Annotated in this window: 44 protein-coding genes (2 of these 44 only partly in view); 24 read left to right on the forward strand and 20 right to left on the reverse strand. The window is 34.6% G+C overall.

The window, feature by feature from the left end; all coding sequences use genetic code 11:
• The 7 genes from B5X55_RS13460 to B5X55_RS13490 all read left to right on the forward strand — a co-directional run.
• Positions 1 to 747, forward strand: partial view of an MBL fold metallo-hydrolase gene (locus B5X55_RS13460; protein WP_234999736.1) — the 3' portion only. Its footprint begins 360 nt before the window's first position; 747 of the gene's 1,107 nt are visible here — the last part of the coding sequence; its start codon lies off the left edge, out of view; it ends in the stop codon at positions 745 to 747.
• A gap of 191 nt (positions 748 to 938) precedes the next feature.
• Positions 939 to 3,773 carry an excinuclease ABC subunit UvrA gene (gene uvrA / locus B5X55_RS13465; RefSeq protein WP_079513152.1) on the forward strand — a complete coding sequence of 945 codons (2,835 nt, stop codon included), beginning with the start codon at positions 939 to 941 and terminating at the stop codon, positions 3,771 to 3,773.
• Positions 3,774 to 3,812: 39 nt separating this feature from the next.
• On the forward strand, positions 3,813 to 4,499 hold the full coding sequence (locus tag B5X55_RS13470) for an LOG family protein (RefSeq protein WP_079513153.1): 687 nt from the start codon (positions 3,813 to 3,815) through the stop codon (positions 4,497 to 4,499).
• 53 nt (positions 4,500 to 4,552) lie between these two features.
• Entirely contained in the window at positions 4,553 to 7,357 is a 2,805-nt protein-coding gene (locus B5X55_RS13475) for a gluzincin family metallopeptidase (RefSeq protein ID WP_234999738.1), read from the forward strand.
• Positions 7,358 to 7,514: 157 nt separating this feature from the next.
• Complete coding sequence (locus tag B5X55_RS13480; protein ID WP_079513154.1) at positions 7,515 to 9,926, forward strand: alpha-ketoacid dehydrogenase subunit alpha/beta; 2,412 nt, start codon at positions 7,515 to 7,517, stop codon at positions 9,924 to 9,926.
• Between the two features lie 356 nt (positions 9,927 to 10,282).
• Positions 10,283 to 12,571, forward strand: a complete 2,289-nt coding sequence (locus tag B5X55_RS13485) for an aminotransferase class III-fold pyridoxal phosphate-dependent enzyme (protein ID WP_079513155.1) — start codon at positions 10,283 to 10,285, stop codon at positions 12,569 to 12,571.
• Positions 12,572 to 12,576: 5 nt separating this feature from the next.
• Positions 12,577 to 12,954, forward strand: coding sequence for a DoxX family protein (locus tag B5X55_RS13490; protein WP_079513156.1), 378 nt, complete (start codon positions 12,577 to 12,579; stop codon positions 12,952 to 12,954).
• A 4-nt stretch (positions 12,955 to 12,958) separates the two neighbouring features.
• On the opposite strand, the gene holA is transcribed toward B5X55_RS13490, so the two are convergent.
• Positions 12,959 to 13,960: a DNA polymerase III subunit delta gene (gene holA / locus B5X55_RS13495; RefSeq protein WP_079513157.1), complete on the reverse strand. Its 1,002-nt coding sequence runs from the start codon at positions 13,958 to 13,960 to the stop codon at positions 12,959 to 12,961.
• A 26-nt stretch (positions 13,961 to 13,986) separates the two neighbouring features.
• Here holA and B5X55_RS13500 point away from each other — a divergent pair, with 26 nt between their 5' ends.
• The 3 genes from B5X55_RS13500 (at position 13,987) to B5X55_RS13510 (ending at position 16,404) form a co-directional block, all read left to right on the forward strand.
• On the forward strand, positions 13,987 to 14,433 hold the full coding sequence (locus B5X55_RS13500) for a type I restriction enzyme HsdR N-terminal domain-containing protein (RefSeq protein WP_079513158.1): 447 nt from the start codon (positions 13,987 to 13,989) through the stop codon (positions 14,431 to 14,433).
• Between the two features lie 12 nt (positions 14,434 to 14,445).
• Positions 14,446 to 15,447 (forward strand): glycosyltransferase family 2 protein, encoded by a 1,002-nt coding sequence (locus tag B5X55_RS13505; protein ID WP_079513159.1) that lies wholly within the window; start codon positions 14,446 to 14,448, stop codon positions 15,445 to 15,447.
• 99 nt (positions 15,448 to 15,546) lie between these two features.
• Entirely contained in the window at positions 15,547 to 16,404 is an 858-nt protein-coding gene (locus B5X55_RS13510) for an OmpA/MotB family protein (RefSeq protein WP_079513160.1), read from the forward strand.
• Between the two features lie 75 nt (positions 16,405 to 16,479).
• On the opposite strand, the gene B5X55_RS13515 is transcribed toward B5X55_RS13510, so the two are convergent.
• From B5X55_RS13515 to B5X55_RS13525, 3 genes are read right to left on the reverse strand one after another with little or no spacing between them, the layout of a single operon-like run.
• Positions 16,480 to 17,100: an L-threonylcarbamoyladenylate synthase gene (locus B5X55_RS13515; protein ID WP_079513161.1), complete on the reverse strand. Its 621-nt coding sequence runs from the start codon at positions 17,098 to 17,100 to the stop codon at positions 16,480 to 16,482.
• Positions 17,101 to 17,110: 10 nt separating this feature from the next.
• On the reverse strand, positions 17,111 to 18,007 hold the full coding sequence (locus tag B5X55_RS13520) for a glycoside hydrolase family 16 protein (protein ID WP_079513162.1): 897 nt from the start codon (positions 18,005 to 18,007) through the stop codon (positions 17,111 to 17,113).
• Between the two features lie 52 nt (positions 18,008 to 18,059).
• A complete protein-coding gene (locus B5X55_RS13525) occupies positions 18,060 to 20,387 on the reverse strand; it encodes an ATP-dependent helicase (RefSeq protein ID WP_079513163.1) in 2,328 nt (775 codons plus the stop codon).
• A 207-nt stretch (positions 20,388 to 20,594) separates the two neighbouring features.
• Here B5X55_RS13525 and B5X55_RS13530 point away from each other — a divergent pair, with 207 nt between their 5' ends.
• The 4 genes from B5X55_RS13530 to B5X55_RS13545 all read left to right on the forward strand — a co-directional run bounded on the left by B5X55_RS13530 (position 20,595) and on the right by B5X55_RS13545 (position 24,870).
• On the forward strand, positions 20,595 to 21,905 hold the full coding sequence (locus B5X55_RS13530) for an amidohydrolase (protein ID WP_079513164.1): 1,311 nt from the start codon (positions 20,595 to 20,597) through the stop codon (positions 21,903 to 21,905).
• A 5-nt stretch (positions 21,906 to 21,910) separates the two neighbouring features.
• The gene (locus tag B5X55_RS13535) at positions 21,911 to 23,467 is read left to right on the forward strand and encodes an FMN-binding glutamate synthase family protein (RefSeq protein WP_079513165.1); all 1,557 of its coding nucleotides are present in this window, start codon (positions 21,911 to 21,913) and stop codon (positions 23,465 to 23,467) included.
• A 26-nt stretch (positions 23,468 to 23,493) separates the two neighbouring features.
• A complete protein-coding gene (locus B5X55_RS13540; protein WP_079513166.1) occupies positions 23,494 to 24,264 on the forward strand; it encodes a hypothetical protein in 771 nt (256 codons plus the stop codon).
• 87 nt (positions 24,265 to 24,351) lie between these two features.
• Entirely contained in the window at positions 24,352 to 24,870 is a 519-nt protein-coding gene (locus tag B5X55_RS13545; RefSeq protein WP_079513167.1) for a DUF7935 family protein, read from the forward strand.
• Between the two features lie 105 nt (positions 24,871 to 24,975).
• Here B5X55_RS13545 and B5X55_RS13550 read toward each other — a convergent pair whose 3' ends face one another.
• Entirely contained in the window at positions 24,976 to 25,890 is a 915-nt protein-coding gene (locus B5X55_RS13550) for a patatin-like phospholipase family protein (RefSeq protein WP_079513168.1), read from the reverse strand.
• Positions 25,887 to 27,962, reverse strand: a complete 2,076-nt coding sequence (locus B5X55_RS13555; protein WP_079513169.1) for a M1 family metallopeptidase — start codon at positions 27,960 to 27,962, stop codon at positions 25,887 to 25,889. Before B5X55_RS13555 ends, B5X55_RS13550 begins: the two co-directional genes overlap by 4 nt.
• A gap of 76 nt (positions 27,963 to 28,038) precedes the next feature.
• Between B5X55_RS13555 and recG the strand changes: the two genes are divergently transcribed.
• The 5 genes from recG (at position 28,039) to leuB (ending at position 35,106) form a co-directional block, all read left to right on the forward strand.
• The gene (gene recG / locus B5X55_RS13560) at positions 28,039 to 30,144 is read left to right on the forward strand and encodes an ATP-dependent DNA helicase RecG (RefSeq protein WP_079513170.1); all 2,106 of its coding nucleotides are present in this window, start codon (positions 28,039 to 28,041) and stop codon (positions 30,142 to 30,144) included.
• Positions 30,145 to 30,249: 105 nt separating this feature from the next.
• Complete coding sequence (gene leuC, locus B5X55_RS13565; RefSeq protein ID WP_079513171.1) at positions 30,250 to 31,662, forward strand: 3-isopropylmalate dehydratase large subunit; 1,413 nt, start codon at positions 30,250 to 30,252, stop codon at positions 31,660 to 31,662.
• Between the two features lie 100 nt (positions 31,663 to 31,762).
• A complete protein-coding gene (gene leuD, locus B5X55_RS13570) occupies positions 31,763 to 32,359 on the forward strand; it encodes a 3-isopropylmalate dehydratase small subunit (protein WP_079513172.1) in 597 nt (198 codons plus the stop codon).
• Positions 32,360 to 32,389: 30 nt separating this feature from the next.
• Complete coding sequence (locus tag B5X55_RS13575) at positions 32,390 to 33,904, forward strand: hydroxymethylglutaryl-CoA lyase-like TIM-barrel protein (protein ID WP_079513173.1); 1,515 nt, start codon at positions 32,390 to 32,392, stop codon at positions 33,902 to 33,904.
• A gap of 146 nt (positions 33,905 to 34,050) precedes the next feature.
• Complete coding sequence (leuB, locus tag B5X55_RS13580; protein ID WP_079513174.1) at positions 34,051 to 35,106, forward strand: 3-isopropylmalate dehydrogenase; 1,056 nt, start codon at positions 34,051 to 34,053, stop codon at positions 35,104 to 35,106.
• A 93-nt stretch (positions 35,107 to 35,199) separates the two neighbouring features.
• Here leuB and B5X55_RS13585 read toward each other — a convergent pair whose 3' ends face one another.
• Positions 35,200 to 36,432, reverse strand: a complete 1,233-nt coding sequence (locus tag B5X55_RS13585; protein ID WP_079513175.1) for a serine hydrolase domain-containing protein — start codon at positions 36,430 to 36,432, stop codon at positions 35,200 to 35,202.
• 230 nt (positions 36,433 to 36,662) lie between these two features.
• Positions 36,663 to 37,871 carry an MFS transporter gene (locus B5X55_RS13590; RefSeq protein WP_079513176.1) on the reverse strand — a complete coding sequence of 403 codons (1,209 nt, stop codon included), beginning with the start codon at positions 37,869 to 37,871 and terminating at the stop codon, positions 36,663 to 36,665.
• Between the two features lie 256 nt (positions 37,872 to 38,127).
• Here B5X55_RS13590 and B5X55_RS13595 point away from each other — a divergent pair, with 256 nt between their 5' ends.
• A complete protein-coding gene (locus B5X55_RS13595; RefSeq protein WP_079513177.1) occupies positions 38,128 to 40,281 on the forward strand; it encodes a TonB-dependent receptor in 2,154 nt (717 codons plus the stop codon).
• 108 nt (positions 40,282 to 40,389) lie between these two features.
• Positions 40,390 to 41,031 carry a hypothetical protein gene (locus B5X55_RS13600; RefSeq protein WP_079513178.1) on the forward strand — a complete coding sequence of 214 codons (642 nt, stop codon included), beginning with the start codon at positions 40,390 to 40,392 and terminating at the stop codon, positions 41,029 to 41,031.
• Positions 41,032 to 41,066: 35 nt separating this feature from the next.
• Here the strand turns inward: B5X55_RS13600 and B5X55_RS13605 are convergent, their stop codons facing one another.
• The 11 genes from B5X55_RS13605 to B5X55_RS13655 all read right to left on the reverse strand — a co-directional run bounded on the left by B5X55_RS13605 (position 41,067) and on the right by B5X55_RS13655 (position 54,289).
• A complete protein-coding gene (locus B5X55_RS13605; RefSeq protein WP_079513179.1) occupies positions 41,067 to 42,653 on the reverse strand; it encodes an NADP-dependent glyceraldehyde-3-phosphate dehydrogenase in 1,587 nt (528 codons plus the stop codon).
• 89 nt (positions 42,654 to 42,742) lie between these two features.
• A complete protein-coding gene (gene ilvA / locus B5X55_RS13610; protein WP_079513180.1) occupies positions 42,743 to 44,008 on the reverse strand; it encodes a threonine ammonia-lyase IlvA in 1,266 nt (421 codons plus the stop codon).
• Between the two features lie 170 nt (positions 44,009 to 44,178).
• Positions 44,179 to 45,654 (reverse strand): ketol-acid reductoisomerase, encoded by a 1,476-nt coding sequence (gene ilvC / locus B5X55_RS13615; protein WP_079513181.1) that lies wholly within the window; start codon positions 45,652 to 45,654, stop codon positions 44,179 to 44,181.
• Positions 45,655 to 45,693: 39 nt separating this feature from the next.
• Positions 45,694 to 46,212 (reverse strand): acetolactate synthase small subunit, encoded by a 519-nt coding sequence (ilvN, locus tag B5X55_RS13620; protein WP_079513182.1) that lies wholly within the window; start codon positions 46,210 to 46,212, stop codon positions 45,694 to 45,696.
• Positions 46,213 to 46,272: 60 nt separating this feature from the next.
• Positions 46,273 to 46,851: an O-methyltransferase gene (locus tag B5X55_RS13625; protein WP_079513183.1), complete on the reverse strand. Its 579-nt coding sequence runs from the start codon at positions 46,849 to 46,851 to the stop codon at positions 46,273 to 46,275.
• A gap of 21 nt (positions 46,852 to 46,872) precedes the next feature.
• Entirely contained in the window at positions 46,873 to 48,606 is a 1,734-nt protein-coding gene (ilvB, locus tag B5X55_RS13630) for a biosynthetic-type acetolactate synthase large subunit (protein ID WP_079513184.1), read from the reverse strand.
• A gap of 59 nt (positions 48,607 to 48,665) precedes the next feature.
• Positions 48,666 to 50,342: a dihydroxy-acid dehydratase gene (ilvD, locus tag B5X55_RS13635; RefSeq protein ID WP_079513185.1), complete on the reverse strand. Its 1,677-nt coding sequence runs from the start codon at positions 50,340 to 50,342 to the stop codon at positions 48,666 to 48,668.
• 443 nt (positions 50,343 to 50,785) lie between these two features.
• Positions 50,786 to 51,625: a 5-oxoprolinase subunit C family protein gene (locus B5X55_RS13640; RefSeq protein WP_079513186.1), complete on the reverse strand. Its 840-nt coding sequence runs from the start codon at positions 51,623 to 51,625 to the stop codon at positions 50,786 to 50,788.
• On the reverse strand, positions 51,618 to 52,355 hold the full coding sequence (gene pxpB / locus B5X55_RS13645; RefSeq protein WP_079513187.1) for a 5-oxoprolinase subunit PxpB: 738 nt from the start codon (positions 52,353 to 52,355) through the stop codon (positions 51,618 to 51,620). Before pxpB ends, B5X55_RS13640 begins: the two co-directional genes overlap by 8 nt.
• A complete protein-coding gene (gene pxpA, locus B5X55_RS13650; RefSeq protein WP_079513188.1) occupies positions 52,352 to 53,095 on the reverse strand; it encodes a 5-oxoprolinase subunit PxpA in 744 nt (247 codons plus the stop codon). The genes pxpB and pxpA overlap by 4 nt, the downstream gene beginning before the upstream one ends.
• Positions 53,096 to 54,289, reverse strand: a complete 1,194-nt coding sequence (locus B5X55_RS13655; RefSeq protein WP_079513189.1) for an Nramp family divalent metal transporter — start codon at positions 54,287 to 54,289, stop codon at positions 53,096 to 53,098.
• Positions 54,290 to 54,503: 214 nt separating this feature from the next.
• Here B5X55_RS13655 and B5X55_RS13660 point away from each other — a divergent pair, with 214 nt between their 5' ends.
• From B5X55_RS13660 to B5X55_RS13670, 3 genes are all read left to right on the forward strand, one after another.
• Positions 54,504 to 54,950, forward strand: coding sequence for a hypothetical protein (locus tag B5X55_RS13660; RefSeq protein ID WP_079513190.1), 447 nt, complete (start codon positions 54,504 to 54,506; stop codon positions 54,948 to 54,950).
• Positions 54,951 to 54,962: 12 nt separating this feature from the next.
• Positions 54,963 to 55,526 carry a hypothetical protein gene (locus B5X55_RS13665; RefSeq protein ID WP_079513191.1) on the forward strand — a complete coding sequence of 188 codons (564 nt, stop codon included), beginning with the start codon at positions 54,963 to 54,965 and terminating at the stop codon, positions 55,524 to 55,526.
• 76 nt (positions 55,527 to 55,602) lie between these two features.
• Positions 55,603 to 56,718 carry a pyridoxal phosphate-dependent aminotransferase gene (locus B5X55_RS13670; RefSeq protein ID WP_079513192.1) on the forward strand — a complete coding sequence of 372 codons (1,116 nt, stop codon included), beginning with the start codon at positions 55,603 to 55,605 and terminating at the stop codon, positions 56,716 to 56,718.
• A gap of 114 nt (positions 56,719 to 56,832) precedes the next feature.
• Here B5X55_RS13670 and B5X55_RS13675 read toward each other — a convergent pair whose 3' ends face one another.
• Positions 56,833 to 57,671: the 3' portion of an alpha/beta hydrolase gene (locus B5X55_RS13675; RefSeq protein WP_200811616.1), read on the reverse strand. 40 nt of this gene lie beyond the right edge of the window; only the last 839 of its 879 coding nucleotides appear in the window; its start codon lies off the right edge, out of view; its stop codon occupies positions 56,833 to 56,835.

Raw genomic sequence — 57,671 nt, forward strand, 5'->3', positions numbered from 1 at the left:
CTAATCGACCCAATGTTCGGTAAGGTGCCTGCTCCTCACCCACTTTTAGGCGAAAACCGATTTAATAAAGAGTTTCCTCTAGAAATTAAAAAATTACCTCAAATAGATGCCGTGATTTATTCTCATGATCATTATGACCATTTAGACTATGAATCTGTGTTGAAAATTAAAAATAAAACAAGACATTTCTATACACCGCTTGGTGTTGGAAATCATTTGCAAGCATGGGGAATTCCCGATGCTAAAATTACTGAAATGGACTGGTGGCAGGAAGCCAAATTTGAAACCTTAAAATTAGTTTGCACCCCTGCACAGCATTTCTCAGGTAGAAATATAAACAATAGTCAAAGTACGTTATGGAGTTCTTGGGTAATTACCTCTGAAAATGAAAATATTTACTTTAGCGGTGATAGTGGATATGCTCCACATTTTAAGGAAATAGGAGAAAAATACGGTCCATTTGACCTTGCTTTGTTGGAATGTGGCCAATACAATCAAATGTGGTCAGATATTCATATGATGCCCGAAGAAACTGCTAAAGCAGGTATTGATGTTAAAGCTAAAAAAATAATGCCGATTCATTGGGCCGGATTTAAATTAGCTCTACACGATTGGAAAGACCCAATTATGCGTGTAAAGGCAAAAGCTGATGAATTAAACATAGAGGTTATCGCTCCACAAATCGGGCAAGAAATTATGGTAAAAGATACGATTACCACATATCCCAACTGGTGGAAGGATTTATAAATTTAAAAAAGGATTTACGAGATTTATATACGTTATAATTTTGTGTTGGGTATTCTCATATAATCAAATATTTTATTATAATACAACACTATATTTAACAGAAATTTAGTCCATATTACGTAAAGCAAAGAATACCGCGACATATGTAAATCGCACTCAAAATCGTACTTTTGCATCTTTGCTATGAATACATGATTAATTTTGAAGAAAATATAGAGGTTAAAGGCGCCCGCGTTCATAACCTTAAAAATATAGATGTTACAATTCCCCGCGATAAACTAGTTGTAATTACTGGCTTATCGGGTAGTGGAAAATCTTCCTTGGCGTTTGATACAATTTATGCTGAAGGTCAAAGACGTTATATTGAAACGTTTTCTGCTTATGCAAGACAATTTTTAGGTGGGCTAGAAAGACCTGATGTTGATAAGATTGATGGGCTATCACCTGTTATTGCCATTGAGCAAAAAACAACCTCTAAATCTCCTAGATCTACGGTTGGTACCATAACCGAAGTATACGATTTCTTAAGACTGCTTTTCGCTCGTGCTGCCGACGCACATAGTTATAATACTGGCGAAAAAATGGTTAGTTATAACGATGAACAAATTAAAAATTTGATTATCGAATCGTATGATGATAAAAAAATAAACATACTAGCTCCCATCATTAAGTCTAGAAAAGGGCATTATCGAGAACTATTCGAGCAGATAGCCAAACAAGGCTTTGTTAAAGTTAGAGTAGACGGTGAGGTAAAAGATATTGTAAAGGGTATGAAAGTGGATCGTTACAAAACCCACGATATCGAAATTGTCATTGACCGACTAAAGGTAATTGAGAGCGAAGATTTTCATAAGCGATTATCAGAAACCATAAATACAGCCATGTATAGTGGTAACAATGTGCTTATGGTGTTAGAAGAAGGCACCGATGTGCCTAGGTATTTTAGTAGAGACCTTATGTGCCCGACTACCGGTATCTCCTATCCTACTCCTGAGCCAAACACTTTTTCCTTTAATTCACCGAAAGGTATGTGCCCCAATTGCAGTGGCTTGGGTCATGTTTATGAGGTAAATGAAAAAAAGATATTCCCAGATAAAAAACTATCTATTAAAAGTGGTGGTATTGCTCCTCTTGGAGACTATAAAAAATCTTGGGCTTTTAAACAGATTGAAACGATTGCAGAACGCTATAATTTTCAAATTACCGACCCAATTAAAGACATACCGAAAGAAGCCATTGAAATTTTATTAAACGGTGGTCAAGAAAGTTTTGAGGTAGACTCAAAGTCTTTGGGAGTAAAGAGAACGTATAAAATAGATTATGAAGGAATTTCTAACTTCATAAAAAATCAGTTTGAAGAAGCGGCATCTACCTCCATAAAGCGATGGGCCAAAGAATACATGGATAAAATAATTTGTCCAACATGTACTGGCTTTCGTTTAAGAAAAGAATCGCTATACTTTAAAATAGAAGATAAAAATATAGCCGAATTAGCAAATTTAGATATCGTAGAGTTGGCTGATTTTTTTAACGGACTTGATAAAAAATTAAAAGGCAATCAACTTAAGATAGCCGAAGAAATCATAAAGGAAATAAATACTCGTATTCAGTTTCTTTTAGATGTAGGTTTAGATTATTTATCGTTAAATAGAAGTTCAAAATCACTCTCAGGTGGTGAAGCACAACGAATACGATTAGCAACTCAAATTGGTTCTCAACTTGTAGGCGTATTATATATATTAGATGAACCTAGCATTGGTTTACACCAACGAGATAATGAGCGTTTAATTAAATCTTTAGAATCATTAAGAGATATCGGCAACTCTGTAATTGTTGTAGAGCATGATCGTGATATGATTGAACGTGCCGATCATGTTATTGATATAGGACCAAAAGCTGGTAAAAATGGCGGTGAAATTATTTCAGAAGGAACTCCCGAACAATTAAAGAATTCCAACACCTTAACAGCGGATTATATGACCGGTGTCAAGAGAATTGAAGTTCCTAAAAATAGAAGACCTGGCAATGGCCATGAAATTGTTTTATCGGGCTGCACAGGTAATAATCTAAAAAATATAACTGTCAAATTACCACTAGGAAAAATGATTGGTGTTACCGGGGTATCTGGTAGTGGTAAGTCTACATTAATCAACGAAACACTTTATCCGATTATGAACGCCCATTATTTTAATGGGGTTAAAAAACCTATGCCGTATAAAAAAATTACTGGCTTAGAACATATCGACAAAGTAATAGATATTAACCAATCTCCTATTGGTAGAACACCAAGGTCCAACCCTGCAACATACACTGGTGTTTTCAGTGAGATTAGGTCTTTATTTACAAAAACAACAGAAGCCTCTATCAGAGGTTATAAACCGGGCAGATTTAGTTTTAATGTAAAAGGTGGTCGCTGTGAAACTTGCCAAGGTGGTGGCCTTAGGGTTATTGAAATGAATTTTTTACCTGATGTATATGTTGAATGTGAAACATGTAACGGTAAAAGATTCAACCGCGAAACCTTAGAAATAAGATATAAAGGAAAGTCAATTTCCGACGTATTAGAAATGACTATCGACGAAGCAGTTTCATTTTTTGAACTTATACCTAAAATTCATCGTAAGTTAAAAACGATACAAGATGTTGGTCTAGGTTACATATCTTTAGGTCAACAGTCAACGACACTTTCTGGTGGTGAAGCCCAACGTATAAAACTGGCAACAGAACTTTCTAAGAGAGATACGGGCAATACATTTTACATTTTAGACGAACCCACTACCGGTCTTCATTTTGAAGATATTAGGGTTTTAATGGATGTTTTAAATAAATTAGCTGATAAAGGAAACACCGTTTTGGTCATTGAACATAATATGGATGTAATTAAAATGGTAGATTACATCATAGATATTGGTTATGAAGGCGGACGTTCAGGGGGTCAACTGGTAGCAAAAGGTACTCCTGAAGAAGTTGCCAAAGACAAGAAGAGTTATACCGCAACCTTTTTAAAGCGGGAATTGGAATTTTAAATATAGTTTTCAAAAACTAAAAGATTAGGTACAAAATTTATGAGATCAGAAAAACATCCTAAAGGTTGGAATGAAATAAAAACCAACGACTCTTGGGCCATTTTCAAAATAATGGGTGAGTTTGTAAACGGTTTTGAACGTATGAGTAAAATAGGACCATGCGTTTCAATCTTCGGCTCTGCCAGAACTAAAGAAGAAGATCCGTATTACAAATTGTCTGTATCAATTGCAAAGTCGATTGCCGAGGCAGGTTATGGTATTATTACAGGTGGTGGGCCTGGTATCATGGAAGCAGGTAATAGAGGTGCAAGTTTAGCTGGCGGCACATCTGTTGGTTTGAATATTGACCTTCCTTTTGAACAACATGACAATCCATATATTGATAATGATAAGAGTTTAGACTTTGACTATTTCTTCGTAAGAAAAGTTATGTTCGTTAAATATTCTCAAGGCTTTGTTGTAATGCCAGGTGGTTTTGGAACTTTAGACGAATTGTTTGAAGCAATTACATTGATACAAACTCATAAAATTGGTAAATTTCCAATCATCTTAGTTGGTAGCGAATTCTGGACAGGTCTTATGGATTGGGTAAAAGGAACCATGCTTAAAATGGGGAATATTAGTCCTGAAGATTTAAACCTTATAAAAATTGTAGATACCGAAGTAGAAGTTGTAGAAATTATAGATTCCTTTTACAAAGGACATACGATGAGTCCTAATTTTTAATCATAGCCTTGATCAGTAAATTCAATATACTTTTTTGTTTAAGTTTAATTCTATTGGTTTCTTTTATAACCAAGGGGTATGCTCAATATAAAACCGAACTAACGGTTAGTTTAAATGAGTATACCAATGAATTAGACATACGCCAAGAATTCACCTATTATAACGACTCAAATTACAACCTAGGTGTAATTTACTTTAATGACTGGGCAAACGCCTATTCAGATAAAAACACAGGATTAGCTAAACGATTCGCTCAAGAATTTAAAAAATCTTTACATCTCGCAAAGGCTGGTGAACGTGGCACCACTACAATTGTTAGTGTTGTTGACGACTCCTATAATGGCTTAGAATGGAGCCGTACTGAAGGAAAAGATATTTTGAAAGTTACTCTAGGTAATATTTTACTTCCAAAAAAATCAACAAAGATTTTTATTACTTATAAAGTAAAATTACCTCCTAACAAATACACACCTTATGGGTATAATCAAAAAGGCGGTTATTATTTAAAAGATTGGTATTTAACACCAGCAGTGTACGATGGCAAATGGCATCTATACTCAAATAAAAATCTTGAAGACCTTTATACCAATGTTACTAATACAGTAATTAATTTCAAGTTTCCCGATAGTCTTTATTTAGCTTCAAATTTTGATGTTGAATATTTATCAGAATACCCTAATGGCCAATTTGTCCAATTAAAAGGAAATTTACAAAGAGGAGGGGAAATAGTATTAAACCCACAAGATGAGTTTACTACACATGTAACCCCTCACATGACATTTTTAACGAATATAAAAGCACCTCGTTATAGTCCTATAGGTCAAGGACTTTCCATTAGCAAAGTAGCTGATTTTATTTATGACAATTTAGGAGAGTATCCTCATAAAAAAATATTGGTAAGTGAATTAGATTATAATAAAGATCCTTTATATGGTTTAAACCAATTACCCTCATTTATAAGGCCTTACGAAGAACAATTTCAATTTGAAATGAAATTTCTTAAAACCTCATTAAACAGTATTTTGAGGGAGACCCTATTTTTAAATCCGCGTAAAGACCAGTGGTTAAATAGCGCCATCGCGAATTATTTGATGATTGCTTATGTTGAAGAATACTACCCAGACCAAAAGCTTATGGGTAAGCTTTCAAAAATTTGGGGATTTAGAAGTTTCGAATTGGCTAAAATGGACTTTAATGATCAGTACTCTTTTTTATATAACCTAACAGCGCGTAAGAATCTAGATCAAGCACTAAGAACATCTAATGACTCCCTTATTTGGTTCAATCAAAAAATCGCAAATAAATATAAGGCTGGTTTAGGCCTCGCCTATTTAGCAGATTATATTGGTAAAGAACGAGTCGATGAAAGTATAAAGACCTTTTTTAAGTATTATAAATTAAATACAGTCAAAGTCCTTGATTTTGAGTCGATCCTAAAACGGTCGACCACCCAAGATATCAATTGGTTCTTTAGAGATTATGTTTCTACTGACCGTAAAATTGATTTTAAGATAAAAAAGGTAAAAAAAGTTGAAGATTCATTGTTAGTAACAATTAAAAATAAAGAAGGGACTAATGTACCTATATCAGTCTTTGGGCTTAAAAATGATTCTATAGTATCTGAATACTGGTTTAGTAATATTGAATTTGAGGAGACTTTTACAATTCCTAATAACCAAGAAGATAAACTGGTGCTTAACTACAACCAGAAAATTCCAGAATTTAATCAGAGAGATAACTGGAAATCTTTAAAAGGGTTTTTATCGAGTAACAAGAAATTAAATTTTACTTTTTTCAAGGATGCCGAAAACCCTTATTACAATCAAATGTTTTATGTACCTGTGCTTAATTTTAATATTTATGACGGTTGGGCACCTGGCATGCGTCTTTACAATAAAACTCTGTTAGAACGCCCCTTCGTTTACGATTTCTCACCCTCATACTCTTTTAAAGAAAAGGCATTCGTTGGTTATGGTAAATTTACATATAGAAAGTATTTAAGCAAAAGTGGTCTGTATGTTGCCAACTATGGCATAGGAGCTTCAACATCTCATTTCAATGAAAATTCAAGATATACTTCTATAACTCCGTCATTAAGCTTCGGCTTTAGACCTGAGGACTTATTGTCCAATAAGCGAGAATTCATTTCTTTTAGATACGTTAATATTTTACGAGATTTCGACCCATCACTACTGAGTTTGGCTAATGACCCAGAAAATCCTGATTATAGTATTTTTAATGCTCGTTACGTCAATAGAAATAACGGAATTTTAGATTATAATTCATGGTTTGCAGATTTTCAGTTAGCTGGTAATTTTAGTAAAGTTTCTTTCGAATATGAATACCGAAAATTGTTTGAGAATAACAGGCAATTGAACCTTAGGTTTTTTGCTGGTAAGTTTTTAAGCAATAAAACAAATACCGACTTTTTTAGCTTTGCTTTAGACAGACCTACAGATTATCTTTTTGACTATGGCTATTTGGGTAGGTCTGAAGATTCAGGTATTTACAGCCAACAAATAATTATTGCCGAAGGTGGTTTCAAATCCTTTTTGGATCAACAGTATCGATTTTCAAATAATTGGATGGCTACTGTTAACGGTAGTTTTAATTTATGGAAATGGATAGAATTATATGGGGATGCTGGTTTAGTAAAAAATACAGGAGCTAATGAGAAATTCGTTTATGATTCTGGTGTTCGTTTAAACTTAGTGACCGATTATTTCGAACTTTATCTACCTGTGTATTCTAACAACGGCTGGGAAGTCTCACAACCTAACTACGGTGAAAAGATTAGATTCATCATAACAGTAAGCCCTAAAACCCTTACTGGACTTTTTACAAGAAAATGGTTTTAAACTGTTGAATTTTAATTCCGCTACTGATATTTGGACTAATAATTCTGATATTTTCAGTATTATACCAAATTTGTTGAAAAATATGGAATAAATTAACTGGTTACAGCGTTGCTAAAAAGTACATGATTCGGTAATTTTGTAAAAACACGTTTTATACATGGATGTTTCTTCAAAGACTAGTAATGACATTTCTTTTGATGATTTTAAAGAACAAATTATAAGTGATTATGAAATTGCTTTTTTAAGCAGGACTTGTAGTTTGTTAGGAAGAAAAGAAGTCCTTACCGGAAAGGCTAAATTCGGCATCTTTGGCGACGGAAAAGAGTTACCACAATTGGCTATGGCAAGATCATTTAAAAATGGTGATTTTAGAAGTGGTTATTATCGAGATCAAACATTCATGATGGCATTAGGTCTTTTAAAACCAAAAGACTTTTTTCACGCACTATACGCTACTACCGATATTGAAAAAGAACCCATGAGCGCCGGCAGGCAAATGGGAGGTCACTTTTTAACCCACAGCCTTAACACAGATGGCAGCTGGAAAGACTTAACGAAACAAAAAAATAGTAGTGCCGATATTTCATGTACCGCAGGGCAAATGCCACGTCTTCTAGGTTTAGCTCAAGCATCTAAGGTATACAGAAATCTAAAAGGTCTAGATGGCGCTAAATTCTCCGTAAATGGTGATGAAATCGCTTGGGGAACTATTGGTAATGCAAGCACTAGTGAAGGCATGTTCTTTGAAACTATAAATGCTGCAGGTGTTCTTCAAGTACCTATGGTCATTAGTATTTGGGATGATGAATATGGTATTTCGGTACCTGCAAAATATCACACTACTAAAGAAGATATTTCAAAAGTACTTTCAGGTTTTCAACGAACAGAAAGTGAAAAAGGATATGAAATTTTTAAGGTAAATGGCTGGGATTATACCGCACTAATGCATGCATACGAAAATGCTGCAGATATTGCTAGGCAAGAGCATGTACCGGTAATGATTCATGTTAAGGAATTAACACAACCACAAGGTCATTCAACATCAGGCTCTCATGAGCGTTATAAAGATAATAAGCGTTTAGAATGGGAACGAGATTTTGATTGCAACAAACGTTTTAAAGAATGGATTCTTGAATCTGGTATTGCCAATAATGAAGAATTGGAAGCCATTGAAAAAAGAATTAAGCGAACTGTTCGAGAAGCTAAGAAACAGGCTTGGGAAGAATATCTACAAGGACTATTAGCCGCTAAAAAAACATTAGTCGCTTTAATTGAACAAGCTTCAAGCAAAAGTCCGAACAAGAACTTTTTAAATAAATTAAAGAACGATTTAATTGCAACAGAAGAACCTATTAAAAAAGATTTGGCAATATCGGCCCGTAAAGCTTTACGTTTTCTTTTAGGGGAATCATCAACCGAGAAAGCAGCTTTAATAGAATGGACATCTAAATTTCTACAGGAAGCTCAAGATATTTATAGCAATAACCTTTATAGTGAAAACGAAAACAAAGCTACCAATATTAATGCGGTTGCGCCTATATTTAAGGATGACTCTGAACAAGTAGACGGTCGGGTTATTCTGCGGGATAATTTTGATAAATTATTTGAAAAATATCCAAACACATTAATCTTCGGAGAAGATACTGGAGCCATTGGTGACGTAAATCAAGGCCTTGAGGGAATGCAAGAAAAGTACGGTGCTATTCGCGTAGCTGATACAGGAATACGTGAAACGACCATTATTGGACAAGGAATAGGTATGGCCTTAAGAGGACTTCGCCCAATTGCTGAAATACAGTATTTAGATTATATTTTTTATGCTATGACTACCTTAACCGACGATTTAGCATCTTTACTTTACAGAACAGCTGGTAAGCAAAAGGCGCCATTAATCATTAGAACACGAGGCCACAGATTAGAAGGTATTTGGCATTCTGGTTCACAAATGGGTGGCCTTATACATTTATTGAGAGGTATGTATATTTTAGCCCCTCGAAATATGACACAAGCGGCAGGATTTTACAATACACTATTAAAAAGTGATGAACCCGCATTGGTTATCGAAAGTTTAAACGGTTATCGATTAAAAGAAAGAAAACCCAACAACCTGGGTGAATTCTGCACTCCAATAGGAAAAGTTGAAACAATTAAAAAAGGTAGCGACATAACTTTGGTTTCTTATGGGTCTACATTAAGAATTGTTGAAAAAGCCGCTAAAGAACTATTAGAAGTAGGCATTGATGCCGAAATAATTGATGCGCAAACCTTACTGCCATTTGACATAGACAAAGATGTTGTAGAAAGTATAAAGAAAACGAACCGATTATTGGTTATTGATGAAGATGTACCTGGCGGATGTTCTGCATATTTACTTAATGAAATTATTGAAAAGCAAGGCGCCTTTAAATATTTAGATAGCGCACCACAAACATTGAGTGCAAAAGCACATAGACCGGCTTATGGCACTGATGGTGACTATTTTTCAAAACCAAACAGGGAAGATATTTTTGAAAAAGTTTATGCAATTATGCATGAATCAAGCCCTAATGATTTTCCAAAACTTCGATAAATTATATAAAAAAATCCCATTCTTAAATGGGATTTTTTTTGGTAACAATTATACTTTCAATTTTTGATATCAGATTTAGAACCCTTTAAAATTGGCTTTTTAGGATTACCCTCAGCATCTATTTCTATAATAGCATCGAAGCCTAAACCATCTAATTTTTCAGCTATCTTAGCCCTATCTCCTACTATAAACCAATTAACTACTTCTGGCTTAACATTGTTTTTCTCATGATGAATATTATTTTTGATTCTAGTAAATAGAATATTTTAATACATCTAGTAACAATCATTATCTTTCACTAAAATACTAATAATCAGTTCTTGACGAATATTTTAAAGAAATATTACAATTAGCTTATGGATAAAAAATTACAGTTGGTTTCTATATTAAATACGTTTTACAACATAACCGAACCTATAATCAATAAATTGGAAGGCTATATTAGTACAAACTTTAAAATAGAAGCCAAAGGCGAAATATATGTTCTAAAAGTATATAATAATTCTGCTGAAATATTAGAATTGATTACTGCTGAAAATAAGATTTTACTAGCCCTTAAAGATGAGAATGTACATTGTTCAGAAATAATAGCTAACAACTCGGGTGATTATAATTCAATAACTGGTAAATACATTTATCGTTTATTGACATTTGTATCGGGCACTTTTCTAGCAGAATCGAAACATACCGCAACATTGATGAAATCTTTTGGTAGAACTTTAGCCGATATTGATCATAGTTTATTTAACCTTAACATTGCTGCAATAAAAGCGAAGCAAATAGAATGGGACCTACAACATTTTCAAAAAAATTGGAAATATCTATCAGACATTCCTGATGCCAGTGACCGTAGTTTGGTAGACTATTTCTGTCTACAATTCAATGAACATGTTCTGCCACTACATTATGAATTTCGACAAAGCATTATTCATAATGATGCAAACGATTGGAATGTGTTAGTACAAAATGATGCAATAACAGGTATTATAGATTTTGGTGATATGTGTTATTCTTGGCTCATAAATGAATTAGCCGTAGCACTTACTTATGTATTGATGGACAAAGAGAATCCATTAGAAATTGCCAGTCAAATTATCAAAGCTTATCATACTAAATTGCCTCTTCAAGAAAAAGAAGTAGATGCACTTTACTATTTAATTGCTGCCAGATTATGTACCAGCGTATTAAACTCGGCCCATTCTAAAAAGATAAAACCAGAATCTTCTTATATTACCATCAGCGAAAAATCTGCATGGTCGTTATTACGAAAATGGGTTTCCATTAACCCTATAAAAGCTAAAAATACATTTAGGGGTGCTTGTGGCTTTTCAAAACTACCAAGCAATAATTTAGAAGCACAACTCGGTAGACGTAATAAGAATATTAGTCCAGCACAATCTTTAAGTTATAAAGAACCAATACAAATGTCTGGTGCGGCCTTTCAATATATGTATGATACTGATGGCAATACTTTTTTAGATGCCTACAACAATATTATTCAAGTAGGCCATTGTCATCCTAAAGTGGTAAGAGCTGGTCAGCGAACCTTGGCTAAATTAAATACCAATACACGATATGTATATGAGGAACTTTTGACCTATACCGATAAGTTACTCTCTAAATTTCCTTCTCATTTAAATAAAGTTTTCCTAGTTAATTCTGGTAGTGCTGCTTCAGATTTGGCATTACGAATTGCTAAAACACATACCAAAAAAAATAAGGTTATGGTTTTACAACATGGCTATCACGGTAATACCCAGAATGCTATTGATATTAGCCATTATAAATACAATCATAATGGTGGTACAGGTAAAAAAGAAGATGTTATTGAAACTGAAATGCCTAAGCTTTTCGGTACAAGTTTAGAATCAGAACAAGAAATTACTGAACAATATATCGCCTTAACAAATAAAAGAATTCAACGTAATAAAGGAAATATTGCTGCTTTTATAGCAGAACCCATAGTAGGTTGTGGTGGTCAAGTACCTTTGCCAAAAACATATTTAAAAAGTATATATCCTGAGATTCGTAAACAAGGTGGACTATGCATTAGTGATGAAGTACAGGTTGGTTTTGGCCGATTGGGAGAATACTTTTGGGGTTATGAAATGTATGATGTTGTACCTGATATTGTCATATTAGGTAAACCGATAGGTAATGGTCATCCGATGGCTGCCGTAGTCACCACCGAAGAAATTTCGAACAGTTTTAATAACGGAATGGAATTTTTTAGCTCTTTTGGAGGTAATCCGGTTTCATGTGCTATTGGCAATGCCGTATTAGAAGTGTTAGAGGAAGAAGAGTTGCCAAAAAAAGCTCGACACGTTGGTGAATTTTTAAAGCAAGAATTAAAATTTTTACAGAAACAACATAAAGAGTTGGCTGATATACGTGGTGAAGGACTTTTTCTAGGTGTTGAAATTTTAGATTCAGATGGACGTCCTGGAACCAATCTTGCATCGATTGTAAAAAATGAACTGCGTTCTAAATTTATTTTAATTAGTACTGACGGACCATATGATAATGTTCTAAAAATTAAGCCGCCTCTGTTTTTTAGTAAAGAAAATGCGAGTCAATTAGTATATGAAATTGATGAAATTTTAAAAAAGATAAAAAAAATTAATACTTTTAAAATAAATAAATAGAATACATGAAAAGCCCCCTTATTAAAGATATTGGTCTAGCCTTTTTTAGAATAGCCATTTCTGCTCTGATGTTGACCCATGGCCTTCCAAAATTTCAAAAATTTATTTCTGGTAACTTCGAATTTGGAGACCCAATAGGCATAGGTGCAACTCCGTCTTTATTTTTAGCGGTAATTGGTGAGTTTATTTGCCCAATATTAATCCTCATAGGTTTTAAAACTCGTTTATCAGCAATACCGAGTGCAATTACTATGGCTGTTGCTGTATTCATTACTCATGGTGCAGATGATTTTGGAACAAAAGAAAAAGCATTACTTTTTTTAGTTTCTTTTATAACGATAATATTGGTAGGACCAGGGAAATTTGGTGTAGATAGAAAGTAAGCTTTTATATAATTTTATATAAAAGTTCTTTCAGTAAATCTGCATCACTCATAGTTACAGCACCAACTCCTTTTCCTTTTAAATCCATTTCTCGTAAGCTAGAGATTATTGCGCTCACTTTTTTCATCGGATAATTTCTCGCTGCAGCTTGTATTTCACTCACAAAATATGGGTTAATACGCAATGCACTGGCAACATTTTTCGGTGAATGATCACTTAGACCATGATACTGCAATAACTGAGTGAAAAAAGAATTTAGTAGAGTTACCGTAAGAATAAAAGGATTGTCTTTTGGATTTTGAGCAAAATACGTGATAATCTTGGTAGCCTTCAACATATCTCGTTCACCAATAGCTCTTTTCAACTCAAAATTATTGTAATCCTTACTAATACCAATATGTTCTTCTATATGCTCAGGAGTGATTTCTGTTTGTTGTGGTAATGCCAATTTTAATTTTTCAAGTTCCTTACTTATTTTACTTAAATCGGTACCTAAATATTCAACCAACAAATTAGCGGCCTTATGAGATATGGTATAGCCTCTGCTCAATAAATGTTTTCTAAGCCAATCGCTAACCTGGTTTTCGTAAAGCTTTTTACTTTCGAAAATAACACCGTTCTTTTTAATAATCTTGAATAGCTTTTTACGCTTATCTAGTTTCTTATATTTATAGCAAATTACAAGCACTGTACTTTGCTGTGGGTTTTCAGCATAAGCACAAAGTTGCTCTATAGTTCTTGAAAGGTGTTGAGCTTCTTTAACAATGACAACTTGCCTTTCTGCCATCATAGGATACCGCTTTGCATTACCTACAATATCATCAATAGATACATCTCTGCCATAAAGTACCATTTGGTTAAAACCTTTTTCCTCTTCGGTTAAAACTTTATCACCTATATAATCAGATATTTTATCAATAAAATAGGCCTCTTCCCCAAAAAGAAAATAGATAGGACTAATTTGACCTTTCTTTATTGTATTGACTATTTGTACAGCTTCGTCCATTCAGAAAAATTCATCAACTTTGTATAATGCAGCAACTGAATTTTCCATGCTACACTTTCAGGGTCAAAAATAACGAAAATAGAACCTTAATTTTTGACGACATACGTAAAAAGTTTGTGGTTCTTACTCCAGAAGAATGGGTAAGACAACATGTGGTTCAATTTCTTATACAAGAAAAGAACTATCCGTTAAGCCATATTAATGTTGAAAAGCAAATTACCCTGAACGGATTAAAGAAAAGATATGACGTTGTTGTCTTTAAACCTAATGGGCAATTACACATACTGGTAGAGTGTAAAGCACCAGAAATTAATATTTCACAATCTACCTTTGACCAAATAGCACAATATAACTTCAAACTCAATGCTAAATACCTAATGGTGAGTAATGGCCTGTCTCATTTTTACTGTCAAACAGACTTGGTGGCGGAAAAATATGAATTTATGCAAGAGATTCCTGAATTTAGCCGTTAATTTGCGTTCGTTTTGAAGATAGCAATAGTCATATTAAACTGGAATGGTGAAGTTCTTTTAGAGAGATTCTTACCCTCTGCTATCGAACATTCTAAAGATGCTGACATCTATGTGGCAGATAATGCTTCGACCGATGATTCAATTGCATTTGTTACGACAAATTATCCTACCGTTAAAATAATAAAGAATACAGAAAACGGCGGTTTTGCTAAGGGATATAATGATGCTTTAATACATGTAGACGCAGATATCTATTGCCTTTTAAACTCAGATGTAGAAGTTACTCCAAATTGGCTGATACCAATCATAGATGCTTTTTCCAATATTCCCGACGTAGCTATAATTCAACCTAAAATCTTAGATTTACTAAAGAAAGACTATTTTGAATATGCAGGGGCAGGTGGTGGTTTCATTGATCAATTAGGTTATCCATTCTGTAGAGGTCGAATTTTTCAAACCTTAGAACGTGACAATGGACAATATGATGACATAAAGGAAATATTCTGGGCAACTGGAGCATGTATGTTTGTCAAAAAAAATGTATTTGAAGAACTAAATGGTTTCGATGCTGATTACTTTGCACATCAAGAAGAAGTTGACTTTTGTTGGCGCGCTAAAAATCATGGCTACAAAATTATGTATGTAGGCACCTCAAAAGTATATCACTTAGGTGGTTCTACATTGAGCAACATGAATCCGAAGAAAACATACTTAAATTTTAGAAATTCCTTATTTTCAATTACAAAAAATCTTCCAAGAAGAAAAGCATTCATCATTATCTTCTTACGTTTACTTTTAGATGGTATTGCAGCCTTACGGTTTATATGGCAATTGAGGTTTAAACACTTTTTTGCTATTTTTAGAGCTCATTTAAGCTTTTATAGACAATTTAGAAAAATGTACAAAAAGCGAGAAAAAACCAAATTTATCAGAAAATATTATCTTACGAAGTCCATAGTATGGTCTTACTTCGTACATAGGATAAGTAATTTTAACATTTTAGTAAAAGATTAACTAACGTAGTCTATAAGTGACTTCGTAATTATATAATTTTGGAGTCGCTTAGATGCTAAAATTAAGTAAATAACTAAATAAGTATAATAGATTTAAATTATGAAGAAAATATTATTAGGATGTCTTGGAGTAACGCTTTTATTGTCTTCGTGTGTATCATCGAAGAAATATGCTGATCTTGAAGCAAAGCACAAAGGAACACAAGATTTATTGAATTCGGCAACAGTTAAATTAAACGATTGTTTAGAAGAGAAAGCAACAGCTTCATCAAGACTACAGACTTTAGAAGATCAAAATGCTTTCTTAAAAGCTAACAATCAAGACCTTATTAACAATATGGGTAACTTGACAACTTTGACTACCAAAGGTGCTGAGAACTTAGAGAAATCTCTAGAAAGTCTTCAAGAAAAAGATTTAACTATTCGTAAATTAAATGATGCTATTACACGCAGAGATTCTGTTAACCTTTCATTGGTGCAGAGCTTAAAAGGTGTTTTAGGAAATATGGATGATGAGGATATCGAAATCAGCGTTGAAAAAGGTGTTGTTTTCGTTTCTATTTCAGACAAATTATTATTTAGCAGCGGTAGCTACAATATTACTAGTAGAGCAAAAGAAGTTCTTGGTAAAGTTGCTAAAGTTGTAAATAATAAGCCTGATTTTGAATTTATGGTTGAAGGTCATACCGATAATGTACCTTACAGAGGTAATGGTTCATTATTAGACAACTGGGATTTAAGTGTTAAACGTGCTACTGCCGTAGTTCGTATTCTACAAAATGATTTCAATGTTGATCCTAAGCGTATGACAGCTGCTGGTAGATCAGAATATATTCCAGTTTCTACAACTGAAAAATCAAAAAACAGAAGAACTCGTATCGTTGTTCTTCCTAAAATTGATCAGTTCTATAGTATGATTGAAGAAGGAATGAAAGATCCTGCTATCAACAAAAAATAATACTGATTACATTATAAAATTAAAGCGGCCTAAATAGGCCGCTTTTTTTATAGGTTTACTTTTCTAAAAAGATAATTAAATAATATCTAAGCTGCCTTTTCCTTCACGAATAACTTCAGCTTGCCCCGATGAAACATCTATAATCGTAGACCCAATATTACCGCCATAACCACCATCGATAACTACATCAACAAGGTTTTTCCATTTCTCAAAAATAAGTTCTGGATCAGTAGTATATTCTAAAACATCATCATCATCACGGATTGATGTCGATACAATAGGGTTACCTAAACCCTCTACTAAGGCTTTTACAATACTATTATCAGGCACACGAATACCAACTGTTTTTTTCTTCTTAAACTCTTTCGGTAAATTATTATTACCGGGTAAAATAAACGTATAGGGCCCTGGTAATGCTCGCTTTAAAATTTTAAAGGTAGCAGTATCAATTTGTCGAACATAATCAGACAGGTTACTTAAATCAGTACAAATAAATGACCAATTGGCCTTTGCTAGTTTAATTCCTTTTATTCGAGCAATTTTTTCTAAAGCCTTAGAATTGGTAATATCACAACCCAAACCATATACAGTATCAGTAGGGTAAATAACTAAGCCACCTTTACGTAGTACCTCCACTACCCTTTTTATCTCTTTTGGGTTCGGATTTTCTTCGTATATTTTTATAAATTCAGCCACCTATAATGATTTAATTCACTTGATACACTCTAATATAATCAACTTCCATAGTAGCAGGGAAAATAGACATATCAACTCCTTCAAGTCCACCCCAATTTCCGCCTACGGCAATATTCATTAAGAAATAAAAATTATTTGAAAACGGCCAATTCTCTACCGTACTGCTTGTAGGTCTTCTAAACATAAATTGAACATTCTCTATATCATCAACATAAAATTTGATGTATTTTGAAGACCACAAAATTCCGAAATTATGAAATTCCTCTTCAATAGATTCTAAATCAACTGCGCCAGAAGTGATCTCTGTTCCATTCGTATGGTTGTTCGCGGTGCTATGAATTGTAAAATGAGTTTTATTTGGTTTAAAACTTACATATTCCATCATGTCTATTTCTCCGCATGCAGGCCATCCTACACTTTGAATATTACTACCTAACATCCATAATGCCGGCCATGTACCGTTACCTTTATATTCTGGTAATTTCGCTCTAATTTCCATTCTACCGAACTTGAAAGACTGCTTGCTATTCAAACGAGCAGATGTAAATGCACCTTCAATGGTATTATCTGTATTTCTCTTAGCGGTAATCTTCAAAGTTCCATCACTTACCTCTGTATTACCCTCAGCTTGGTAATTTTGAAGTTCGTTATTGCCCCATCCATTTCCACCGGTCTCTAAAGCCCAGTTTTCAGTCGATAATGATACCCCTTCAAATTCATCACTCCAAACCAACTCTGCATTATCCCAATAATCAACATTATCAGGATTATTTATATCATTTTCAATTTCTTCCGGCTTTGGGTCTGGCGATTGCGTTATTTCAGCTTCTGGTTCGCTCACATTAGAACTCGAACAAGCAAAAATAAAAATGGTTAGTAAAATTGAAATTAACCTATAGTTTTTCATATTCTTTATATCAATTTAAGCAAATTCTAGTAAAAACCTCAAAATTATTACTCTAGCCTAACACCTCTAATTTAGCAAATCGAAGAAGCAATTTTTTAATATCCCCTTTATCGAACATTATCTCAGCTTTTCGATCATTACCCGATCCCTCTAATTGAACTACTTTTCCTCTACCAAATCGAGTATGGTTAACCAATGAACCTACAGCCAAATTTGGATCAATAGCATTCGTATTACCAACTGGCTCTGCTAGTTGCGGTTTAATTTTACGTAACTTTTTCAGTTGAATAGAATTTGGCTGACCAACAATTGGTGGTGCTCCCCTAACTGGCTTTTCTTGCCTTAGTCTAGTCTTATCTACCTCTCCAAAAATATCAGCATTTATAAGAGGTTTATAGCGATAACCACCATCAACAGGGGTTAAATTCTCAACATATTGTTCATCAATTTCCTCTAAAAATCGACTTGGCTCAGCATCAATCAATTTACCCCATCGGTATCTATTTTGAGTATAGGTTAGGTATGCTTGTTTCTCAGCTCGTGTAAGTGCTACGTAAAAAAGTCTACGTTCTTCTTCCAATTCGCTTCGAGTACTCATGCTCATTCCCGATGGAAAAAGGTCCTCTTCCATTCCCACAATATATACATATGGAAATTCAAGCCCTTTAGCCAAATGTATCGTCATAAGAGCAACCCTGTCGTCATCTCCGGTGTCTTTATCTAAATCTGTTGCAAGAGCAACATCTTCTAAAAACTCACCAATATTTCCTGTTGCCCCATCAATCTCCTTCTGTCCTTCTACGAAATCTTTAATACCATTTAAAAGTTCTTCGATGTTCTCCATTTTACCGATACCTTCGGGAGTTCCATCTTTTTTAAATTCTAAAAGAATTCCGGTTTTTTTGGCAACATGTTCAGACAATGCAAAAGCATCTGTAGTTTCGTTCATGACCTGAAAACTCTTGATCATGGTTACAAAATCTTGAAGTTTTCGCTTAGTTCCTGAGTTTATCTTTAAATCAATTTTGTCGATATTCTCCATAACTTCAAATATGGAGCGGTTATAATGATTCGCAGCAACAACAAGTTTATCTATGGTAGTGCCACCAATTCCCCTTGCTGGAAAATTAATGATTCTTTTTAAAGCTTCTTCATCTTTCGGATTGATGACCATACGTAAATACGATAGTACATCTTTAATCTCTTTACGTTGATAAAATGATAATCCGCCATAAATACGATATGGAATATCACGTTTACGTAGTGCGTCTTCAATAGATCTAGATTGAGAATTTGTTCTATACAAGACAGCAAATTGACCATTGCTCATTTGATCTTGCATTCGATGCTCCCAAATAGAATTTGCAACAAATCGGCCCTCTTCAGCATCTGTAGGGCTTCTATGTATCTTAATAGCAGAACCATCATCATTTGCGGTCCAAACCACCTTTTCAATTTGGTTCTTGTTTTTACCAATTATAGAATTGGCCGCATTTACAATATTTCTGGTTGATCGATAATTTTGCTCCAATCGATACATGCCTACATTATCATAATCTTTTTGAAAGTTCAATATATTACTAATGTTCGCTCCTCTAAATGAGTAAATACTTTGCGCATCATCACCTACCACACAAATATTCTGAAAACGATCAGCTAATGCTTTAACGATTAAGTATTGCGAATGGTTAGTATCTTGGTACTCATCTACTAATATATACCTAAAGCGATTCTGATACTTCATCAATACATCTGGGTAGCGAGTTAGTAATTCATTGGTACGAAGCAATAAATCATCAAAATCCATCGCTCCCGCCTTAAAACATCGATCTACATAATTTTCATATATATCTCCTGTTCTAGGCTTTTTAGCCATCGCATCTTGCTCTACCAGATCAGGATCATTCCGATATGCCTTAACTGTAATTAAACTGTTTTTAAATGAGGAAATTCTATTCTGAATCTGTTTATATTTATAGATATCCTTATCTAAACCCATTTCCTTTATAATGGAAGATATTAAGCGCTGAGAATCTTGGGTGTCATAAATGGTGAAGTTAGCTGGGTAGCCTAGTTTATTACCATCTATACGTAATAGTTTCGCAAAAACAGAGTGGAAAGTTCCCATCCAAAGATTTTTTGCTTCTGTAGAACCCACAATGTTAGCAATACGCACTTTCATTTCACGTGCGGCTTTATTGGTAAAGGTTAAAGCTAGAATATTGAAAGAATCGACCCCTTGTGCCATTAGGTGGGCAATTCTATAAGTTAATACGCGTGTTTTCCCAGATCCCGCTCCAGCAATTACCATCAGCGGCCCATCTTTGTGCAAAACAGGAGCCTTTTGGGCATCGTTCAATTCATCTATAAATGAGCTCAAATTTTCTTTCTTTTAAAGGCGTGAATTTAGCTATTATATAGGGATACTAAAAGTGATGTCATTTAGATTTATAAACAATGGACGGTATTTCTTTTCATTTTGAATATATTTAACCTTTAATACCTCATATTGAGATTGCAAGTTCATGCTGAATGAATTTTAGAATCAATAGTTACATATAGAAAATTATAAATTTAAACACTGATTATGAGAAAACTAGGTTTTTTGGCTTTCGTTCTTTTCGGATTTTCCGTTCAAGCACAAGGGCCAAATCTTGAAAAGGATTATACTTCAATAGAAGGCAAGGTAATTGAATGGCGTAGAGAAATTCATCAAAATCCAGAATTGGGTAACAGAGAATTTAAAACTGCTGAAAAAATTGCAAAGCACCTAAAATCTTTAGGAATAGAGGTTGAAACCGGTGTTGCACATACAGGTGTCGTTGGTATTTTAAAAGGTGACTTACCAGGCAAAGTAGTTGCGTTGAGAGCAGATATAGATGCCTTACCCGTAACTGAAAGAAATGATTTGCCGTATAAATCTAACGTCACCTCTGAATTTATGGGTGAGAAAGTTGGCGTTATGCATGCATGTGGTCATGATACCCATACCGCAATCTTAATGGGTGTTGCTGAAGTAATGTCCAAAAACAAGGATAAAATTAAAGGCACAGTGAAATTTATTTTTCAGCCAGCTGAAGAAGGTCCACCACCAGGAGAAGAAGGTGGAGCTTTATTAATGGTTAAAGAAGGAGTAATGAATAGCCCTAAAGTGGATGCTATTTTCGGTCTTCATATTAATTCTCAAACACCTGTTGGAGTTATTAAATATAAATCTGGTGGTACAATGGCTGCAGCTCAAAGTTTTACTATTAACGTAAAAGGAAAACAAACTCATGGTTCTCAACCGTGGTCTGGTGTTGACCCTATCTTAATCAGTGCTAAAATAATTGATGGTTTGCAAACTATTATAAGTAGAGAAACTAACCTAACCAATGAAGCAGCTGTAATTACAGTCGGAAAAATAAAGAGTGGTGTACGTTTCAATATTATTCCAGAAACCGCTGAAATGATTGGTACTATTAGAACGTTAGATTATGACATGAAGGATAAGCTTAATAAACGTATGGTAGAAATGGTGACTACAATTGCAAAAGCATACGGTGGTGAAGCTACTTGTGAAATTAAGGATGCTACTGATATTACCTATAACAATCCTGAATTGGTAGAACAAATGCTACCTACCATAAAAAGAGTGGCTGGTGATGCTAACGTTCAAACACAAAAAGCGATTACTGGTGCAGAAGATTTCTCATATTTTCAAAGAGAAGCTCCAGGATTTTTCTTTTTCTTAGGAGGAATGACACCTGGCAGTACAGAATCATATCCACATCATACTCCAGATTTTTTGATTGATGATAGTGGTCTACTTTTAGGAGTACGTGCGCTTACAGAAATGAGTTTAGACTATTTAAATAGTGATAAAACACCACGTTTAGACATTAAACCAAAAGGATAATTTTGATGTATCAATTTTTAAATTCAATTCCAAGTCCACCATGGTGGGCTTGGATTTTTTTATTTATTTTTTTAGTAGCGATATGGGATATATTTATTCAAAAACGCCATACTATAAAGCACAATTTTCCAGTAGTTGGGCATCTTAGATATTGGTTAGAAAGTATCGGACCAGAAATGCGTCAATATTTTGTTGCTAACAACAGAGAAGAGCTTCCTTTTAATAGAATAGAAAGAGGTTGGATTTATGCTTCTGCTAAAAAAGAGAATAACTATGAAGGTTTTGGTTCTGACCGAGATTTATATGCGCACCAGCATATTTTTGTAAAAAATAGAATGATGGCCTACGCGGTACCTAGTGGTCACCCTAATGCAAGTGAGCCAACATTTATACCGTGCGCCAAAATAATGGGCTTACACAATAATCGTAAAAAACCTTACAGACCAGGTAGTGTAGTAAATGTTTCAGCTATGAGTTTTGGTTCACTTTCTGCTGCAGCTGTCGAAGCGATGAATAAAGGAGTTAAAAAGGCAAATGCTTATCATAATACTGGTGAAGGTGGACTCTCACCTTATCACAAACACGGGGGCGATATTATTTTTCATTTTGGGACTGGATATTTTGGTGTGAGAACTGAAGATGGCAATTTCTCTATGGAAAAAATGAAAAAATTGGTTGAAGACAATCCGTGTATAAAAGCCATAGAGATTAAATTATCTCAAGGTGCAAAACCAGGTAAAGGCGGGGTATTGCCAGGTGCTAAAATAACACCTGAACTTGCAGAAATTAGAGGTGTTGAAGTTGGTAAAGATGTTTTGTCACCTGCTACTCATAAAGCGTTTTCAAACGTTGAAGAATTAATAGCCTTAATAGACGCTATTGCACATGAAACTGGCTTGCCTGTAGGTATTAAAGGAGCTATTGGAAAGTTGGATCAATGGGAAGAATTGGCCGACATTATGCTGAAAACAGGAAAAGGCCCAGATTTTATTACCGTTGATGGTGGAGAAGGTGGCACAGGTGCTGCTCCCCCATCATTCGCAGATCATGTTTCTTTACCATGGGTTTACGGTTTTTCAAGTCTTTACAGGGTATTTTTAAATAGAAACCTTACAGACCGTATTGTATTTATAGGTTCAGGAAAGTTAGGTTTTCCTGCAAAAGCTGTAATGGCATTTGCAATGGGTGTAGACTGTATTAACGTTGCTCGTGAAGCTATGATGAGTATTGGTTGTATACAAGCGCAAGTATGTCATACCAACAGATGCCCTACCGGCATTGCAACACAAAGTCAATGGTTACAAAGAGGTATTAATGTACCTTTAAAATCTGATCGTTTGGCGCAATACTTTAATACGTTTAGAAAAGAATTTTTAGAAATTACACACGCTGCAGGCTATGAACACCCAAGTCAATTTACAATGGATGATGTTCAAGTAAACGTGGACGACCACGACCTAAATCGCAGTTTAGCCTCTACCCACGGATATAATAAAACTAAAGTACCATTCAATGGTGTTCAAGAATTAAAAGACTGTTCGTATCTTGGCGGCAAACTTTAGATTAACTTTTTTAATGCATATTTAATATGATAAGATTTTTTTTATGTTCAGCTCTTTTGTTTGTTGGATTAAGCCATGTACAAGCTCAGAAAAAAAGTGAATTAATAGATCAAAATCAGGAACTAAAATATAAACTAGATTCTGTATCGCGAATAGTAAGTACAGCACAGCACAATGAAAAATTAGGCTTACAACGCGCCGATGAACTTCAAGTACAGGTAACCGAGTTACAAGATGCCAATGCTACTTTGATGAAAAATCTTAATAGTTTTGCAGCTCTGTCGAGTCAGAATTCTGAGAATATCAATAAGACCTTAGCTACCTTAAAACGTAAAGAAGAGCAACTTAAAGGTATTACAGATGGTGTCGCAAGTAATGACTCTACCGCAGTAGTTATTTTAACCAATACTAAACAAGTTTTAGGTGAGAATGCAAAAGTTGGTGTCTCTGATGGATCAGTAATTATTTCTGAGAAATTAGATTTTTTCTTTACAGATGGTGTGGGTGTAAATCCTTCCAGTGAATCTAGAGATTGGATAGAGAATGTAGCCAAAGTGGCTAATGCTAACCCTAAGAGCATAATTACTGTAGCAAGCTTAAATATTACAGGCGAAATGGATATTGCTATTCAACAAGCTACAGCTATTGCGAGCATTCTTATAAAAGAGTTTGGTGTAAATGGCGAACGTATTAGTGCTGTTGGTGCAGATGGTGGATTACGCGAATCACTTCAAATAAAACTTCAACCAAATTATAAAGCATTTTATGATATGGCGAAGGGAGACGCCAAAAATTAAATTACTTGCATTTCATCGATGAACCATTATACTAATTGAATAAAATCATCGTTTTAAACTGATATAATTCAATAAATAATCTCAAAAATGACCTCAGACCAAATATTTCAACTTTTCGCGTATTTATTACCTTCAGTAGTTACGGGCGCTATTGCTTTCTATTTCTTTAGAATGCACACGAACAATGAAGAAGGTCGTAGACGTTTTCTTTTACATAAAGATTCTCAAAAAGACACCTTGCCAGTTCGTTTGCAAGCATATGAACGTATGGCGCTATTTTTAGAACGAATTGCAATTCCTAGTTTAGTGGTACGTGTTGGCCCACAATCTAAAGATAAGGGTGCTTATGAAAGTTTATTGATAAAAAGTATCGAGACAGAATTTGATCATAATTTATCGCAACAAATTTATATGAGCGACGAATGTTGGAACATAATTAAAGCTGCAAAAAGCGCAACAATACAAATGATTAGGAAAGCGGCAATGAGCCAAACGGAATCTGCCGACAAATTAAGAGAAGACATTCTTAATGAAACAATGGAAAAAACTTCCCCTTCCGCTACTGCTCTTTCTTTTGTAAAAAAGGAAATTGGAGATTTGTGGTAGTAATTTTAAAAGGAATACTCTTACTTAAATAAAAAATAAATGCTTTCTATTATGAAAGCATTTATTGTATAAAATTCTAAGTGTTTTTTAGTCGCTAAAGAGAATTTATTCATTCTCATTTGGCTCAATAGGGTTTGTTTCTTCGTTCTTATTTTTGGCGTACAGATAACCTCTTTTCCACCACAAGGTCATTTTTGCTTTATCAAATATTAAAGAATTGGTAGTTAATATCGTTGGCGTATAGAACAGATTTATAATAGCGTTCTTTTGATTGGCAACCAATTTCCCTATTCTGATATTCTGATTTTCAATACGATCTAAAATAAAGCTCATCATTGTGGTAATCAGCTCGAACGGATTTCTAGATGCTACCCTATTCAAATAATTTACCTCGGTATGTAAAACAACAACATCTACCTCGGTTGCTCCTCTTTTAATTGCCTCTTCTATAGGTACAATACTTCCTAAACCTCCATCTGCATATTCACATCCATTTTTACGAACTAAACTCATGAATGGCGTATAGTTGGCCGATATCCAAATCCAATCACAGTAATCATCATACGTACAATCTTTAATAGATTTATACTCTACCTGATTTAATGATAAATTAGAAACCGTAATAATCACATCAGAATCACCGTGTTTTAATGTCTCGAACTCTTCAAGGGTTAAACTATTTTCAATTAATTTTCTAAGATTTTCACTTTCTCCAAAGGTCTTTTTTCCTACTAGAAAATTGCGTAGTACATTCCAATGATTAATGGAAATCTCTTCATTACCGCGGATATTTTTCACCAGAAAAGGGCAATTATTAAATATGCTCTTTTGATTGACATTAGAATAGATTTCCTTAATCTTATCTAATTTACCTAGAGCTAAATGAGAAATTAATAGACTTCCGGTAGAAGTTCCCACAAAAATATCATACTTTCTACCTTCTTCTTGAATTAGGTATTGGGCAACACCACCTGCAAAGGCGCCTTTACTACCGCCACCGGAAATAACTAATGCTTTCATTTAAAATTTAATTTCGTTTTAAGATAACGTAAATCTGTCGAACTAAGTTGCTTTGCTACCTTTTCAATTTCTTTTTTTTGTGCTTCATCATTCAACAAAGAATCTAACAATTGTCTAGAAAAATTTCTGAATTGCCACGAATGATGGTTAGTTGCCTTAATCAAATTAGCTAATCCGTCACCTTTAAGCGCCTTAATTTCAAATAAGTATTGAAAAGCAGTTTGTCGTACTTCCGGATTATAAATTGAACTAGTATACCCAATAAGTTCCTTATAATACGCAGTGTTTTCTGAAGGGTTGTAATCAGGGGTAAACAATGCCAACGTTAGCCAAAGCAAGCGTACATTCTTATTGGGTAGTCCAATAATATCTTTAGTTCTATCCAAGAAGACACTTCTATCATAATCAAAACTATTCCAAAGATTATAGAGCATCAATTCATTGGTAATATAACTGTCATCTAACAACAATGGCTTAACAAATTCTTTTGAAATCTCAGAAATTTTACTCATTTTCTGAGCAGCAAATTGTCTTATTTTAATATCATCATTAGTAAGTAAAGGCGAAAGTTCTAATTCAGGAAAACTTCCTTTTAGTTGAAGTAATTCTAGCTTCAGTTGTGTTGCAAGTTCTGAGTCCTTTAAAATATCACTAGAAGTAAAAGTTTTTTTATCACCATGTTTTAAGACATAATACATCCTTAAAGATGAACTATTTTTCATTAAATAATCTTTAGTTTCCTCCATAGGAAATACATCTCCCTCCAACCAAACCTCTTTAAAGTGTTTTAAGCTTTCACCACTCACCTCTTCCATTTCAGTAATAAAATCAGCTACAGTCACATTTTGGAACTGATATTTATCTAGGTATGTTTTTATTCCTTCTTTAAATGCAGAGTCCCCTATTTCTTCTCTAAGTATAGACATAGCCCAAGCACCTTTTTCATAAAAAGTAAGACTACTAGCTTTAGGATTCAGCAAACTCTCCCCTTCTCCTTTTTCAGAAATACCACTTAAAGTTTTTGCTGTATCGAATAACTTCCAATAGTAATAATCGTCACCAAACACTTCTTTTTCAGCCAAATAAGCAAAGTATGTTGCAAAGCCTTCATGTAACCAATGTTGCTCACTGTTCTTTTCAGTAACCAAATTACCAAACCATTGATGTGCCAATTCATGAGCATTAATATTCACATAATTTCTATCAATAAATGAAGTGGAATCAATAACGTAGGCATCAGAAAAAAAGGTAGCACTAGTATTTTCCATACCAGCATATAAAAAATCATGAACTGGTACTTGCTTATAATTTTGCCATGGATAAGCAACACCAATCTCGGTTTCTAAGAAATCAAAAATTCTTTTAGTATATCTATAAGTGGGTTCTACCTTTAAACTATCCTCAGGATAAAAATAATTCTCAATTGACACACCACTTTCAGATTTCAATACTTGCTTATTGTAATTACCAATAGCAAATGCTAACAAATAACTGCTCATTGGTTTTTCCATATCAAAAACCCAAATAGGAAACTTCTCTGTTTCATTTGATTTCATCACCAAATTACCATTCGCTATAACCTTATATTTCATATTTGCCTCAATGGTTAAATCGAACTCAATCTTTTCTTCCATATCATCAAAACTAGGCAACCAATGACTTGTGTATTTCCCTTGACCTTGCGTCCAAATTTGTTCGTTGCCATCTATTTCATCATCCCAACCAATAAAATAAACGGTTTGTTTTGGCTCGGTAACATATTCGATATTTAGTTTGTGAGATTGTCCTTTTTTGAATTTTCTCTTAATAATTAGAGATTTTTCAGTTTTTATATTATTTACAGGTTTTCCATCTAAATCTACCTTAGTAAAGGTTATGTTTTTGGCATCAAGAAAAATAGAATCTACATTTTGTTTTACTTCAAAATGATATACAACACTACCCTTTATTTGACGTTTTAGTGGCTCAGGCTTAATATAAACACTGGCTGCAGTAAAATCTACCTTATCTTGATGTTGACCATAGGTGAAACATGTAATGCAAAATATAAGTAGTATAAAAAAATTCTTCATGCAGATATGAATACTCTAGAAATCAAATTTAATAATTTTGCTTGTCGCAAATCTACCTAAACCCTACTTTAGTGGTATGAATGCTAATTTCTTGCAGACTCCCATTGTTTATTTAAAAGGTGTTGGCCCTAACCGTGCTGAAACCCTAAAATCAGAATTGGGAGTGGACACTTACCAAGATTTGCTGAATCTTTTTCCCAATCGATATATTGATAAAACACAATACTATAAAATCGGTCAATTACAGCGTAATAGTTCAGATGTTCAAATTATAGGCAAATTAGTCAATATTAAAACGGTCGAGCAAAAAAAAGGTACTCGACTAGTTGCCAGATTCATTGATGATACAGGAGAAATGGAATTGGTTTGGTTTAGAGGTCAGAAATGGATTCGCGAAAATTTAAAATTGAATACACCATATGTTATTTTCGGAAAATGCAACTGGTTCAATGGCACATTTTCAATGCCTCACCCAGAAATGGAACCGCTAAAAGAACATGAACAAGGTACAAAAGTGTACATGCAGCCAGTGTATCCTTCAACAGAAAAGTTAAGTAATAAAGGCATTACCAATAAAGTCATCAATAAACTGATGCAACAACTTTTTATAGAAGTCAACGGTAAATTTACCGAAAGTCTTTCTGATAAATTACTTTATGAATTAAAGCTAATTTCAAAAAGTGAAGCGCTGTTCAATATTCATTTTCCTAAAAATCAGGAGTTATTGGCAAAAGCACAATTCAGGTTAAAATTTGAAGAACTATTTTACATTCAACTTCAACTGATTGGTAAAAAACTATCAAGAAAAAAGAAGATTAAAGGTTTTCCGTTTACTGAGGTAGGTGACTATTTTAACGATTTCTATTCTAATAAGTTACCCTTCGAACTTACTGGGGCACAAAAACGAGTAATTAAGGAAATTAGAGCTGACCTTGGTAGCAATGCCCAAATGAATCGCCTATTACAGGGTGATGTGGGTTCCGGTAAAACAATCGTGGCGGTCATGACCATGTTGTTGGCTATCGATAACGGATTCCAAGCCTGCTTGATGGCACCAACAGAAATTCTTGCTAATCAGCATTTTAAAGGAATTTCAGAGCTTTTGGAGGGAACAGAAATAACATGTGCTTTACTGACGGGTTCCGTGAAGAAATCGGCTCGTAAACCAATCCACGAACAATTAGAAAGCGGAGAATTGAATATTCTTATTGGTACCCATGCGCTTTTAGAGGATAAAGTAAAGTACAAGAATTTGGGAATAGCTATCATTGATGAGCAGCACAGATTCGGAGTTGCCCAACGCTCTAAATTATGGCATAAAAATGAATATCCTCCGCATATATTAGTAATGACGGCTACACCCATACCTAGAACTTTGGCAATGAGTTTGTATGGCGATTTGGATATTTCTGTAATAGATGAACTACCGCCCGGTCGTAAGCCTATAAAAACTGTTCACCGTTATGATGCCAACCGTTTAAAAGTATTTGGTTTCATACGGGATGAAATAGAGAAAGGAAGACAGATTTATGTCGTATACCCTTTAATACAGGAATCTGAAGCCATGGATTATAAAGATTTAATGGATGGCTATGAGAGTATTGTTCGGGATTTTCCTCAACCAAAATATCAGATATCTATCGTTCACGGACAAATGAAACCTGCCGATAAGGAATTTGAAATGAACCGATTCGTACGTGGTGAAACACAAATAATGGTCGCCACAACGGTAATTGAGGTTGGTGTTAACGTGCCTAATGCTTCGGTTATGATTATTGAAAGTGCCGAACGCTTTGGACTATCTCAATTACATCAATTACGTGGTCGTGTAGGCCGTGGGGCAGACCAAAGCTTTTGTATTCTAATGACCAGTCATAAATTATCAACAGAGGCAAAAACTCGATTAGAAACTATGGTGGCTACCAATGACGGATTCGAAATTGCCGAAGTAGATCTTAAACTTCGTGGACCAGGTGATTTAATGGGCACCCAGCAAAGCGGATTATTAAACTTAAAGATTGCAGATATTATTAAGGATAATGACATCCTTAAAACGGCACGTTATTATGCCCTTCAATTATTAAAAGAAGACCCATCATTAAGCAAACCAGAGAATCTTATTATTAGACACATGTATGCTCAATTGGTAAAACATAAAAATATCTGGACTTATATTAGTTAGTTTTATTTTTAACACATTTATCGTTGAACATCGTAATTTAGAAGGGTCTTAATTTCCTAAAAACCCTTGTTTTTAATAGATTTGTGCACTTAGATTAGAAAGAATATGAGCGCAACTAAAACATTATTTGACAAAGTGTGGGATTCCCACGTAGTACATAAAATACAAGATGGTCCAGATGTTCTGTTTATTGACAGACACATGGTTCATGAAGTAACTAGTCCGGTTGCTTTTTTAGGATTAAAAAACAGAAGTATTCCTGTAATGCATCCTGAGAAAACATTTGCAACAGCTGACCACAATACACCAACCATAAACCAACATTTACCAATTGCAGATCCACTTTCTGCAAATCAATTAAGAATGTTGGAAGAAAATGCCAATGAATATGGTATTTCTTATTGGGGATTAGGTCATGCAAAAAATGGTATTGTACACGTTGTAGGTCCTGAATACGGTATAACCCAACCAGGTGCTACTATAGTATGTGGAGATTCACATACTTCAACGCACGGTGCTTTTGGTGCTATTGCTTTTGGTATTGGTACATCTGAAGTTGAAATGGTATTGGCTACACAATGTATTATGCAGCCTAAGCCAAAGAGAATGCGTATCAATGTTAACGGTAAAATGAGCAAAGGGGTAACACCTAAAGATGTTGCCTTGTTCATTATTTCTCAATTGACCACTTCTGGGGCTACAGGATATTTTGTAGAATATGCGGGTGAAATTTTCAGAGACATGAGTATGGAAGGTCGTATGACCGTTTGTAACTTAAGTATAGAAATGGGTGCCCGTGGTGGTATGATTGCACCTGACGAAAAAACATTTGAATATATAAAAGATCGCGAATTCACACCAAAAGGTGCAGATTGGGATAAAGCAATGGCATATTGGGAAACTTTATATACAGATGAAGATGCCATATTTGATAAAGAATTAACTTTTGACGGTTCGTTAATAGAACCAATGATTACTTACGGTACAAACCCAGGAATGGGTATGGGGATTTCAAATGATATTCCTATGGCAAGTGCTGTACAAGGTGGTGCCACTACGTATCAGAAATCATTGAAATATATGGAATTCAATGAAGGTGATAGTATGATGGGGAAACCAATCGACTTCGTATTCCTTGGAAGTTGTACTAATGGTAGAATTGAAGATTTCAGAGCATTTGCCTCTATTGTAAAAGGAAGAAAGAAGGCTGATAATGTAACAGCATGGTTGGTTCCTGGATCTCATAAAGTTGAAGCGGCGATAAAAGAAGAAGGTATTCTTGATATTTTAATCGAATCCGGATTCGAGCTTCGTGAGCCTGGTTGTTCCGCCTGTTTGGCAATGAACGATGATAAGGTTCCTGCTGGAAAATTAGCCGTAAGTACATCAAACAGAAACTTTGAAGGAAGACAAGGTCCCGGTTCAAGAACTTTATTGGCTAGTCCGTTAGTAGCTGCTGCAGCTGCCGTAACTGGTAAAGTAACAGACCCAAGAGAATTAATGGTAGAACTTGTATAACAAGTTTGCTATTAGCTATTGGCAGTTGGCCATTAGCAAAAATCTATTTATTAATACAAAACGCTAAAGGTTAAAGGCCCTTAGCTAAAAGCTATAAAAAATGGCATACGATAAATTCAATATATTAACTTCAACTGCAGTTCCCTTACCAATAGAGAATGTAGATACAGATCAAATAATTCCTGCACGATTTTTAAAAGCAACTGAACGTGTTGGTTTTGGCGATAACCTCTTTAGAGACTGGCGTTACAACCAAGACAATACCTTGAAAGAAGACTTTGTACTAAATCAAGATAAATTTAGCGGAAAAATATTAGTAGGTGGAAAAAACTTTGGTTCAGGATCTTCTCGTGAGCATGCTGCTTGGTCAGTATATGATTATGGATTTAGATGTGTAGTATCTAGTTTTTTTGCTGATATTTTTAGAGGTAACTGTTTAAATATTGGCGTATTACCAGTACAAGTTAGTGCTGATTTTTTACAAAAAATATTTGATGCAGTTGAGGCTGACCCATCTGTTGAATTAGAAATTAGTTTACCAGAACAAAAGATAGTTTTGCTTTCTACAGGAGAAAGTGAATCTTTTGACATCAATGGTTATAAGAAAAATAACATGCTAAACGGTTTTGATGATATCGATTACTTATTGAACATCAAAAAAGACATCGAGACGTTCGCGGAAAATACACCATTATAATCCAAGTTTTCATTTAACGGAAGAACACTAATGAAAAGAAAATTGGAAATTATGGATACCACCCTTAGGGATGGTGAACAAACTTCTGGGGTATCCTTTTCTGCATCAGAAAAATTAACCTTAGCAAAACTACTTTTAGACGAGCTTAAGGTAGACCGTATTGAGGTCGCTTCAGCTCGTGTTTCTGATGGTGAGCTTGAAGCTGTTCAAAAAATTACCGAGTGGGCAGCTACCAAAGGATATTTAGAACGTGTAGAGGTTCTTACTTTTGTAGATGGTGGTATTTCGTTAGATTGGATGCAAAAATCGGGTGCGATTTCTCAAAATCTACTGACAAAAGGTTCTTTGAACCATTTAGAACACCAGCTAAAGAAAACTCCAAAACAACATTTTTCAGAAATAAGTGAAATTTTCAAAAATGCATCCGAAAGAGGTATTATTAATAATATCTATCTAGAGGATTGGAGTAATGGTATGCGAAATTCAAAAGCGTATGTTTTTAAATTTTTAGAATTTCTTTCTACTCAACCCGTTAAAAGAATTTTATTACCAGATACATTGGGTATTTTAACCCATACTGAAACATATGCATACATCTCAGAGATAGTTCAAAAATTTCCCGATTTGCATTTTGATTTTCATGGTCACAACGATTATGATTTAGGTGTAGCCAATATCATGGAAGCTGTAAAGGCGGGTTGCCATGGTCTACACTTAACTGTAAACGGTATGGGAGAACGTGCTGGCAATGCTCCTATGGCAAGTGCAGTAGCTGTAATTAATGACTTTTTACCAGAAGTTGAAATCAATGTAAATGAAACCTCCCTATTTAAAGTAAGTAAACTAGTTTCTGCATTTACAGGGTTTACAATACCAGCCAATAAACCAATAGTTGGAGATAATGTATTTACTCAAACAGCAGGTATACATGCTGACGGAGATAGTAAAAAGAACTTGTATTTTAGTGACTTAATGCCAGAGCGTTTTGGTAGAAAACGAAAATATGCATTAGGTAAAATGTCTGGCAAAGCAAACATTCAGAAGAACTTGCAAGAACTTGGACTGACACTTAATGATGATGAATTAAAAAAGGTAACGGCTAGAATTATAGAACTAGGGGATAAAAAGGAACGGGTTACTAAAGATGATCTGCCTTTTATAATTTCAGATGTTTTAGATACTTCAGATTATAAGCAAAAGGTTTTTGTAAAATCTTATGTATTGACACATGCTAAAGGTTTAATGCCTTCCACTACCCTGTCTGTTGAAGTAGATGGCAAAGTTTACGAAGCCCATGCACAAGGTGATGGACAGTATGATGCTTTTATGAATGCCTTAAAAAAAGTATATATTGCCAAAAATAAAACATTACCTAAATTAACAGATTATGCAGTAAGAATACCACCAGGTAGTACATCTGATGCACTCTGTGAAACGGTAATTACTTGGGAAATGGATGGAAAAGAATTTACCTCTAGAGGGTTAGATTCTGACCAAACGGTAAGTGCCATCAAGGCGACCGAAAAAATGTTGAATATTATATAGGAACACAGTCATTTAAAGCAAAACGAAACAATCTGTTTCAGTTTTGTAGGAAGATGAAAGTAGTTTTAATGGAGAAAATAAGTATAAATTAAACAGATTGCTTGGTACCTCGAAAAGACGTTTCGAGCAACATACAACTAAATAAAATGAAATTAAATATTGCCTTATTGGCCGGTGATGGTATCGGTCCAGAAGTTATTGATCAAGCGGTAAAGGTATGTGATGCCATTGCTAAAAAATACCACCATGACATCAATTGGAAACCTGCCCTTACCGGTGCAGCAGCCATTGATGCTGTTGGTGAGCCTTATCCTGATGAAACACATGAAATTTGTGCCAATGCAGATGCCGTTCTTTTTGGCGCAATTGGTCATCCTCGTTTTGACAATGATCCATCGGCGAAAGTACGTCCAGAGCAAGGATTATTGAAGATGAGACAAAAATTAGGATTGTTTGCAAATGTACGTCCAACCTTTACTTTCCCTTCTCTAATCGATAAATCTCCCTTAAAAAGAGATAGAATTGAGGGTACTGATTTAATCATTTTAAGAGAATTAACGGGCGGAATCTATTTTGGTGAACGTGGTAGAAAAGATGACGGTAATACGGCATATGATACCATGACATATAAACGTTTCGAAATTGAGCGTTTGGCTAAAAAAGGTTTTGACATGGCTATGAAGCGTTCTAAGAAATTATGTTGTGTTGATAAGGCAAACGTATTGGAATCTTCTAGATTATGGAGAGAAACGGTTCAGGGGATGGAAAAAGATTATCCTGAAGTAGAAGTTACTTATGAGTTTATAGATGCTGTAGCTATGCGTTTAATTCAATGGCCAAAAGGATATGATGTAATTATTACAGCAAACCTATTTGGTGATATCTTAACTGATGAAGCTTCTGTTATTGCTGGTTCTATGGGTCTAATGCCTTCTTCTTCAGTAGGTAGTAAAGTTTCTTTATATGAACCAATACACGGTTCTTACCCACAAGCTGCAGGTAAGGATATTGCTAATCCTTTAGCTACTGTACTTTCAGCAGCTATGCTATTTGAAGATATGAATATGACCGAAGAGGCAGAGGAAATCAGAAGAGTTGTCAATAAATCATTAGCAGAAGGGTACGTTACCGAAGATCTTGCTGATGGAGGTAAAAGTTATAAAACTAGTGAAGTTGGCGATTGGTTGGCCAGCAACATCTAATAATTACATTTTAAATAAAAAGTCCCTTTAATCATTTGATTAAAGGGACTTTTTTATAAGTAAAATTCTTATGGCTAAATTACCTGAAAATTATTATAAGCTTCCTGGTGTTGATATATCTTGCTCATAAATACTTTTAACAATAGCATGAATATCTGGTATAACTGTTCTTGCTAATTTTGAATTGCCATTTAACAATACACAAATGCCTAAATCTGAATCTGGAAATAGTGCAATTTCGTTTCTATAATTATTTACACTTCCGCCGTGATGCCAAATAGTTTCTTCTGCCGATTTTTCGTTTTCCTTTAAAGTATGAATACGCCATCCAAATCCATAAGCAGACGTTAAGTGACCTGGCCATCTTTGGTAATATTTACTGTGCCCGTTTAAAGCAATATATGGCTTAAACACTTGTTCGACAGCATCCTTAGCCATTACTTCTGGATTATGCCCAAGCAAAAAACGCATCCATTTTGCCATATCAAGTGAACTAGCATTGATACCACCTGCTGCAATGGCATTGTAGTATTTATCCGTTAAAGACAAAGCTCTCCAATGACCTTTACTTTTGGTATGTGGTAAAGCAACATTATTAGAATTAATTAATGTTTGATGGTCCATAGATACCGATTGCATGTTCAATGGCTTAAAAAACTTATCAGCCAACAAAGTTTGAATATCCTTACCAGTAGCTTTCAACATAATTTCTTGACTCAATGAAAACATGGCATTCTGGTAACTATATTGAAGCCCAGGTTCGGCAATAGGTTGAACTTCATTAAAACGACCAGCAATTTTAGACATCGATATACCAGCTTCAACTAAATTGGTAAAACTGTGATATGGCGTTCCAGAGGTATGAGATAAAAGATGGGCTATTTCAACTTTCTCTGTATTAATTTTATTTCCAAATTTAAAATCAGGAATGAACTCAACGACTTTATCATTCCAATGTATTTTACCTTCACTTTCAAGATTGGCAGCTAATACACCTGTAAAGCCTTTCGATATTGACCCTAGTCTAAAAAGCGTTTCTCCATCTACATTTTCAATTCCCTTTACACTTCTTTTTCCAAATCCATTAGAAAGTATAACAGAATCACCACTAACTATACTTACCCCCGCACCTACTATATCTCCAGATTTAATTGCCTGGTCAAAATAAGTGGTTAATGCCGATTTCAAAGCTTGTTGCCGTATGGCATATAATTTTATTTCCCGTTTCTCCGCTAAAGTTTTAACAGGGTTCGAATTAGAAATAATTGCCTTTGAATGTTCTGGTTTAAATGACGAAGCAGTGAGAACGAATAGTATAAGAACCATTACTATAGTTCCGAGGAATAATTTAGTTCGTTGCACAATTAAGTAGGTTTAGGTTCTTTAATAACGCGTTAAAATACATTTAAGTACGATAAAATACCCAAATTACAAAATTTAACACGAAAATCGAACCATACGCCAAAAGCAATTAAATATATTGTTAAGCTAACTTATCTAAATTTTGAGAATAAAAAAAGGAACCTATAAATTAGGTTCCTTTTTTATATAACGTATTAAGTCTCCAAACTACTAATAGCCATTTTCTTGTATTTAATTGCTCTTCTTTTTCGTACAATTAAAATAGCTACTGCTATTGAAACACCAGCAAAAGCTAAAATTGCACCTACCAAACTAGAGTAAATAATTCCATATCCAAATGCTATTGGTAATCCGGCTAAATATGCGCCTGAAGCATTACCCATATTAAAGGCACTTTGATTCATTGATGAACCCAACATTTCAGAACCCTTAGAGGTGTTGATTATTGCCATTTGTATAGGAGTAGAAACAGTAAAAGATATTACCCCAATCATAAAAGTCATTCCCATTAATAAATAAGGATTAGTAGCGATAAACATATTCAATATTAAAACCGCAGACATGACCGATAGACTAATAATCACCGCTTTTAACGGAGAGAACAATTCTGCCATTTTCGCACCCAAAAAATTACCGACAACCATACCTAACCCAGCAAGCATCATCGCGTACCCAACAAAGTGATTAGGTAAGCCCGCAACATCAGTGATTAACGGTGCAACGTAACTATACCATGCGAAAAAACCGCCAGTACCAATGGTCGTTAAAGCAATCAAAGCCCAAAGTTCAGTATTCTTCAAACCTTTTGTGACACTTACATTTTGCTCTGAAGCCTCAATTTCTATTTTCGGCATCCACAAATAAATACTGGCAAGTGCCAAAAGTCCTACAAATCCTACTAAATAAAAAGAAACACTCCAGCTAAACTGTTGCCCTAAATAAGTTCCTATCGGTACTCCAATTACGTTCGCTACAGTTAATCCTGAAAACATTATTGCAATACCTTGTGCGGATTTACCTTTTTTAGCCAGTTTTGTTGCCACAACAGCACCAATACCAAAAAATGCGCCATGTGGAATTCCTGATAGAAATCGTAGAAAAAGAAGACTCTTATAACCAGATGCTAACCCCGATAACGTATTGAAAACGGTGAACCATATCATTAGCAAGAACAACATTTTCTTTGGAGACAGTTTTGAACCAATACCAGTAAGTAAGGGAGCACCCACTACTACACCTAAAGCATATGCTGCAATAAAATGACCCGCTTGTGGAATTGTAACCCCCAAAGAACCAGACACTTCGGTCAAAATTCCCATAATCACAAATTCGGTAAGGCCTATACCGAAACCTCCTATGGCTAAAGCGAATAATGCTTTTTTGTTAGACTTTATAGTATTCATACCTTAATAATTTTTAAGTTCTACACATAGACGATAATAGTTCAATAGCACAACTAAAAATGCAAAGTTAAAACCATTATATGGTTATAAACTCTTTTGAGTTACCATATTTATGTTATTAATTACCCATTATAAATAGTTGATTTCGACTATCAATTACAATTCAGTTTATAATATCCACAACTCAGAAAATCATTTTCTATAAAACTTCATTAACAATTCATATTTGTGACTTCAATCAAAAATATAATTTACGATGAAGACTTTATCACTACTATTGTTTACTCTAATTCATGTTAACCTATTTGCACAAAACACAGTAACAGGAAAGGTAATTGACCATCAAGGAGTACCAATTATGGGTGCAAATGTATATTTAAAAGGTACATATGACGGCACGGCAACTATTGAAAATGGACTATTCTCTTTTGAAACTGAAAAACAAGGAGGACAAACATTAATAGTATCATCAATTTCTTTTGAGACCTATTCTAAAACGGCAGAAATCAGCTTCTTTAACAATGTAATCATTAAACTAAAGGATGATGTAAACACTTTAGATGCGGTCACTGTAAATGCTGGTACTTTCAAAGCAGGTGACAATGCAAAAGTAACCGCTTTGAAACCTTTAGATATTGTAACCACAGCCGGTGCGTTGGGCGATTTCGTAGGGGCATTACAAACTTTGCCCGGAACGAGTAATGTTGCCGAAGATGGTAGGCTATTCGTAAGAGGTGGCGATGCAGAAGAAACACAAATCTTTGTGGACGGTATGCGGGTATTTACACCTTACTCCCCTTCCGCCAATAATATTCCGTCAAGAGGGAGGTTATCGCCATTTTTATTTAAGGGAATCACTTTTTCTACCGGTGGATATTCTGCCGAATACGGTCAGGCATTGTCCAGTGTTTTACTATTGAATAGTGTTGACGAGCCACAAGAGGAAAAAACTGAGATCGCAATAATGTCTGTTGGCGTCGGGCTTGGGAATACCCAAAAATGGAATAAGAGCTCATTGAGCTTAAATACATCCTACATTAATTTAGCACCTTATCAGAAATTATATTCAGATAATAATAAATGGCACAAGCCAGTAGAATCTTTAGGAGGTGAAGCGGTATACCGATATAGATTTAATAATGACGGATTATTAAAAGTTTATGGAGCATATAGTGCCGTAAATTTTGATTTAACCCAAGAAGATATTAATGAAATAGATGGTGTACGATTCGGATTAAAAAATAGAAACTTATATGTGAATACATCATATAAAGATTTCTTAGAAAAAGATTGGAGCATTGCCACAGGCGTCAGCTTTGCAAACGACCGTTCTGATTTAAAATTTAGTTCTGCAAACATCACTGATATTGAAAATTCAGCTCACTTTAAATTTACTCTGAACAAGTACTTTTCTAGCCGATATAAATTAAACTTTGGGGCAGAATACTTTATCACAAACTTCACCGAAAACTATAACGACGATACCATTGAAAATGAATATGGTTTTGATAATACTATTTTTAGTAGTTTTATTGAAACCGATATTTTCTTCTCAAAAAATCTTGCGACTAAAATTGGGATACGAGGTGAATATTCTGAACTTTTACAGGAGTTCAATCTGTCCCCTAGAATTTCTTTAGCCTATAAATCAGGCGCAAACTCTCAATTTTCATTAGCCTACGGTGAATTTTTTCAAAATCCGAAAAATGAGTATTTAAAATTTAACTATGATTTTACTGCTGAAAATACCACCCATTTGATTGCCAATTATCAATATGTAAAAAATAAACAAATCTTTAGAGCAGAGGCTTATTACAAAGATTATAATGATTTAGTAAAGTACGATACACCATTGGCACTACCTATTTCTAGTTATTCGAATTCGGGTAATGGGTATGCAAAAGGACTCGATGTTTTTTGGAGGGATAACAAATCAATCAAAAACACTGAATATTGGTTGTCCTATTCTTTCTTGGACACAGAGAGGGATTATAAAAATTACCCCACAAATGCGACCCCAAATTTTGCTTCTAAACACAATGCCTCAATTGTTCTAAAACGTTGGATAGAAGCATGGAAAAGTCAGGCAGGTCTGAGTTATAATTTTGCTTCTGGACGTACGTTTACAGACCCTAACAAAGGAGGGTTTTTGACCGAACAAGCTAAAAACTTCCATTCTTTAAACTTTAATTACGCCTATTTAATAAGTCAACAAAAGATTTTGTACTTCTCCATAAGCAATGTCCTAGGAACGCAAAATATAAATGGATACCAATATGCTAACCAAACAAATACCGAGGGCATATTTGACCGTAGAACAATTTCACCAGCTGCGGACCGCTTCTTTTTCGTGGGATTCTTTTGGACCATAAGCGACAATAAGAATGATAATCAACTTGATAATCTTTAGATATTACAATTCATTACCATAATACTACAGCTCGGTCATCTATTTTATTAAAAAAATCAGAATAGAAAGATATTTGAACAATAATAAATAACTATAAAACTTTTAATCATGAAAACAATAATTCTAATTGCCACATTCATTTTCACATTAAACTTAACCGCACAAACTCCGTACGAAAAAGGCATGGGCAATGCGTTTGAGATATGGGAACAAGGAAAAAACATAGAAGCCATACAAATGTTCGAAAGAATTGCATCTGTAGAAACTGATAATTGGCTACCGTCCTATTACGCTGGTTTAATTGAGATAATAGGCAGTTTTACTGTAAAGGATGAAGCATTGCTAACTACAAAACTCACAAGAGCAAAAGCTTTTTTAGATACAGCATCATCTATATCAGAAGATAATCCAGAGATACTAGTTTCGTACGCGCTACTAAATACAGCTTACATTGCTTTTGACGGTCAGAAATACGGTATGACTTTGTCTGGGGAGAATAATGGCATTTATAATAAGGCAGAAACTATTGCCCCGAACAACCCAAGAGTACTATTAAGCAAAGCTGAATGGGATATGGGGTCGGCAAAATTCTTTGGACAATCAATTACACCTTTTTGTGAAGATGTAGACCGTGCTATAGTATTGTTTAAAGAGGAAAAACAAACCATTCCATTTTATCCATACAACGGGCTAGATAGAGCAGTAGAAATTAGTGCCAATTGTAAAAAAGAAATCTCCCCTAAAGAATAGGAGAGGTTTCTTTAAAATTAATTTAGACTCTATTATTATAAAATATAATCTGTACTTACAAAGTTTGAAAGTTTTGCTTCTAACAAATGTTGAATAATTTCTGTATTCAATTCATTGTCTTTAAATGCAACAAAAGTTCGAATAGAGAAAGAGCGTAATGCATCATGAACACTTAAGGTAGCTTGTGCAGAATCTTTTCGTCCTGTAAACGGATATACATCTGGACCTCTTTGGCAAGAGCTGTTCAAATTCACACGACAAACCAAATTAACCAAGGTGTCGATTAATGGCGAAAGTGCGTACACATCTTTACCAAATAAACTTACTTGTTGACCATAATTACTTTCGGCCATATCATCTAAAGGTTCTTCAATATCCGTAAAAGGTACTATAGGTATAATTGGTCCGAATTGTTCTTCTTGGTACACCCTCATATCTTTAGTCACCGGATACAAAACAGCTGGCCAGATAAAATTATCGAATCGTTTACCACCTTTTTTGTTTAATATTTTCGCCCCTTTTGCAAGAGCATCATCAATAAGCTCTTGAATATATTCTGGTTTTCCTGGTTCAGGTAACGGAGTTAACTTAACACCATCATCCCACGGGTTACCAAATTTCAACTCATCGACTTTTTTTGCGAAGCTTTCATTAAATTTCGACCTAATATCTTCATGAACATACACCACTTTTAACGCCGTACAACGTTGACCGTTAAAAGATAAGGTGCCTGCCAAACATTCATTAATTGTCAAATCTAAATCTGCATCAGGTAAAATAATCGCCGGGTTTTTTGCTTCTAAACCTAAAACCAAACGTAAACGATTACTCTTTGGATGTTGATCCTGTAAGGCATTGGCAGATTTACTATTACCAATTAATGCAAGAACATCAACTTTTCCTGTTTGCATAATAGGAGCAGCAACTGTTCTTCCTCTACCAAAAATAACATTGACCACACCTTTTGGAAAACTAGTTTGAAAAGCTTCTAGTAAAGGTGTAATTAATAGCACACCATGTTTCGCTGGCTTAAATATGGTAGTATTACCCATAATAATAGCAGGAATCAAAAGTGCAAATGTTTCGTTCAAAGGATAATTATAAGGTCCTAAACATAAAACAACACCTAATGGCCCTCTTTTAATATGTGCATAAACTCCGTCGTGCTTCTTAAACTTTGCAGCATCACGATCTAGCTGTTTATAGTCTTCAATAGTATCTTCGATATATTCAACTGTACGATCAAATTCTTTTTGAGAATCGGGCAAAGACTTACCAATCTCCCACATTAATAATTTTACAACTTCCTCTCGTTTAGTCTTCATTTTTACCACGAAAACTTCCATGCATTCAATACGGTCTTTTACATGCATAGTTGGCCAAATACCTTGACCACGATTGTATGCCTTTAAAGCCCCATTCAAAGCGTCTAACGCTTCCGCCTCTTTTAAATCAGGAATACTACCCAATAGCGTTGGCTTATAATCACTGGTAGAAGAAATAGTTGAATAAACTTCTGTTGTTTCCCCTTTCCACTCCTTTAATTCACCATCAACTAGATAATGCCGTTGATCTATAGTTGATGTAATTTTATATTGTTCTGGTATTTTAATATCGCTCATTATTTTCTTCTATTATAAAATCTAATTGATGAATCATTTATTGATTTCTAAATATTTATAGAAATTTAATCGTAATAATTAAATATAGTTTAAACCAAATACTCAAACAAATCAGGTTTATCATTTATATAATCGCCATAAAAATTGTTAGTTTTCATACGTTCAATTAATGGTTGTAAATCTTCAGGAGACTTAAGTTCAATACCTACCACTGCCGGAGCATTTTCGCGACTCGATTTCTTTGAGTATTCAAAATGTGTAATATCATCGTTGGGTCCTAAAATATCAACGACAAATTCTTTAAGTGCACCGGGTCGTTGGGGAAATCGAATAATGAAATAGTGTTTAAGCTTACCATACAATAAGGCTCTCTCTTTTATTTCTGCAGTTCTAGTAATATCATTATTACTACCACCAATGATACATACTATATTTTTTCCTTTAATTTCATCTTTATAATCATCTAATGCCGCAATGGTTAAAGCTCCTGCAGGCTCAACAACGATAGCATCTCTATTATAAAGGTCAAGAATCGTTTGGCAGACCTTACCCTCATCAATAGTTATCATTTTATCTAAATAATAATTACAAATAGGAAATGTCAACTCACCCACCTTTTTAACGGCGGCTCCATCAATAAATTTATCGATATGTTCGAGTGCTACGACCTTACCCATATCCATAGAGGTTTTCATAGAAGGAGCACCTTTGGGTTCTACGCCTATGATTTTGGTACTTGGAGATAGTTCACTGAAAACACTTATTAGACCTGATGCCAAGCCACCCCCACCAATACAAACAAAAAGATAATCGATTGGCATCTTGGTTTGTTCTATTAACTCAAGCCCAACAGTTGCCTGACCTTCTATAATTTTTGGATCATCGAATGGATGAACAAATATTTTTCCAGTCTCCTGACCATACTTGCGAGCTGCTAGTGAGGCATCGTCGAATGTATCACCTTCTAGTACTATTTCTACCCAATCACCACCGAATAAATTCGTCTGTTCAACTTTTTGCTTTGGCGTAACCGAAGGCATATAGATGGTACCCTTTATCTTCAAATGAAAACATGCGAATGCTACACCTTGTGCATGATTGCCTGCACTTGCACAAATAACTCCTTTAGCTCTTTCTTCTTTAGAAAGAGAACTTATTTTATTATATGCTCCTCTAATTTTATAAGAACGAACCCTTTGTAAATCTTCGCGTTTTAAACGAACCTGACATTCAAATTGTTTTGAAAGCCTAATACTTTCCGTCAAAGGGGTTACTTCTGAAATTTCAGAAATAATCTTTGCTGCATTTCTTATATCATCTAATTTTGGAAAATAAGTTGGCTTCTTTCCTTTCATATAATTTGCTATTTCTGCTAAACTCTATCGTAAATAAATCGATAACCACCTCGAAACTTAAATTGTCCGCCTAAGAACAATTCGATTAATGCTACAATTCAAGAATGGACTGTAACTTTTCGAATGTACTCAACCGGACAATTAGTATGACTACGTAAGATTTAAAAAATCTAAACTATAGGTTTCATTGCAGTCATTGACTCACGTAAACGTGCACCAACAATCTCTACCGGATGTTCACGTAATGCTTTATTAACGGCAATCAATTTTGCGTTATCAACGTCATTATCCATATTTTCAGAGAAGTTTTTACCGATAACATCTGTGTCAATATTTTTCATAAAACCTGTCAAAAGAGGCTTACAGGCATGATCAAAAAGATAACAACCATATTCAGCTGTATCAGAAATAACACGGTTCATTTCGAACAATTTCTTACGTGCGATTGTATTAGCTATTAATGGTGTTTCGTGAAGTGATTCGTAATATGCAGATTCAGCGATAATACCTGATTCTGTCATTGCTTCAAAAGCCAATTCAACACCAGCTCTTACCATTGCAATCATTAACACTCCATTGTCATAAAATTCTTGCTCAGTAATATCTTGATTACCTGCAGGTGTTTTCTCAAAAGCAGTCTCTCCTGTTGCGGCTCTCCATGTTAAAAGATTTTTATCATCATTAGCCCAATCTTCCATCATTGTTTTAGAAAAATGACCGGTCATAATATCATCCATATGTTTTTGAAACAACGGACGCATAATATCTTTTAATTCTTCTGATAATTCAAATGCTTTTATTTTAGCAGGATTTGAAAGACGATCCATCATATGCGTGATACCACCATACTTCATACCCTCAGTGATGGTTTCCCATCCGTATTGAATCAATTTCGACGCATAGCCAGCATCTATTCCTTTTTCAATCATTTTATCAAAGCAAAGAATAGAACCTGTTTGTAACAAACCACAAAGTATGGTTTGCTCACCCATTAAATCTGACTTTACTTCTGCAACAAATGAAGATTCCAAAACACCAGCTTTATGACCACCGGTACCAGCTGCATATGCTTTAGCTTGCTCTAATCCTTTTCCTTCTGGATCATTTTCTGGGTGTACCGCAATTAATGTTGGTACACCAAAACCTCTTTTATATTCTTCACGTACTTCTGAACCAGGACTTTTTGGAGCTACCATGATTACTGTCAAATCTTTACGAACTTGAGTACCTTCTTCTACTATATTGAAACCGTGCGAATAAGAAAGGGTTGCCCCCTTTTTCATTAACGGCATAACCGCACCAACTACAGCAGTATGTTGTTTGTCTGGTGTTAAATTGATTACCACATCTGCACTAGGGATCAATTCTTCGTATGTACCTACTGTAAAACCGTTTTCATTAGCATTAATAAAAGATTGTCTTTTTTCTTTTATCGCAGCATCTCTAAGGGTATAAGCAATATCCAAACCAGAATCTCTCATGTTCAAACCTTGGTTCAAACCTTGCGCACCACAACCTACGATTACAATTTTTTTGCCCTTTAAAGCATTTACACCATCTGCAAACTCAGATGAATCCATGAAGCGGCATTTTCCAAGTTGCGTTAATTTATCTCTTAATGATAGTGTATTAAAATAATTGGCCATTTTATATTTACTTTATTAATTATTGAATTGATTCGTTATTTAAAATTCTTTTAGTATTGCCGAAATCTGCATGACGTCTTTAGTGACCGAAATTCGCCCAGAACGTACAAACTGCATGATACCATAAGGTTTTAATTGATCATACATTTCATCAACTTCACTTCTTCTCCCGCTTTTAGCGATAACAAAGAAATCTCTTGAAACTGTCACAATTTGAGCATTATTATCTTTAATTATATTCTGAATTTGACGTTCATCGAAAAGGAGACCAGATGCAATCTTGAATAAAGCTGATTCTTGATAAATTGTTTCATCATCAGTATGATAAAATGCTTTAATCACTTCAATTTGCTTTTCAATTTGACCTACAATGTTATGTACCCATTTTTCTGTAGTATTCACTACAATAGTAAATTTAGACACATCGTCTATCTCTGACTTAGAGACGTTTAAACTCTCTATATTAATATGTCTCTTTAAAAATATTCCTGAAATCCTATTCAGTAATCCAACATTGTTTTCTGAATATACTGATATTGTAAACCATTTATTTTCCATAAGCCATTTTCCTTTTCTTTTATGCAAAAGAATTTTATGGGATCGTTTAATTAATTTTTATTATTTCTTTACTGCCAAGATCAAACCAGTTGACCATTTCATTTTTGTCAATTGAAAATCGACACGCTTCTCTAAGTATGCTGTTAATTGAATTACATTATCTTCATGCCCCTCTGGCCAGTTAGGTTGCTTTGTCATATCATCTATGATGTAAAACCCACCAACCTTTACTAGGTCTAAAATTTCATCAATCTCGCTATATTTTCCTGGCCACGCATCTGCAAAAATTAAATCAAATTTTTCTCCAGCATATTCCTTTATCCATTGAGTACCATCCTTACAAATCAATTCGATTCTATTATCATTCCCAAAATAAGTTTCAGCAATGTCCGTCAACTCCTTGTCATTATCGACTGAAGTTAAATGAGAATTATTATCCATTCCTTCAATCATCCAAGAAAGACTTAAACCTATTCCAGTTCCTATTTCCAGGAACCTTCCGTTAGGTTTCGAAGCGATAAGTGTTTTTAGAAAGCTACCAACATACAAATCTGATGGCATAGTAAATCCTATTTCTTCAGATTTACGCACAATTTCCTTATGAATAGTTGGAATATCTTGTATGTTTGAATCATTCATTTTTACAACTTTATATTTATTCTACTGCAATCTAATTTCAGAAACCGATGCACCAGAAGGAATCATAGGAAATACATTACCCTCTTGCTCTACTTTCACTTCCAAGAAATAAGGATTTTTAGAAGCCATCATTTCTTGAATAGTAGCTTTTAGATCTTTACGTTCAGAAATTCTTTTGGCTTCAATACTATATCCTTCCGCTATTTTAACAAAATCAGGATTTACCATAACTGTAGAAGCGTATCTCTTTTCAAAAAAGAGCTCTTGCCATTGACGTACCATACCCAAATGATCATTATTCAAAACAACAATCTTAACAGGAATTTTATGCTGGAAAATCACCCCCAATTCTTGTATAGTCATTTGAAAACCACCGTCACCAATAATAGCAACAACTTCCCTATCCATTGCGCCCATTTTAGCACCAATAGCTGCAGGTAATGCAAAACCCATAGTTCCCAATCCGCCAGAAGTTATGTTACTTTTGGATTGTGAAAATTTCGCATATCTACAGGCAATCATTTGATGTTGACCTACATCGGTCACAATAACCGCCTTATTATTAGAAGCTAAATTAATCTCCTCAATTACTTCTCCCATGGTCAAACCAGGTTTGGTAGGGTGAATATCATTTTTTATAATCGTATCAAATTCAATTTGATATTTCTCTTTAAATATATTGTGCCATGCTTCGTGTTTGCTGTCTTTAATTAATGGTAGTAGTAAACCTAAAGTTTCTTTAGAGTTCCCTAATACCGCTACATCTGCAAACACGTTTTTATTTATTTCGGATGGGTCAATTTCAAAGTGAATTACTTTTGCTTGTTTTGCATAGTCTTTCAATCTACCGGTTACACGATCATCAAATCGCATACCTATAGCCAACAAAACATCACATTCATTCGTCAATAAATTTGGACCGTAATTACCGTGCATTCCTACCATACCAACATTTAAGCGATGGTCTGTATCTAATGCAGAAGCACCCATAATGGTCCATGCAGCAGGTATACCAGCTTTCTCAACCAATTGTTTAAGCTCCTTTTCAGCCTTTCCAAGTATAATTCCTTGACCCCATACGATAAATGGTTTTTTAGCATTATTGATTAAATCGGCAGCAGCCTGTATTGCACTTATTTCTGGTTTTGGAACCGGCTTATAACTACGTACCCCTGTACATTTCTTATATGAGAACTCAAATTTTTCAATTTGGGCGTTCTTGGTAATATCTATCAAAACCGGACCTGGTCTTCCCGACTTGGCTATATAAAATGCTTTCGCCATAACCTCAGGAATCTCTGAAGCTTCGGTAATTTGATAATTCCATTTTGTCACAGGAGTTGAAATACCAATAATATCAGTTTCCTGAAAAGCATCGGTACCTAATAACTCTCTAGTTACTTGCCCCGTTATACAAACCATTGGAGTAGAATCTATCTGCGCATCGGCAAGACCTGTCACTAAATTTGTTGCTCCAGGACCGGAGGTTGCAATAGCAACACCTACCCTGCCTGAAACACGCGCGTACCCTTGAGCAGCGTGTGTTGCACCTTGTTCATGCCTTGTTAGTATATGCGTTAATTTATCTTGAAATTTATATAATTCATCATACACAGGCATAATTGCACCACCTGGGTAACCGTACATTGTTTCGACCCCTTCTGCCAACAAACAATGAATTAGTGCCTCTGCTCCAGAAATCTGTATAGCTTTCTTAGAATCTGTACTTGTTTTCTTTTCTTTTAATGTTTCCATAAGCCTCCACCCGACTCCCTTCAATTGAGGGAGAGTTTACGGGAATTTTAATTAATATTTTAAAATTCGTCAGTTACACAGCCTTGTGAAGCCGATGATACTGTACGAGCGTATTTATATAAACTACCTCTTTTCACTTTTAACTCTGGTTGTATCCAAGCTTTTCGTCTTGCCGATATTTCATCATCTGAAAGATTGACAGAAATCTCATTTTTCTCAGCATCGATAGTTATTATATCACCATCTTTCAACAATCCAATAGTTCCACCATCTTGAGCTTCTGGAGAAACATGCCCAACTACAAAACCGTGTGTACCACCTGAAAAACGCCCATCTGTTATTAAAGCCACATCCTTACCGAGTCCGGCACCCATAATAGCGGCTGTTGGTTTCAACATTTCTGGCATACCAGGCCCACCTTTGGGTCCTTCATAACGAATGACCACAACATCACCTTTTTTAACTTCTCCTTTACCAATACCTGCATTTGCAAAAAACTCGTCATTATATACTTTTGCTGGTCCAGAGAAATACAATCCTTCTTTACCTGTAATTTTAGCTACTGAACCTTCAGTTGCCAAGTTCCCGTATAAAATTCTTAAATGGCCAGTAGCCTTAATCGGATTACTTAAAGGTCTTATTACTTGTTGATGCTCTAATAACCCAGGTACATCAGCTAAATTCTCAGCTATCGTTTTTCCTGTAACTGTTAAACAATCACCATGTAACATTCCGTTTTCAAGCATAAATTTCATTACTGCGGGTATACCACCTACGCGATGAACATCTTCCATAAGAAATTTACCACTAGGTTTTAAATCGGCCAAAAATGGTGTTGTATCACTAATTTTTTGAAAATCATCTAATGTAAATTCTATATCAGCAGCCTTAGCAATAGCCAAGAAATGTAATACCGCATTAGTTGAACCACCTAACAATGTTAATAAGCGTACCGCATTTTCAAATGATTTACGCGTAATAATATCACTAGGCTTAATATCTTTCTCCAGTAAGTTTTTTAAAGCCTTACCAGATTCAATTGCATCATTCTGTTTTTGTTTTCCAATTGCAGGATTTGAAGAATTGTAAGGCATTGCCATACCCAATGCTTCAATAGCAGAAGCCATCGTATTTGCAGTATACATACCCCCACAAGCACCAGCACCAGGACATGCATTTTGAATTACACCCTTATAATCTTCTTCATTCATTGTACCCGCTACCTTCTCTCCCCAAGCTTCAAAAGCAGAAACAACATCTAGCTTTTTATCTTTATAGCATCCAGAAGCGATAGTACCACCATATACCAATACAGAAGGTCTGTCTAAGCGAATCATAGCCATTAAAGCGCCCGGCATATTCTTATCACAACCAACTACAGTAACCAATCCATCATAGTTCATTGCTTGAACTACAGTTTCCATAGAATCTGCGATAATATCTCTAGAAGGTAAAGAATAACGCATTCCGTAAGTACCCATAGAAATACCGTCACTTACCCCAATAGTATTAAACACTAAGCCTACCAAACCACTATCATTGACACCAGTTTTAACTTCTTGTGCCAAATCATTCAGGTGCATATTACAAGGATTCCCCTCATAACCTGTACTACCAATTCCTATTAATGGTTTTTTTAAATCATCTTCGGTTAAGCCTATAGCATATAACATTGCTTGAGCTGCCGGTTGCGTTGGGTCTTGGGTTACATTCTTACTGTGTTTGTTCAATTCCATAATGTAATTCTTGTATGCTTATCTTGATTACTTTGAGCTATAGTATCAAAGATAAAAGTTTATAAAAATTTCTATTTTTAACAATAATTGACAGTACAAATTCATTTCATCTAAAATTCAATTAATTAACTGATTATCAGTTATTTAGACTACCATTATATACCACATTCAATACTTCAAAACTATATGATAATATTTTTAAACTATAAAAAAACCTGTATCAAATATATTTGATACAGGTTTTTCTAAACAACGAAAAGCTATATCATCCCTAACCTGGAATGACTACGATCACATTGATATTTAAAAAAGATAATTTCATACCACAATAGTACATAAAATACAATTACAAAAAAAGTATCCTAAAAATGAAATCTTAAACTATTGGATTATTAGTTATGAACTATATACAATAACTATATAGTTTAAGAGTATTGAAAATATTAAACCAGCTTAAAATTAACCTTATCTCCGCCTCTTTTTTGTGCCAAAATACAAATAGCTTTATCTGTTAGCTGAAGTACTCTTGGGTAACCTCCTGTAGTTTGCCCATCTTTCATCAATACAATTAATTTGCCAGCAGGAGTAAGTTGAACAGTACCTGGCAATGTTGCCGATGTTAACATTGACATTTCATGCGAAGAAATAGTCTCTTTAATTTGATATGCCATTCTATTGTTCTCATGAGCTATAGTAAATGACTTGGAAAAAATCTCTTCTAAATGCCTATCGCTCAATAAATGAAACTCAGGACCTTTACTTACTTCTAATTTATTGTCGTCTAAAAACGAGTCAACTTTAATTTCTGAAATTTTCGGTTGAAACAATTTGCTATCAATAAACGGAACAACATCATTGTCACGTAGTCTATTCTCTTTGGTAATAGGCTTGTAAAAAGACCTACTACCCAATATCTGTTTTGAGGTAAATCCTTCTCTAACACCTAAGTAAGATCTAAATCCTTTATCTAATCGACCGAATGAGAGAATATCTCCAACTTCAATCTGGTATACTTTATAATTCTGAATCGGTAAATTATTTAAGGTTGCTGACATCTCTGCCCCACCTAGAGCCATATAGGTTTCCTCTTCAAACATAAGTGTTGGCCCGGTCATCGTAATCTCTAAAACTGCAGCGGAAACTTCATTTTCTAATAATGAATTTACTTTAAAAACGGTCATTTCATCCATTACCCCAGAAACTGGAACACCCTTATTTCTGAAATGAAACCTACCTGAATCTTGAACCGTAGTATAAAAACCCGCTTTTAGTATTTTAAGCATTTAACTTAATTTTTTCAGGTTTATAAATACCAACTTCGGCCTCTATCTTATGCAAATTATATTCTGCCCTAGATATTTGATAAAACTCAATTTTATCACCAACATTAACAAAACAAGGATTTTCTTTTGAAGCATCAAAAATAGGAACAGAACAATTTCCGATAATATTCCATCCTCCAGGTGATTCTTGTGGGTAAATACCTGCTTGTTTTCCTGCAATACCAACCGCACCCTTAACCACCTTTAGTCTTGGTGTTGCTTTTCGTGGTACTTCTAAGTCTTTCAACAAACCGCCTAAATACATGAAACCAGGCAAAAAACCTATTCCGTATACAGTATATGTCGTACCAGTGTGCATTGCAATAATCTCAGGAATAGTCTTATTAAGTTTTTTAGCAACCTCATCAAGGTCTAAGCCAAACTCTAAATCATATGAAACCGGTAATCTCCATAAATACCGATCTGGTTTTTCAGATTCTTTTAACTGGGAATATCCGACATTTATATCCTTTGAAATTTTTTCAAAATCAATAGTCTTTTTTCTATTTATAAGCAGAAGAGAATTGTATGAAGGTACCATTTCCCAATCCTTATCGGATAATATGTTAAACCTAATATAAGTTTGAAAACGTAATATAGTTTCTAAAATATGTTCACTTACCTCATGGGGCCATTCAATAAGAACGGAATGTACACCGAAGGACTTAATATTTATTTTAGGGGGATTCACGGTTTAGCTTGTAGATTATGTTCTGGTAAATGCTTTGTAATATACGTCAAAATTTGAAAAGCCGATGGGGTATCGCCATGAATACAAAAGGTATCTGCCTGAATAGGAATTTTTTTTCCGGTGACAGTTCGTACCTGATTTTCTTTATACATAAGCACCAAATGCTCTAAAACCTCCTCACCATTTGATATTAGTGCCTGATCTTGTTTTCTAGAAACCAAACTTAAATCGTTATTGTAGTTTCTATCGGCGAAAGCTTCTTTCATAATATTGAAATCATTAGCTTTTGCTAATGATTCAATTACACTACCATATGGAACATATAAAATAACATTATCCTTATATGGTAAAATGGCACTTAGAAAGACATTCGCTAAATGTTCATTTTTGGCAATATCATTATAAAGTGCACCATGAGGTTTAATATGATGAAGAGTTGCACCCATTTCATTGCACTCGGTCATGAACAGTTTTAATTGATTTCTAATACTCTCAATTAAATCAGCGTCGGATATATTCATAGAAACTCGACCAAAATTTTCTCTATCAGGATATGAAGGATGTGCCCCAACCCTAACATTAAATTTAAGCGCTAATTCTATAGATTGACTTATCGATTCTTTAGCGCCAGCATGACCGCCACAAGCTATATTGCAAGAACTTATCATTGGAAACAAATCGGCCTCATTACCGATACCTTCACCAACATCACAATTGATATCAATTATCTTATTTCCCATTTAAAATAATCCTAACACAGTTAAAATACTTTTAGCTCCCAATAATATCGAAAGGAGAATAATAGCCAATCCTATACAATTTTGCAATAAGGTGTTTTTATATTTTCCCATAACACCTACCCTATTAACTACCCATAGTAAAAATATGGCGATAATGGGTAAAAGCAATCCGTTAGTGATTTGGGCAAATTTTATAATTTCTATAGGTTTTATACCAAAGGATAGAAAAACCACGCCTAAGACTAAAATCAGTATCCATATAGCCCGAAACTTGGCGTCTTTAAATTCAGCCTTCCATCCAAAACAACTATTCGCTACATACGCAGCAGCCAAAGGAGCTGTAATAGCAGAAGTAATACCTGCTGCCAACAAACCTATTCCCATAAAATAAAGGGCTGCAGAACCATAAAGCGGCTCCAATGCTTTTGCCATATCTAACACATTATTAACTTCTGTACTTTTTATAGCTGCCGCAGATATTATTATACTTATAGATACAAGTCCACCTAATATAATAGACACCAAAGTATCTCTCTTGGCAAGTTTTAAATCTTTTTCTGATTTCCACTTCTCACTCACCAAAGCTGCATGTAAAAAGAGATTATATGGTACCACCGTAGTACCTACCAAAGCTATGATAGTCAAAATACCATCTTCAGGGATTGATGGAACAAATAATCCCTTTACTAATTCCCAAAGATTGGGCTGTGTCAATACGGCTGTCATTACAAAAGACAGGCTCATTATTAATACAAGAAATATAAAAACCTTTTCTAAGGCTTTGTAATTCCCGAAAAAGAGAAGTAAAAAAGCTGCTAGTCCCAATATAACTGGGTATAACTTACTATAGCTCAGTCCGAAAAGAGCCTCCATCCCTAAGGTAGCACCACCAATATTACCTGCTTCATATGAAGCATTTCCTATAATAATAGCAGAAAATATAAGAGTGATTACACTATTTCTTATCCAAGGGTTACTTAACTCTTGTTTTATAACATCGGCCAATCCTTTTTGAGTTATGATACCTAATCTTGCCGACATTTCTTGAAGAACATAGGTAGCAATAATAGATAATAGCATGGCCCACAGCAAACTAAACCCAAAATTTACTCCTGCAAGAGTACATGCGGTAACTGTTCCCGGACCAATAAACGCCGCAGCTACGAGAACACCCGGTCCTAATTTCTTAAACATGGATTAAAATTATCATTCTTGTAAATATAATCTCTAAATATGAATTGGCTCACCAACGATAGAATCAATTTCACCACAATTTTAACATTTCAAAATGCCGTTAATCTAAAAAAATGCAGTTCGTCTAAAAGTTGGACGTCATTCATCGAGGTTACATACTAATCTTAAAAAATCGTGGTTATTAATTTCCCCAAACCTTAAACTTAGCCTATTAATGATTTGTTTAGAATGTAAGAAAGAACTCGGTTATTTAGATCATAAAAATGCCATGGAAAGTGCAGGTGTAGAACTCTGCAACAAACATCATGCGCGTATTGAGCAATTAATCAAGAAAAATGATACCCCATTAGAAGCTATTCAGCTTTATTATGCGCTTAAAGAAGCTGGTGTAAACTCGATGTTAGAATGGTGGGATGGTAAGAAATCAATAGATATCGCCATTTCACGTGTAAAACTCAATATTGAAATTGACTCTAAATATGATAAACTGACCGAACATGAAGCTATTAACAATTTAGAAGATGCTATGCATTCTTTTAAGAATGGCTTTACCACTATTCGTATTCCTCATATTGTAGTACGGTACTACTTAAACGAAACCGTAAATAATATCATTGGGATTATGGAGGGTCTAAAAGCCAATATCAAAGTAATTAATTAAAAAAATAGAGACATGGAAAAATCTAAAAAAGCATTTAAAAATCCGATTCGGGCAGCCTTAGCCACCCTTTTAATAGGTATGCTAATGCAGGTTCTTCAATGGCCATATTCAGCAGGTATAGTATTTATTTCTTTTACTTCAATTCTCATATTATACACCATCCGTTTTTTTAGGAAGACAGAAAAACTTACGATAGACCTTATAAAAATGGCTTTAGTTCTATTTTGGACAACCAACGGTATATTAACCATTCTAGCTTTTCCATACACAGTAATTTTTCAAGTCGGTACAGCGCTTACATTTATAGCATGGTTTACTATGGAAGGTACTGCTTACTTTATGGACAAGGAGGGTAATTCAAGAAATAGCCTAACTGAAATAATTTGGAACTTTGTAATGGTCATAGGCGTAATCACCATTATTTCTGGTGGTATTATGCACTTATTAAGTTGGGACTATTCAATTCCAATTTTAACAACAGGGCTTACGATAGTAACTAGTTTTATTCTAAAGGATATTTTTACGGCCCCTAAGAAACAAAAAGATGATGTTAATAATGAGGAGTTATATTCCTAATTAGAAGTAACCATCTGTTTCTCAAATTAAATTTTTTATAGGCAATTTTCGTATCTTTTACCCAAAGGGTATACATATGAACACTATTGACCGACGACAATGGCTTAAAACTGCTGGACTTTCTAGTGGTTTTACTTTTTTAGGTGGATTTGGAGCTTTCGCCTCACAAATCGAAAAATCTAATTATTTCGAAAAATCAAGTATTGCAAAATTAAATTCTAATGAAAATCCGTACGGGCCATCAAAAGCAGTACGAGAGGTAATTAAAAACTCATTAGATATTGTATGCAGATACCCCTCAATGGTGCTACATCCATTGGTAGAACAAATAGCCCAGAAAGAAGGTGTAACTAAAGACCACATTGTTATAACTGGCGGTTCTACAGAAGGTTTAAAGGCTGCTGGCCTAACCTACGGAATTAATGGTGGTGAAATTATTGCTGCTGACCCTACCTTTCAATCGCTCATGACCTATGCAGAGAATTTTGGTGCTACCGTACATCGAGTTCCTGTAGATAAAAACATGGGACATGATTTAAATGAAATGGAGAAAAGAATAACAGCTAAAACAGGTTTAATTTTTATATGCAACCCTAACAACCCTACAGGAACACTACTTGATAAAAATAAATTAAGAGATTTTTGCTCTTCCGTTAGTCATAGAACAATGGTATTTAGTGACGAAGCATACTATGATTTTATTACTGAACCCGATTACCCTTCAATGATTGAATTGGTAAAGGAGAATATGAATGTTATCGTCTCAAAAACATTCTCAAAAGTTTATGGCCTTGCAGGACTTCGAATTGGATATTTAGTTGCTAGACCAGATATTGCTACTAGACTGAAAAAAAACATTATGGCTATGTCAAATGTTTTAGCGATTGAAGCTGCTAAGGAAGCATTAAGAGATGATGAGTTTTACAAATTTAGTGTTGCTAAAAATGTGGAAGCTAAAAATCAAATCTATAAAACATTAAATGATTTAAACTTAGAACATCAAAAATCGCATACCAACTTTGTTTTCTTTAAAACAGGACGGCCCATAAGCGAAATGATGGCTGCCATGGAAAAAGAGAATGTTCTTATAGGTAGGCCCTTTCCACCATTTAACGATTGGGCAAGAATAAGCACAGGCACTATGGAGGATGTTATGCTATTTGACAAGGCCTTGAAAAAAGTATTGAGCTAATAAATTTCTAGGCTTACTTTGAAACTATTAGTTTGCCAAAAATTTAAATGTATTGCAGCACCAATTACAATCTGGCTATAGTGAAAAAATCACCTACTAAAGAATGAGCAATACCTATTTCCAAAAAGTATCACTAATAAATTGTAAGCCAACTGGTAAAGACTCACGCCAAAAAGGCCAGGTATGCGCCCCGTCCCGAACCCTGTATTCATGCGGTATTTTTAGTAGGGTTAGCTCTTTATGTAATTGGGCATTTCCTAAAGTAAGAAAATCATCGTCCCCGCAATCAAAATATATCTTTACGGTTTTTAACTGTTCAACTGCTTTGGTTTTAACCAAGTGAAGTACATCGTAGTTTTCATAGCTCTTGTTTAATCTATTTTTACCTTTCTTACCAACCATATCGGGCATCGCTTTGGATACATACCCATTCATTCCGTCTTGCTCTGAAGAAGTAACTTCATCCTCTGTAAAAACGGCAGAACTAAATGCGGCACAGGCTCCAAAAATTTTATCATACTTTAAAGCTAATTTTAAGGCACCAGCTCCCCCCATCGATAAGCCACTAATTCCCGTGTATCGTTTTCCTTTACGAATGCGATATTGACTTTCAATATACGGCATTAATTCTGTCATAAACATATCTTCATAAGCATAAGTCCCATCCGATCTGTTCATATAAAGTCTATCATCGCCATCTGGCATTACAATAACCATTTTTTGAATATTTCCTTCTTTAATTTCATGGTCTACTATACGTTGCATACTACCTGCTTCAATCCAATCTGTTTGATTACCTGTATATCCATTTAGAAGATAAACCACAGGGTAATAACGTTCAGAATGTTCGTAACCATCTGGCAGATAAATCGAATAATTTACTTCGGTTTTCAATAACATACTTTTCATACTGCGACTTTCCAAGACTTTACTCTGTGCATAAAGAGTAATGG

It is taken from the genome of Maribacter arcticus (assembly GCF_900167935.1).
Taxonomy (GTDB): Bacteria; Bacteroidota; Bacteroidia; order Flavobacteriales; family Flavobacteriaceae; genus Maribacter; species Maribacter arcticus.

Coding starts and splice junctions, on each gene's coding strand:
- uvrA (WP_079513152.1), top strand. CDS start 939: ATGATTAATTTTGAAGAAAATATAGAGGTTAAAGGCGCCCGCGTTCAT.
- B5X55_RS13470 (WP_079513153.1), top strand. CDS start 3,813: ATGAGATCAGAAAAACATCCTAAAGGTTGGAATGAAATAAAAACCAAC.
- B5X55_RS13480 (WP_079513154.1), top strand. CDS start 7,515: ATGGATGTTTCTTCAAAGACTAGTAATGACATTTCTTTTGATGATTTT.
- B5X55_RS13485 (WP_079513155.1), top strand. CDS start 10,283: ATGGATAAAAAATTACAGTTGGTTTCTATATTAAATACGTTTTACAAC.
- B5X55_RS13490 (WP_079513156.1), top strand. CDS start 12,577: ATGAAAAGCCCCCTTATTAAAGATATTGGTCTAGCCTTTTTTAGAATA.
- holA (WP_079513157.1), bottom strand. CDS start 13,960: ATGGACGAAGCTGTACAAATAGTCAATACAATAAAGAAAGGTCAAATT.
- B5X55_RS13500 (WP_079513158.1), top strand. CDS start 13,987: ATGCAGCAACTGAATTTTCCATGCTACACTTTCAGGGTCAAAAATAAC.
- B5X55_RS13510 (WP_079513160.1), top strand. CDS start 15,547: ATGAAGAAAATATTATTAGGATGTCTTGGAGTAACGCTTTTATTGTCT.
- B5X55_RS13520 (WP_079513162.1), bottom strand. CDS start 18,007: ATGAAAAACTATAGGTTAATTTCAATTTTACTAACCATTTTTATTTTT.
- B5X55_RS13530 (WP_079513164.1), top strand. CDS start 20,595: ATGAGAAAACTAGGTTTTTTGGCTTTCGTTCTTTTCGGATTTTCCGTT.
- B5X55_RS13535 (WP_079513165.1), top strand. CDS start 21,911: ATGTATCAATTTTTAAATTCAATTCCAAGTCCACCATGGTGGGCTTGG.
- B5X55_RS13540 (WP_079513166.1), top strand. CDS start 23,494: ATGATAAGATTTTTTTTATGTTCAGCTCTTTTGTTTGTTGGATTAAGC.
- B5X55_RS13545 (WP_079513167.1), top strand. CDS start 24,352: ATGACCTCAGACCAAATATTTCAACTTTTCGCGTATTTATTACCTTCA.
- B5X55_RS13550 (WP_079513168.1), bottom strand. CDS start 25,890: ATGAAAGCATTAGTTATTTCCGGTGGCGGTAGTAAAGGCGCCTTTGCA.
- B5X55_RS13555 (WP_079513169.1), bottom strand. CDS start 27,962: ATGAAGAATTTTTTTATACTACTTATATTTTGCATTACATGTTTCACC.
- recG (WP_079513170.1), top strand. CDS start 28,039: ATGAATGCTAATTTCTTGCAGACTCCCATTGTTTATTTAAAAGGTGTT.
- leuC (WP_079513171.1), top strand. CDS start 30,250: ATGAGCGCAACTAAAACATTATTTGACAAAGTGTGGGATTCCCACGTA.
- leuD (WP_079513172.1), top strand. CDS start 31,763: ATGGCATACGATAAATTCAATATATTAACTTCAACTGCAGTTCCCTTA.
- B5X55_RS13575 (WP_079513173.1), top strand. CDS start 32,390: ATGAAAAGAAAATTGGAAATTATGGATACCACCCTTAGGGATGGTGAA.
- leuB (WP_079513174.1), top strand. CDS start 34,051: ATGAAATTAAATATTGCCTTATTGGCCGGTGATGGTATCGGTCCAGAA.
- B5X55_RS13585 (WP_079513175.1), bottom strand. CDS start 36,432: ATGGTTCTTATACTATTCGTTCTCACTGCTTCGTCATTTAAACCAGAA.
- B5X55_RS13590 (WP_079513176.1), bottom strand. CDS start 37,871: ATGAATACTATAAAGTCTAACAAAAAAGCATTATTCGCTTTAGCCATA.
- B5X55_RS13595 (WP_079513177.1), top strand. CDS start 38,128: ATGAAGACTTTATCACTACTATTGTTTACTCTAATTCATGTTAACCTA.
- B5X55_RS13600 (WP_079513178.1), top strand. CDS start 40,390: ATGAAAACAATAATTCTAATTGCCACATTCATTTTCACATTAAACTTA.
- B5X55_RS13605 (WP_079513179.1), bottom strand. CDS start 42,653: ATGAGCGATATTAAAATACCAGAACAATATAAAATTACATCAACTATA.
- ilvA (WP_079513180.1), bottom strand. CDS start 44,008: ATGAAAGGAAAGAAGCCAACTTATTTTCCAAAATTAGATGATATAAGA.
- ilvC (WP_079513181.1), bottom strand. CDS start 45,654: ATGGCCAATTATTTTAATACACTATCATTAAGAGATAAATTAACGCAA.
- ilvN (WP_079513182.1), bottom strand. CDS start 46,212: ATGGAAAATAAATGGTTTACAATATCAGTATATTCAGAAAACAATGTT.
- B5X55_RS13625 (WP_079513183.1), bottom strand. CDS start 46,851: ATGAATGATTCAAACATACAAGATATTCCAACTATTCATAAGGAAATT.
- ilvB (WP_079513184.1), bottom strand. CDS start 48,606: ATGGAAACATTAAAAGAAAAGAAAACAAGTACAGATTCTAAGAAAGCT.
- ilvD (WP_079513185.1), bottom strand. CDS start 50,342: ATGGAATTGAACAAACACAGTAAGAATGTAACCCAAGACCCAACGCAA.
- B5X55_RS13640 (WP_079513186.1), bottom strand. CDS start 51,625: ATGCTTAAAATACTAAAAGCGGGTTTTTATACTACGGTTCAAGATTCA.
- pxpA (WP_079513188.1), bottom strand. CDS start 53,095: ATGGGAAATAAGATAATTGATATCAATTGTGATGTTGGTGAAGGTATC.
- B5X55_RS13655 (WP_079513189.1), bottom strand. CDS start 54,289: ATGTTTAAGAAATTAGGACCGGGTGTTCTCGTAGCTGCGGCGTTTATT.
- B5X55_RS13660 (WP_079513190.1), top strand. CDS start 54,504: ATGATTTGTTTAGAATGTAAGAAAGAACTCGGTTATTTAGATCATAAA.
- B5X55_RS13665 (WP_079513191.1), top strand. CDS start 54,963: ATGGAAAAATCTAAAAAAGCATTTAAAAATCCGATTCGGGCAGCCTTA.
- B5X55_RS13670 (WP_079513192.1), top strand. CDS start 55,603: ATGAACACTATTGACCGACGACAATGGCTTAAAACTGCTGGACTTTCT.